This window comes from Microcoleus sp. Pol12B5, assembly GCF_036701335.1.
GTDB lineage: Bacteria > Cyanobacteriota > Cyanobacteriia > Cyanobacteriales > Microcoleaceae > Microcoleus.
The window spans coordinates 1-56,921 of the sequence record NZ_JAUBQQ010000032.1 but is presented as its reverse complement, the minus strand read 5'-3'; the positions used below and the strand labels follow the sequence as shown (position 1 = coordinate 56,921).

47 protein-coding genes and 1 pseudogene are annotated in these 56,921 nt (G+C 44.4%); 18 read left to right on the top strand and 30 right to left on the bottom strand.

Translation table 11 applies throughout. The features are described 5' to 3' along the window. From QUA24_RS15680 to QUA24_RS15670, 3 genes are all read left to right on the top strand, one after another. Nucleotides 1-3,473 (top strand): PAS domain S-box protein (locus QUA24_RS15680; RefSeq protein WP_333230670.1); only part of this gene is annotated, 3,473 nt, incomplete at its 5' end. Further along, complete coding sequence (locus QUA24_RS15675) at nt 3,470-4,846, top strand: response regulator (RefSeq protein WP_333230669.1); 1,377 nt, start codon at nt 3,470-3,472, stop codon at nt 4,844-4,846. The genes QUA24_RS15680 and QUA24_RS15675, both read left to right, overlap by 4 nt. A 221-nt stretch (nt 4,847-5,067) precedes the next feature. Further along, nucleotides 5,068-6,081 (top strand): poly(ethylene terephthalate) hydrolase family protein, encoded by a 1,014-nt coding sequence (locus QUA24_RS15670; RefSeq protein ID WP_333230668.1) that lies wholly within the window; start codon nt 5,068-5,070, stop codon nt 6,079-6,081. A gap of 69 nt (nt 6,082-6,150) precedes the next feature. Here QUA24_RS15670 and QUA24_RS15665 read toward each other — a convergent pair whose 3' ends face one another. From QUA24_RS15665 to QUA24_RS15630, 8 genes are all read right to left on the bottom strand, one after another. Then, entirely contained in the window at nt 6,151-6,285 is a 135-nt protein-coding gene (locus QUA24_RS15665) for a helix-turn-helix domain-containing protein (RefSeq protein WP_333230672.1), read from the bottom strand. Nucleotides 6,286-6,412: 127 nt separating this feature from the next. Further along, on the bottom strand, nt 6,413-8,503 hold the full coding sequence (locus QUA24_RS15660) for a SpoIIE family protein phosphatase (RefSeq protein WP_333230667.1): 2,091 nt from the start codon (nt 8,501-8,503) through the stop codon (nt 6,413-6,415). Nucleotides 8,504-8,512: 9 nt separating this feature from the next. Beyond that, on the bottom strand, nt 8,513-9,490 hold the full coding sequence (locus QUA24_RS15655) for an ABC transporter substrate-binding protein (RefSeq protein ID WP_333230666.1): 978 nt from the start codon (nt 9,488-9,490) through the stop codon (nt 8,513-8,515). Beyond that, entirely contained in the window at nt 9,487-10,476 is a 990-nt protein-coding gene (locus QUA24_RS15650; RefSeq protein WP_333230665.1) for an ABC transporter substrate-binding protein, read from the bottom strand. Before QUA24_RS15650 ends, QUA24_RS15655 begins: the two co-directional genes overlap by 4 nt. Continuing rightward, nucleotides 10,473-11,465: an ABC transporter substrate-binding protein gene (locus tag QUA24_RS15645; RefSeq protein WP_333230664.1), complete on the bottom strand. Its 993-nt coding sequence runs from the start codon at nt 11,463-11,465 to the stop codon at nt 10,473-10,475. The genes QUA24_RS15650 and QUA24_RS15645 overlap by 4 nt, the downstream gene beginning before the upstream one ends. 35 nt (nt 11,466-11,500) lie before the next feature. Then, nucleotides 11,501-11,716 (bottom strand): hypothetical protein, encoded by a 216-nt coding sequence (locus QUA24_RS15640; RefSeq protein ID WP_333230663.1) that lies wholly within the window; start codon nt 11,714-11,716, stop codon nt 11,501-11,503. Nucleotides 11,717-11,730: 14 nt separating this feature from the next. Then, nucleotides 11,731-11,955: a GrpB family protein gene (locus QUA24_RS15635; RefSeq protein ID WP_333230671.1), complete on the bottom strand. Its 225-nt coding sequence runs from the start codon at nt 11,953-11,955 to the stop codon at nt 11,731-11,733. Between the two features lie 194 nt (nt 11,956-12,149). After that, the gene (locus tag QUA24_RS15630; RefSeq protein WP_333230662.1) at nt 12,150-13,019 is read right to left on the bottom strand and encodes a phosphotransferase; all 870 of its coding nucleotides are present in this window, start codon (nt 13,017-13,019) and stop codon (nt 12,150-12,152) included. 223 nt (nt 13,020-13,242) lie between these two features. On the opposite strand from QUA24_RS15630, the gene QUA24_RS15625 reads away from it, so the two are divergent. The 3 genes from QUA24_RS15625 (at nt 13,243) to QUA24_RS15615 (ending at nt 16,079) form a co-directional block, all read left to right on the top strand. Then, nucleotides 13,243-14,814, top strand: coding sequence for an NAD(P)H-quinone oxidoreductase subunit N (locus QUA24_RS15625; RefSeq protein WP_333230661.1), 1,572 nt, complete (start codon nt 13,243-13,245; stop codon nt 14,812-14,814). A 143-nt stretch (nt 14,815-14,957) separates the two neighbouring features. Next, nucleotides 14,958-15,557 carry a Uma2 family endonuclease gene (locus QUA24_RS15620; protein ID WP_333230660.1) on the top strand — a complete coding sequence of 200 codons (600 nt, stop codon included), beginning with the start codon at nt 14,958-14,960 and terminating at the stop codon, nt 15,555-15,557. Between the two features lie 105 nt (nt 15,558-15,662). After that, entirely contained in the window at nt 15,663-16,079 is a 417-nt protein-coding gene (locus QUA24_RS15615; protein WP_333230659.1) for a GNAT family N-acetyltransferase, read from the top strand. 2 nt (nt 16,080-16,081) lie between these two features. On the opposite strand, the gene QUA24_RS15610 is transcribed toward QUA24_RS15615, so the two are convergent. Both QUA24_RS15610 and QUA24_RS15605 read right to left on the bottom strand, forming a co-directional pair. Then, nucleotides 16,082-16,441 carry a Spx/MgsR family RNA polymerase-binding regulatory protein gene (locus tag QUA24_RS15610; protein ID WP_333230658.1) on the bottom strand — a complete coding sequence of 120 codons (360 nt, stop codon included), beginning with the start codon at nt 16,439-16,441 and terminating at the stop codon, nt 16,082-16,084. Between the two features lie 89 nt (nt 16,442-16,530). Beyond that, complete coding sequence (locus QUA24_RS15605) at nt 16,531-16,974, bottom strand: DUF4332 domain-containing protein (protein ID WP_333230657.1); 444 nt, start codon at nt 16,972-16,974, stop codon at nt 16,531-16,533. A 396-nt stretch (nt 16,975-17,370) separates the two neighbouring features. Between QUA24_RS15605 and QUA24_RS15600 the strand changes: the two genes are divergently transcribed. The 5 genes from QUA24_RS15600 to QUA24_RS15580 all read left to right on the top strand — a co-directional run bounded on the left by QUA24_RS15600 (nt 17,371) and on the right by QUA24_RS15580 (nt 24,592). Continuing rightward, nucleotides 17,371-18,759 (top strand): aminopeptidase P family protein, encoded by a 1,389-nt coding sequence (locus QUA24_RS15600; protein WP_333230656.1) that lies wholly within the window; start codon nt 17,371-17,373, stop codon nt 18,757-18,759. A 184-nt stretch (nt 18,760-18,943) separates the two neighbouring features. Further along, entirely contained in the window at nt 18,944-20,506 is a 1,563-nt protein-coding gene (locus tag QUA24_RS15595; protein ID WP_333230655.1) for an adenylate/guanylate cyclase domain-containing protein, read from the top strand. A gap of 208 nt (nt 20,507-20,714) precedes the next feature. Next, nucleotides 20,715-21,698: a GntR family transcriptional regulator gene (locus tag QUA24_RS15590; protein WP_333084831.1), complete on the top strand. Its 984-nt coding sequence runs from the start codon at nt 20,715-20,717 to the stop codon at nt 21,696-21,698. Beyond that, nucleotides 21,695-22,549: a nitroreductase family protein gene (locus QUA24_RS15585; protein ID WP_333230654.1), complete on the top strand. Its 855-nt coding sequence runs from the start codon at nt 21,695-21,697 to the stop codon at nt 22,547-22,549. The genes QUA24_RS15590 and QUA24_RS15585 overlap by 4 nt, the downstream gene beginning before the upstream one ends. A 153-nt stretch (nt 22,550-22,702) precedes the next feature. Further along, nucleotides 22,703-24,592: a hypothetical protein gene (locus tag QUA24_RS15580; protein WP_333230653.1), complete on the top strand. Its 1,890-nt coding sequence runs from the start codon at nt 22,703-22,705 to the stop codon at nt 24,590-24,592. A gap of 59 nt (nt 24,593-24,651) precedes the next feature. Here QUA24_RS15580 and QUA24_RS15575 read toward each other — a convergent pair whose 3' ends face one another. Together QUA24_RS15575 and QUA24_RS15570 are read right to left on the bottom strand one after the other, a co-directional pair. Then, entirely contained in the window at nt 24,652-25,290 is a 639-nt protein-coding gene (locus tag QUA24_RS15575) for a Uma2 family endonuclease (RefSeq protein WP_333230652.1), read from the bottom strand. 187 nt (nt 25,291-25,477) lie between these two features. Then, entirely contained in the window at nt 25,478-26,257 is a 780-nt protein-coding gene (locus QUA24_RS15570) for an ABC transporter permease (RefSeq protein ID WP_333230651.1), read from the bottom strand. 127 nt (nt 26,258-26,384) lie between these two features. Between QUA24_RS15570 and QUA24_RS15565 the strand changes: the two genes are divergently transcribed. Together QUA24_RS15565 and QUA24_RS15560 are read left to right on the top strand one after the other, a co-directional pair. Beyond that, nucleotides 26,385-27,542, top strand: coding sequence for a DegT/DnrJ/EryC1/StrS family aminotransferase (locus tag QUA24_RS15565; RefSeq protein WP_333230650.1), 1,158 nt, complete (start codon nt 26,385-26,387; stop codon nt 27,540-27,542). Nucleotides 27,543-27,966: 424 nt separating this feature from the next. Next, on the top strand, nt 27,967-29,643 hold the full coding sequence (locus QUA24_RS15560) for an AarF/ABC1/UbiB kinase family protein (RefSeq protein ID WP_333230649.1): 1,677 nt from the start codon (nt 27,967-27,969) through the stop codon (nt 29,641-29,643). Here the strand turns inward: QUA24_RS15560 and QUA24_RS15555 are convergent, their stop codons facing one another. Continuing rightward, nucleotides 29,644-29,835, bottom strand: coding sequence for a hypothetical protein (locus QUA24_RS15555; RefSeq protein WP_333230648.1), 192 nt, complete (start codon nt 29,833-29,835; stop codon nt 29,644-29,646). Nucleotides 29,836-29,878: 43 nt separating this feature from the next. On the opposite strand from QUA24_RS15555, the gene QUA24_RS15550 reads away from it, so the two are divergent. Both QUA24_RS15550 and QUA24_RS15545 read left to right on the top strand, forming a co-directional pair. After that, nucleotides 29,879-30,253 (top strand): hypothetical protein, encoded by a 375-nt coding sequence (locus QUA24_RS15550; protein WP_333041041.1) that lies wholly within the window; start codon nt 29,879-29,881, stop codon nt 30,251-30,253. A 191-nt stretch (nt 30,254-30,444) separates the two neighbouring features. Next, complete coding sequence (locus tag QUA24_RS15545; RefSeq protein WP_333230647.1) at nt 30,445-31,395, top strand: NAD-dependent epimerase/dehydratase family protein; 951 nt, start codon at nt 30,445-30,447, stop codon at nt 31,393-31,395. Between the two features lie 124 nt (nt 31,396-31,519). Here the strand turns inward: QUA24_RS15545 and QUA24_RS15540 are convergent, their stop codons facing one another. The 16 genes and pseudogenes from QUA24_RS15540 to QUA24_RS15465 all read right to left on the bottom strand — a co-directional run bounded on the left by QUA24_RS15540 (nt 31,520) and on the right by QUA24_RS15465 (nt 48,008). After that, complete coding sequence (locus QUA24_RS15540; protein WP_333230646.1) at nt 31,520-33,418, bottom strand: Npun_R2821/Npun_R2822 family protein; 1,899 nt, start codon at nt 33,416-33,418, stop codon at nt 31,520-31,522. 147 nt (nt 33,419-33,565) lie between these two features. After that, nucleotides 33,566-34,447, bottom strand: coding sequence for an Npun_R2821/Npun_R2822 family protein (locus QUA24_RS15535; RefSeq protein WP_333230645.1), 882 nt, complete (start codon nt 34,445-34,447; stop codon nt 33,566-33,568). Further along, a complete protein-coding gene (locus QUA24_RS15530) occupies nt 34,444-35,418 on the bottom strand; it encodes an Npun_R2821/Npun_R2822 family protein (RefSeq protein WP_333230644.1) in 975 nt (324 codons plus the stop codon). The genes QUA24_RS15535 and QUA24_RS15530 overlap by 4 nt, the downstream gene beginning before the upstream one ends. A 23-nt stretch (nt 35,419-35,441) precedes the next feature. Beyond that, entirely contained in the window at nt 35,442-36,563 is a 1,122-nt protein-coding gene (locus QUA24_RS15525) for a formylglycine-generating enzyme family protein (protein ID WP_333230643.1), read from the bottom strand. Beyond that, nucleotides 36,560-37,525, bottom strand: coding sequence for a glycosyltransferase family 10 domain-containing protein (locus tag QUA24_RS15520; RefSeq protein WP_333230642.1), 966 nt, complete (start codon nt 37,523-37,525; stop codon nt 36,560-36,562). The genes QUA24_RS15525 and QUA24_RS15520 overlap by 4 nt, the downstream gene beginning before the upstream one ends. Nucleotides 37,526-37,624: 99 nt before the next feature. Next, on the bottom strand, nt 37,625-38,821 hold the full coding sequence (locus QUA24_RS15515) for a glycosyltransferase family 4 protein (protein WP_333230641.1): 1,197 nt from the start codon (nt 38,819-38,821) through the stop codon (nt 37,625-37,627). A 75-nt stretch (nt 38,822-38,896) separates the two neighbouring features. Then, on the bottom strand, nt 38,897-40,900 hold the full coding sequence (locus tag QUA24_RS15510; protein ID WP_333230640.1) for an ABC transporter ATP-binding protein: 2,004 nt from the start codon (nt 40,898-40,900) through the stop codon (nt 38,897-38,899). Between the two features lie 92 nt (nt 40,901-40,992). Further along, nucleotides 40,993-42,144: a glycosyltransferase family 4 protein gene (locus QUA24_RS15505; protein ID WP_333230639.1), complete on the bottom strand. Its 1,152-nt coding sequence runs from the start codon at nt 42,142-42,144 to the stop codon at nt 40,993-40,995. A 281-nt stretch (nt 42,145-42,425) separates the two neighbouring features. Then, on the bottom strand, nt 42,426-43,262 hold the full coding sequence (locus QUA24_RS15500) for a hypothetical protein (RefSeq protein WP_333230638.1): 837 nt from the start codon (nt 43,260-43,262) through the stop codon (nt 42,426-42,428). A gap of 24 nt (nt 43,263-43,286) precedes the next feature. Beyond that, a complete protein-coding gene (locus tag QUA24_RS15495) occupies nt 43,287-44,216 on the bottom strand; it encodes an alpha-1,2-fucosyltransferase (RefSeq protein WP_333230637.1) in 930 nt (309 codons plus the stop codon). Between the two features lie 170 nt (nt 44,217-44,386). Continuing rightward, nucleotides 44,387-44,953 (bottom strand): annotated as a pseudogene (locus tag QUA24_RS15490) (NAD-dependent epimerase/dehydratase family protein); the annotation flags it as partial. After that, the gene (locus QUA24_RS15485) at nt 44,860-45,204 is read right to left on the bottom strand and encodes a hypothetical protein (RefSeq protein ID WP_333230636.1); all 345 of its coding nucleotides are present in this window, start codon (nt 45,202-45,204) and stop codon (nt 44,860-44,862) included. The gene QUA24_RS15485 and the pseudogene QUA24_RS15490, both read right to left, overlap by 94 nt. Then, on the bottom strand, nt 45,192-45,755 hold the full coding sequence (locus QUA24_RS15480) for a hypothetical protein (RefSeq protein ID WP_333230635.1): 564 nt from the start codon (nt 45,753-45,755) through the stop codon (nt 45,192-45,194). The genes QUA24_RS15485 and QUA24_RS15480 overlap by 13 nt, the downstream gene beginning before the upstream one ends. 9 nt (nt 45,756-45,764) lie before the next feature. After that, nucleotides 45,765-46,562, bottom strand: a complete 798-nt coding sequence (locus tag QUA24_RS15475; RefSeq protein WP_333230634.1) for a hypothetical protein — start codon at nt 46,560-46,562, stop codon at nt 45,765-45,767. 43 nt (nt 46,563-46,605) lie between these two features. Then, nucleotides 46,606-47,604: a UDP-glucose 4-epimerase GalE gene (gene galE / locus QUA24_RS15470; protein WP_333208739.1), complete on the bottom strand. Its 999-nt coding sequence runs from the start codon at nt 47,602-47,604 to the stop codon at nt 46,606-46,608. A gap of 200 nt (nt 47,605-47,804) precedes the next feature. After that, a complete protein-coding gene (locus QUA24_RS15465) occupies nt 47,805-48,008 on the bottom strand; it encodes a hypothetical protein (RefSeq protein ID WP_006634790.1) in 204 nt (67 codons plus the stop codon). Nucleotides 48,009-48,243: 235 nt separating this feature from the next. Between QUA24_RS15465 and gloB the strand changes: the two genes are divergently transcribed. Further along, complete coding sequence (gloB, locus tag QUA24_RS15460) at nt 48,244-49,017, top strand: hydroxyacylglutathione hydrolase (RefSeq protein ID WP_333208741.1); 774 nt, start codon at nt 48,244-48,246, stop codon at nt 49,015-49,017. Nucleotides 49,018-49,111: 94 nt separating this feature from the next. On the opposite strand, the gene QUA24_RS15455 is transcribed toward gloB, so the two are convergent. Next, nucleotides 49,112-49,951, bottom strand: a complete 840-nt coding sequence (locus QUA24_RS15455; RefSeq protein WP_333230633.1) for a glycosyltransferase — start codon at nt 49,949-49,951, stop codon at nt 49,112-49,114. A gap of 624 nt (nt 49,952-50,575) precedes the next feature. Here QUA24_RS15455 and QUA24_RS15450 point away from each other — a divergent pair. Together QUA24_RS15450 and rplI are read left to right on the top strand one after the other, a co-directional pair. After that, nucleotides 50,576-55,672 (top strand): PAS domain-containing protein, encoded by a 5,097-nt coding sequence (locus QUA24_RS15450; protein WP_333230632.1) that lies wholly within the window; start codon nt 50,576-50,578, stop codon nt 55,670-55,672. Nucleotides 55,673-55,925: 253 nt separating this feature from the next. Then, nucleotides 55,926-56,384, top strand: a complete 459-nt coding sequence (gene rplI, locus QUA24_RS15445; protein WP_333108796.1) for a 50S ribosomal protein L9 — start codon at nt 55,926-55,928, stop codon at nt 56,382-56,384. The last annotated feature ends 537 nt before the right edge of the window (nt 56,385-56,921 follow it).

Here is a 56,921-nt window from a genome sequence, read left to right as displayed (position 1 = left end):
CGCTGTGCGAGTTTTATGTTTTAAAAGCGCAAACTTTCTATCTTTACGGACTGTATAGTGAGGCGCTAGAAGCCTCTCAACGCGCGGCAGAGCTGCTCGATTATTTGATGGGTCATATTTCTAGTGCTCACCATTATTTTTACCGTTGTCTGATTTTAACGGCTCTGTATTCAGAGGTTTCTGAGTCGGAGCGAAAAGATTACTGGGAGCAATTAGAAGCTAATCAGAAACAAATCAAAGTTTGGGCAGATAACTGTTCGGAAAGTTTTGCACATAAGTTCTGGCTGGTGGCGGCAGAAATGGCGAGGATTTCAGGTCGAGATTTGGAGGCGATGGATTTGTACGATCGCGCGATAGCTGAGGCTAGAGAGGGTGATTTTATTCAGAATGAAGCGCTGGCGGCGGAACTTGCTGCTAAGTTCTGGTTGGGGAAAGATAAAGAAGAATTTGCCCAAATCTATTTGACTAAGGCTCACTATGGCTACCAATACTGGGGTGCTAAACGTAAAGTTGAGAGTTTGGAGGAAAAATATCCTCAATTAATCGCGAGAACTTCAGGGAAGACAACTACTCAAACTAAAGTTAATCGCACTACGACGGCGACTACTAGCAACAATTTGGGTGAGACGCTAGATTTAGCTACGGTGATGAAAGCTTCTCAAGCGATTTCGGGTGAAATAGTTTTGAGTAGGTTGCTGGAAAGATTGATGAAAATTGCGATCGAGAATGCGGGGGCGCAAAAAGGTTTTTTGATTTTAGAAAAAGCGGGAAACTGGGCGCTAGAGGCGGAAGGTTCGGTGCAGGAGGATGAAGTTAGTGTGCTACAATCGCTTCCTCTCAATCCGATAGCAGCTTCTGGGGTCTCTCCTTTGCTTGCAAGTGCGATCGCCAATTATGTGATTCGCACTCAGGAAAATGTGGTGTTAAATAATGCGGCTCAAGAGGGACAATTTACCCGCGATCCTTATATTGCAGCTACTCAACCGAAGTCTATTCTTTGCACTCCTCTGCTGCACCAAGGTAAGCTGACTGGCCTTCTTTATTTGGAAAATAACTTGATTGAAGGGGCTTTTACTACCGATCGCCTTGAGTTGTTAAAACTTTTATCTGCCCAAATTGCTATTTCCATTGAGAATGCTCAACTCTATGACCAATTAGGAGAATACTCGCGAACGCTGGAACGTAAGGTTATAGAAAGAACGCAAGAATTGGAACAGGAAATGGCTGTCAGAATGCAGACAGAAATAGCCTTGGGCAAGTCTGAGGAAAAGTTTTCCAAAGCCTTTCGTTCCAGTCCTAACCCGATCGCGATCGCCCGATTCGCAGATCGACGCTACATCGAAGTAAACGACAGTTTCCTCAGCACTTTTAGTTACTCTCGCGAACAGGTAATTGGTTTTACAGCAATTGAGTTGAATTTTTGGGGTAATTTAGAAGAATGTGACAGATACAGACAGCTCTTGCAAGAATCAGGAGTGGTTCGCAATCAGGAATTCGATTGTCGTACTTCATCAGGCGAGGTGAGGAAGATGCTGGTATCAGCAGATATTATTGAGCTGGGTGGAGAAGCGTGTATTCTGTTAGTCACTAACGACATTACCGAGCGTCAAAGGGTAGAAGAAGCGCTCAAAGAAAGCGAGGCTAAATACCGTGACTTAGTTGAAACATCGCAGGATATGATTTGGTCACTTGATATCGAAGGGCGTTATACCTTCGTCAACGCTGCCGTCCAACAGATTTTTGGCTACTGCCCTGAAGAAATGATCGGGCGAAAATTCAGTGATTTTCAGCCACCTCAACAACTTCCTAAAGATAACGAGATATTCCAACGTATGCTGAATGGAGAGTCCGTATTTCAGAATGAAACTATACAATTAGCTAAAGATAGTAGACCTATCAATCTCCGGTTTAATTCACTTGTAGTGCGAGATTCCGAGGGAAATATTCTAGGAATAACTGGCACAGCAAGCGATATTACGGAAAGTAAAAAAGCAGAGGCAGCCTTACAAAAATCCAAAGAAGTTGCAGATGCGGCTAACAAGGCTAAAAGCGAATTTTTATCAAAAATGAGTCACGAATTACGAACTCCCCTCAATGCAATTCTCGGCTTTACCCAAGTGCTGGCGCGCGATTCATCCCTTTCTAACATACAGCAGGGACAGATAGGCATCATTAATCGTTCTGGCGAGCATTTGCTGACGCTGATTAATGACGTGCTGGAAATGTCTAAAATCGAGGCAGGTCGGATCACCTTAAATCCTACTAGCTTTGACCTGTATCATTTGCTCCATTCTCTCGAAGAAATGCTCAAAATCAAAGCTGATTCTAAAGGTTTACAGCTCAGGTGGCACATCAATTCTAACATTCCTCAGTATGTAAAAACTGACGAAAGTAAATTGCGTCAAGTCTTGATTAATCTGTTAGGAAATGCGATCAAGTTTACTACGAAGGGAAGTGTAACGCTTCGGGTTGGAGAAATTAGTGCGAAACAAAAGTCCCCAACAGACAACGAACCACGGACTATTACGTTTGAAGTGGAAGACACTGGTTACGGCATTGATCCTACTGAGGTAGGCTCTCTATTTAAGGCTTTTGTGCAAACTGACGCAGGTCGGAAATCTCAAGAAGGAACAGGCTTGGGTTTACCCATCAGCCGACAATTCGTACAACTGATGGGAGGAAACATTACCGTCAGCAGTACCTTGAATCGAGGAACAACTTTTAGTTTTGATATCCAAATTAGCGCCCCTGAGATGGCTGAAGTTCAACCTCGACAATTAAGAAGGCGGGTAATTGGTTTAGAACCCAACCAACCCTCATATCGCATCTTGGTGGTTGATGATAAATGGGAGAGCCGTTTGCTACTGGTTCATCTTCTCAAACCGCTTGGCTTGGAGGTGCGCGAAGCAGTAAATGGTCAAGAAGCTATTAGAACCTGGGAAACTTGGAAACCTCACCTAATTTGGATGGATATGCAAATGCCTGTGATAGACGGGTATGAGGCCACCAGACAAATTAAAGCCAATATTCAAGATGAGGCTACCTCTATTGTGGCGTTGACCGCTAGCGCTTTTGAGGAGGAGCGAGCCATTGTTTTATCATCAGGCTGTGACGATTTTGTGAGCAAGCCTTTCCAAGAAGAAGTTATTTTTGCCAAAATGGCTGAACATTTAGGGGTACAGTATATTTATGAAGATTTACCGAACTTTACATTATCTCAGCTTGAGCGTCAAGACTTGAGTGTAAAAGAAGGGGAAAAAACTGAAAATTTAAGGACAACTTTGGCGACAATGCCTACGGATTGGGTGAGACAGTTACATCATGGAGCTATCGATGCTGATGCCGGCCTAATTTTAAGTTTAGTCTCCACAATCCCTGAATCCGATACTTTTTCTGCGGAGATTCTCACCGATTGGATTCATAATTTTCGATTTGATAAAATTACTGACTTAACCGAACAACTTATCCCATGAACAGCCAGAAATTAGCATCTCATGTTGCCAATCTTTTAGTGGTTGACGATACTCCCGACAACCTGCGTCTTTTATCGACTATGTTGAGCGACAAAGGATATAAAGTTCGGGGCGTAATCAACGGGGAAATGGCATTAAAAGCAGCACGTTCCACCCCGCCAGATTTGATTTTACTGGACATCACGATGCCCCAGATGAACGGCTATGAAGTTTGCCAACATTTAAAAGCGGATGGCAGAACTTCGGGTATTCCAGTTATTTTCTTGAGCGCCCTAGATCGAGTCTTGGATAAAGTCAAAGCATTTGCTGTGGGAGGAGTAGACTACATCACCAAGCCATTTCATTTAGAAGAAGTTTTAGCTCGTGTCGAAAATCAACTAACTATTCAACGTTTGCAAAAAAAAATGCACGAGCAAAATGCGCGATTGCAGGAGTCTGAGGCTAAAGAGCGGAATAAATCCCAACAACTAGAGCTGGCTCTACAACAGTTACAAAATGCACAAGCTCAGCTCATCCAAAGCGAGAAAATGTCAAGTTTAGGGAATGTCGTAGCAGGGGTAGCTCACGAAATTAACAACCCGATTAGCTTCATTAAAGGGAACCTCTCGCCCGTAAGGGAGTACACTGAAGATTTGCTGAGGCTGGTGCAACTCTACACAGAAGATTTCCCCAATCCCACAGCAGCTATCCAGGAACAACTGGAGGCAATCGATTTCGCTTTTCTCAGGAATGACTTGCCGAAGTTAATTGCTTCTATGAGCATAGGAGCTGACCGAATCGGAGAAATAGTGCAATCGCTGCGGAATTTTTCCCGACTCGATGAAGCTGAGTTAAAAGTGGTGGATATTCATGAAGGAATTGAAAGTACGCTGATGATTTTGCAGCATCGGCTAAAAGATGAAGCAGATCAAACGATAATTAAAGTGGTAAAAGAGTATGATGATCTGCCAAAGATAGAATGCTACGCGGGGCAAATGAATCAGGTTTTTATGAATGTTCTGACGAATGCGATTGAAGCGTTGCAATCCCCAAAACGTTGGGCAAATGATGTAGATTATAGCAGATCCATCCCTACTATTACTATTTGCACGAAGTTACTCTCCGACTTTCAAGTGGGTATTTATATTTCTGATAATGGCCCCGGCATAACCCAAGATATTCAACAACGCATACTTGAGCCATTTTTTACAACGAAGACAGTTGGAACAGGAAAGGGTTTGGGGTTATCGATTAGCTATACTATTGTAGTGGACGACCACGGGGGGCAACTCCGTTGTTTTTCGATACCGGATCAAGGGGCGACATTCGCCATCGAAATTCCGATTTACCACTCTACAAAACGTTTTTTTGAAGAAAATTTAGGCGGGTTATAAGCCACACTAAAATAAAAGTAGTCAAACATGGTGTAAAATCAGGAATCTTGTTTATTTATGAGTCAGTGTATTTGTAATTTTGAGACAAATTTCTATTAATCACAAGTTGATACTCTTAGCCACAGAGTCCGAAATATTTTCCGGCAACGCTCCTTAAATTGCCAACGGTCACCGACTTGTTTTTTTGCGTAGCTTATGCACGCACTCTCAAACCCACAATAATGATGAATTTCCACCCTCATTTTTTTTCAGCAAAAACCCTAGCAATTGTTTTTGCAATTGCTGCGTTTGTTGTCCTTGCTAGCAAAGTATTTGCTACAACAATCGATTATGCACCGCCATTTAAAGAAACCAGCTTTTACAGTACGACAATATCTGCCAATAACGATTTAGCTGACATTTATTATCCTAAACCATCGGATCTTAATTTGGGTAATTACTCTTTCCCCATTGTACTTTTATTGCAAGGTGCGCTTGTAGATAAATCATTTTATTCAGATTACGCTAGCCACGTGGCGCGGTACGGCTTTGTGGTAGTCGTTCCGAACCATTTGCGCCCTTCGCCCTTCAATCCCAGTTCACCGCCTAATTTGGCCTCGGAAACTTCGCAAATTGCGGCGGTCTTGTCGCAAATGGCGATCGAAAACACAAACCCCACATCTCCGATTGCGTCTGTTATCGATACGCAGCGCCTTGGTTTATTGGGTCATTCTTTTGGTGGTGCAGTGGGGTTATCGGTGATTGCTAACAAATGTCTCCCAGAATTGTATTTGTGTCAAGAGCCCTTTACGCGCCCGAAAGAACTATTAGCGGCTGCATTTTTTGGAGCTAACTTGCGGAATCCCATGGCTAATGAATTTGTACCCATCGCTAATGATGGCATTGCAGTGGCGTTGATTCAAGGCGAGATCGATGGTGTCGCCCTGCCCGATCGATCTCAAAGCACCTTTGACCAAATTCAAACACCACCCAAAGCTTTGATTACTGTTATGGGTGCCAATCACTTCGGCATTACCGATGTTAATAACCCCGCTGGTGCGATGCCCGATCGCAATACTGCTACCTTAGAGCGAGCCGTAGGTATTGAAACGATCGCCCGTTGGAGCGGGCTGTTTCTGCGGGCACATATGCTTAAAGATCGATCGGCATTTGATTATATTTACTCTCAAGGTGACGCCCTCGATCCGAATGTCCGTGTTACCACCGTTGCAGTTCCCAAACCATCTTCTAAGTAGCTCAACTTAAAAAAACGTAAGATAGATTAAGGCTAATAAATAGTGTGCCTACATTTTTATTATTGGGCATTACTTATCTGACAGACCGCCGGCACTATATTGTTTTAACCATCTATGTACAGTAATTCTATGTACACCTAAAGGTTCAGCTACATCTGTAAGGCTTTGACTCGCTCCAGTTTTTAACCAATAAAGTGCCTGTATTTTTTGTTTATTAGGTAGAGTTCGCTACTCGGACAGAATTATTTTTAACTCGTCTGCTGTTAAATCAATTCTTTATTGGTAGTTTACTTTCATCAAGTCAAGTATTTCTCAAAGTCTAAGCTTCATGTTAGCATATTTCTTGGGAAATGATATTATTAACTAAATTTCCCTTTTCACTAACGTCATCCTGCCGCTTAAAGACTAGCAAGGTAATATCATCAAACACTTTCTGCTTACCGATATGTTGCCGTACATCTACAATCACCGCATCCTTAACTTCAGCAGCAGACTTGTGCCAATTTTGACTAATCACTTCACACAGTTGCTTAAGTCCATACTGCTTTTTGCGGATGTTATAGGCTTCTGGAATGCCATCAGTATATAGCACCACGCCATCTCCAGGTTCTAGCTCAATCAGGATGTGACTGATGAAGTCTGCGATATCATCATCTAATGCGATCGGGAAGCCTAACTCCATCGTGTCGATGCGCTCAACATCTCCATTTTTTCGCACCACTAGCGTTTCTTCATGCTGACCGCTGATGCTAATCCGTCCTTCGGAGTAGTTCAAAATCGCCAGCGTCAGACTTTTCTCAGAATTCATGCGCTGCACGTTTTTGTAGAGGGTACGGTTGAGTACATCCAGGAATCGAACTGGATCTAGTCCACTAATCTCTTGCAGGGTGCGAACTGAGGTTTGCGCCATCAGCATCAGAATGCCGCTTTCCAGGCCATGTCCGGTGACATCACCGATCGCCAGCGTGACCACACCATCGATCTGTAGCACGTCGTAGTAGTCGCCTCCTACTTCATCGGCGGGTTCCATGTATCCGGCGATATCTAGTCCGTCAATTTCCAGTTCATCAGGGTTCGGCAAAATCATTTGCTGGATCTGACGGGCCACATTCACTTCTGCACCTAAGCGGAGGTTGTCTACTTTGAGTTTTTCGTTGAGGCTAATGATTTCCTGATTAGCATTAGCGAGTTCTGCTGTTCGTTCTTTAACTTTGTCTTCGAGGGTTTCAAAGGATTCTTGGATTTGCCTCGCCATACTGTTGAAGGATCGTGCCAGCAGACCGATTTCGTCTCGCGATCGCATCTTCACACGCATATCTAAGTGACCCGCCGTAAACTGGGCAACCGCTTGGGTGAGGTAAATCAGAGGCTTGGTTAATAGTTGTGCGATCGCAAAAGCGATGATAGTTACAATTGTGGCGATGATTGCTAATAAAAGAAGTGCATCACGTATTTGTTTTTTTACAGGTGCTAGGGCAACGGCAATCGGCTGTGCGAAAAGGACTGACCAAGGTTGATATTTCAGGTGGGCGATCGCTAAGAGCCTCAACTCATTATTACCCGTAGCTGCCAATCGTGTGGTTAGATCAGGCTGTTTAGTGTCTAATGCTTGCTTGAGGTCGGGCAAATTGATTGCAAGTTCTTTCGTTAGAGTCTTAGACAAACGCCCTTCGCGTTGCAGTTTAGCTACAACATTGGGTGACAAAGGCACAATTGATGTGAAAAGGAGTTCAGGTTTAGTGCTATGTGCCAGATGAATATAGTGTTCATCTAAAAGAACTGCCAAGGATTTCGCACCTGCGCGTTCAGTTTCCCGAGTCACCAACTGCTGGACAGATGTGGCATTGTATGTCACCCGCAATACACCCAATATATTTCCCTTCGCATCGCGAACAGGACTGCTAAAAAAAAGCGTAGCGAGGTTGGAAGTTGTCGTCGATTGCCTAATACTAGAAACAAAAGGTAGTTGAGTTTTGAGCGGTTCTTGGAAGTAATCTTGACGGGATTCATCTCGTCCAACATCCGGTGTATTCGTATCGAGTACATTCCGTCCCTTTAAGTTGAGCAAGGCATAGGAGATAATATTAAGCATATCTTTGCGACTGAGGCGGCTTAAGGTTTCAGTCGCTAACATCTCTTGGGGACTACCATTTCGCCGTTCTGGAGGTAAGCCCAGATAGGCGGCCAAACCTGGTAAAATCGCTTCTACGCGCACGGCATTGAGATTCCCATCGATAAATCCATCTATTCTGTAAGCGGTTTCGTTAGCTGCCGCAGATAGGGCTTGTCGTGCGTTGTCGGTCAATGCCTTTTCAGTTGTCTGCTTGTTGATAAATGCTAACAGCAGCAACGGAATTAGAGCAACGACGAGAAACGAGAAAATTAACTTTGTACGAATGCTTTTGAAAAAGGAGCGCTTCATGGTTGCAGGCTAGGACGGGGAAGTTAAGAAAGAAGAATTGAACAAGGTTTCTAGATTGGGAAGGCGCGTCACATTGCCAGCGCGAATAAAAAAATCCGCATATTTCTTGGCGTTTTTGTAGATATAATTAGGACTGTCTGATTGAAAGAAGTTTTTATTTTCTGCAAAGTCAGTGAGGTCTATTCCCTCGAAAGAAATTTTCTTACTGGGAATATTCAACGCTTGGCTCGCGATCTCGTTTCCTTCCGGAATATTTGTTTCCCAATAAGACAAGGCTTGAAGCCAGCCTCGCACAAAGGCGCGAATATCTTCGGGGCGATCGCGTATCACCTCACCCCGAAACGCGACCAAATCCAAAATTAAGCCTGGGGTTTGTTTGCTTGTAAACAGGATATGTGCGCCTAATTTTAATGATTCAGAAAGATACGGTTCCCAAGTGTGCCCTGCTTGGATAGCATTGTTTTGTAAGCGATTGGAAACTTCGAAAGCCTCGACTTTAACCAGTCTAACATCATCACTTGTCAGCTTAGAGGTTTTCAACATCTCAGTAACGAAAAACTCGCTAAAGTCGCCTAGATTTGCACCAAGCTTTTTTCCTTTCAAGTTAGGGATTGTTTTAATCTCTGATTGCGCGACTACGACATCTGCCCCTGTCGATTCATCCACAACCATCACAGCTTGCATATCAGGATCTGTGGCACTCAAAATCACAAAATCGCCCAAGGTCAATGCGATCGCATCATACTTCCCTGCACTGAAATCCGCGAAAAGCAATTGTGAGTACTCTATATAGCTGAGTTCCACGTCTACCCCTTGCGCTTTGAAAAATCCTTTCTCTTGAGCAATGATGAGAGGTGTATAGCCAACAAAAGGAACACAAGATACTTTTAGGGGAGGACGTTTTACTTTTAAAGGTTGCGAAGACTGACAAGCAAACAGCAGGCAGCAAGTAATAATAAAGAGGCTGTTGAAAAAGGAGCGCTTCATGGTTTCAGGCTAGGAGGGGTGGTTAAAAAAGAAGAATTGAACAAGGTTTCTAGATTGGGAAGGCGCGTCACATTGCCAGCGCGAATAAAAAAGTCCGCATATTTCTTGGCGTTTTTGTAGATATAATTAGGACTGTCTGATTGAAAGAAGTTTTTATTTTCTGCAAAGTCAGTGAGGTCTATTCCCTCGAAAGAAATTTTCTTACTGGGAATATTCAACGCTTGGCTCGCGATCTCGTTTCCTTCCGGAATATTTGTTTCCCAATAAGACAAGGCTTGAAGCCAGCCTCGCACAAAGGCGCGAATATCTTCGGGGCGATCGCGTATCACCTCACCCCGAAACGCGACCAAATCCAAAATTAAGCCTGGGGTTTGTTTGCTTGTAAACAGGATATGTGCGCCTAATTTTAATGATTCAGAAAGATACGGTTCCCAAGTGTGCCCTGCTTGGATAGCCTTGTTTTGTAGGCGATCTGGAACTTCTAAAGCATCGACTTTAACCAGCCTAACATCATCGCTCGTCAGCTTAGAGGTTTTCAACATCTCAGTAACGAAGACTTCGCTAAAGCCCCCTAGATTTGCACCAAGCTTTTTTCCTTTCAAGTTAAGAATTGTTTTAATATGCGATTCAGCGACTACCACATCTGCACCTGTCGATTCATCCACAACCATCACAGCTTGTATATCAGGATTTGTGGCACTCAAGATAATCAAATTGCCCAAGGGCAACCCGATCCCATCATACTTCCCTGCACTGAAATCCGCTTGTTGCATTGAGTAGTCTACATTGCTCAGTTCCACGTCTATCCCTTGCGCTTTGAAGAATCCTTTCTTTTGAGCAATGACGACAGGTATATAGCCAATAAAAGGGACAAAACTTACTTTCAGGGGAGGACGTTTTACTTTTAGAGGTTGCGAAGAATGACAAGCAAACAGCAGGCAGCAGGTAATAATAAAGAGGCTGTTGAAAAATGATGAGCGCTTCATGGTTTCAGGCTAGGAGGGGGGGGTAAAAAAGAAGAATTGAACAAGGTTTCTAGATTGGGAAGGCGCGTCACATTGCCCGTGCGAATAAAAAAGTCTGCATATTTCTTGGCGGTTTTGGAGATATAATTAGGACTGTCTGATTGAAAGAAGTTTTGATTATTTGCAAAGTCAGTAAAGTCTATTCCCTCGAAAGAGAGTGTATTGCTGGGTATATTCAGCGCTTTGCTCACGATCTCCTTTCCTTCGGGAATATTTGCTTCCCAATATGACAAGCCTTGAAGCCAGCCTCGCACAAAGGCGCGAATATCTTCGGGGCGATCGCGTATCACCTCACCCCGAAATGCGACCAAATCTAAAATTAAGCCTGGGGTTTGTTTGCTTGTAAACAGGATATGCGCCCCTAATTTTAATGCTTCAGAAAGATACGGTTCCCAAGTGTGTCCTGCTTGGATAGCATTGTTTTGTAAGCGATCGGGAATTTCTAAATGCTCGACTTGAACCAGGCTAACATCATCGCTTGTCAGTTTAGAGGTTTTCAACATCTCAGTCACGAAAACCTCGCTAAAGCTGCCTAGATGTGTACCAAGCTTTTTCCCTTTCAAGTTAGGGATTGTTTTAATCCCCGATTGTGCGACTACCACATCTGCACCTGTCGATTCATCCAAAACCATCACAGCTTGCATATCAGGATTTGTGGCACTCAAAATCACCAAATCGCCCAAGGTCAGTCCGATCGCATCATACTTCCCTGCACTGAAATCCGCGTCTTGCAATTGTGAGTAGTCTACATAGCCCAGTTCCACGTCTATCCCTTGTGCTTTGAAGAATCCTTTCTCTTGAGCAATGATGAGAGGTGTATAGCTAACAAAAGGGACAAAAGATACTTTTAGGGGAGGACGTTTTACTTTTAGGGCTTCCGGGGAATCACAAGCAAACAGCAGCCAGCCGGTAATAATAAATATACAGATGTAAGAGAGTAGTTTAGACATACTATCTAGAAAATTCCTGGTGTAGAAAAGGCGACTCATATCTGCTTGCACCCGATCGACCTAAGTGCATCCTCCGCAATCGCCGCTAAACCTGTTCCGGTGGTTATATCTATAACAAGCTTGCCCGATCGCACTTTTGCCAATTCTACTAACCGACTTGCAGCCTGTTTGTGAAATTCATTCTCGTAGTCGGGGCGGTTGTTGAAGTCATTGAGAATCTGCCGTTTGTAGGCACTTAGCGAGTCAGTCATGGCGAATTATTGGTTTAACTTTCTACTTTAGCAAAGTCTTTGACCTCAATTAATAAATCAATAATCGGTTCTGCATAAATGCTCCGAATCGCTTTGCTACCGATATGGTGAACGGTGATAGCCTTTTCTCCGATTGCTAATGCAATCTTTTTTGACTCTTTAAGCAAGGTAATTCGCCCTGCTGGAGCGTGGTGAACTACTTGTACTTTTCGGAAGTTTTTAAAGTGAGGTAAAGACAGAATTTTTTCTGTTAGCTAAATATCATTTGGCACGACCGTTACTATTTTATCAGCTCCATCGGCGCACCCGAAAATATAAAATATAAAATATAAAAGCGAAATAGTTTTTACCAAAACTCAATTTAAATCGGGGTTTTTAAAGTGGCAGCATATTCAGGAACAGGCTTCCCTAGCCTGTTCCACAATAATGATGATTAGGACTTAAGTATGTGCAAGTTATCGAGCATGGTTTTAGCAGATTCGAGCCAGTCGGGGAACTCGGGTGACATCGCGTATACCCAAACGATCGCGTGTAGGTGTCGCATTTTACGGTACGGTTCCAGGGTGGCAAAGTCGAGCGCATTCGGATAAGCGGCTATCCCCTCATCGTCGAGGTTAATCAAGTCCCAGGCGATCGAATCGGTGCAAGTGTCCTCAAAATCGTTCCACAGCAATCCTTTCGCAGTTGGAATTAAATTTAAGGCATGGGCATCCCCGTGCAGCGGCTGCAACACGCTGACTGAATTGCTTAACTGCCTCAGCAGGCGATCGTAAGTTGTTTGCAGCAGCCTCAGGTCACTTTCCGGCAGAATATTGCCAAGCTGTTCGAGCCTTTCGAGCCCGCGCGGAATATCGTTGAGGGGCGGCAGCAGCGGCAAATCGCCCGGGTAATCGCGCAGAACCGCGTGCAGTTCAGCTTGCATTCGTCCGACTGTCGCCCCATCGGGCAAAGCATCAGAGATTGGTTCAAAGTAGCGCCAGAAGCTCATCGCCAAACCGTCGCAATGGTGGGGTACCGGGGGTAAAAAATCGCTGGGAGGGACTACAGGAGCGCCTTTGGCAGCCAGAAAGGCGGCGACAGAGAGTTCGCGGGCCAACCAAGACTCGACGGGCGATCGCACTACGGGGGTTATGGTAGCGATCCGAGCCACAATGGGTGCAGGTTTCAGGTGAACTCGCACGGAATAGTTGTCAGCAAGCACGTGGGGGTCGTTTACCCGAATGCCGGCTGCAGAGGCAACAGACACCGATGCTGCGACGGCGCGGGCTGTAAGTGCGGGGCGATCGAATTCTGTGGATGGCATAAGCGGCACATTAAAACTGGTTCGCAGTTGCCCGCAGCCGACGAGTCAACGCGCAACTGCGAACCTACTTCTTTGTATTATACCGTAATACAGAAGCTCACACTCGCAACGCAGAGAGCACGAGGGAGCTTCCGCGATACAATCTTTGTTTGGTAAAGAATTTTTACGAGTTCTGTGTCCATCACAGGCTTTTCGGTCTGTACTACCCAACCTGCCTGAAAATATGGATTTTGCTACTCTTGCTGCCCAGCTAAATGCTGGAACTATCTTGCCAGAGGGAATTGTCATCATCACCCTCTTGGTGGTTCTCGTCGGCGATTTAATCGTAGGCCGCAGTTCCTCGGGTTGGACTCCCTACGTTGCCGTTGCGGGTTTGTTGGCCGCCGTCGCTGCCTTGTGTTTGCAGTGGGATAACGTTGATACCATCTCGTTTCTAGGCGGTTTTAACAGCGATGCCTTGAGTTTAGTGTTTCGTGGCATTATCGCTTTGACTGCGGCTGTCACTATTTTGATATCCGTCCGCTATGTACTGCAAACTGGTACTGCTTTAGCGGAATTCATCGGCATTTTACTCGCCGCTACTTTGGGGGGAATGTTCCTCAGCGGCGCTGATGAATTGGTGATGATTTTTATTTCGTTGGAAACTCTGAGTATCTCGTCTTATTTGCTGACGGGTTACACAAAACGCGACCCGCGTTCCAATGAAGCTGCTTTGAAATATTTGTTAATTGGGGCTTCTTCTTCGGCAGTCTTTCTCTACGGGCTTTCGCTGCTGTACGGGTTGTCGGGTGGCGAAACTCAGTTAAGTGCGATCGCTGCTAACCTTTCTACTGTGAATGAAGGTCAATCTCTCGGTTTGGTGATTGCCTTAGTTTTTGCGATCGCCGGCATCGCCTTCAAAATCTCTGCGGTTCCTTTCCACCAGTGGACTCCTGACGTTTACGAAGGTTCTCCTACACCCGTTGTTGCCTTTCTTTCTGTCGGTTCCAAAGCAGCCGGTTTTGCCCTAGCAATCCGCTTGTTAACAACTGCTTTCCCCGCACTTATCGAACAGTGGCAGTTCGTGTTCACGGCCTTAGCCATTCTCAGCATGGTGTTGGGAAATGTGGTTGCCCTCGCCCAGACTAGCATGAAGCGGCTTTTGGCTTATTCGTCGATCGCCCAAGCCGGTTTTGTAATGCTGGGTTTGATTGCAGGAACAGAAGCCGGTTACTCCAGCATGATATTTTATATGTTGGTTTACCTGTTTATGAACTTGGGTGCTTTCGCCTGCATCATCCTGTTCTCGCTGCGGACTGGAACCGACCAAATTAGCGAATACTCAGGTTTGTACCAAAAAGACCCGCTGTTAACTTTAGCCTTAAGTATTTGCCTGCTTTCTCTCGGTGGAATTCCGCCCCTGGCTGGATTTTTCGGCAAAATCTATCTGTTCTGGGCCGGCTGGCAAGCAGGACTTTACGGCTTAGTTATTCTGGGATTAATTACCAGCGTAGTTTCGATTTACTACTACATCCGCGTTGTCAAGATGATGGTAGTAAAAGAACCTCAAGAAATGTCAGACGCGGTAAAAAATTATCCCGAAGTTCGCTGGAACCTTCAGGGAATGCGGCCTTTGCAAGTCAGCGTTGTACTCACCTTGGTGGCGACAACATTGGCGGGGATTTTGTCGAACCCTTTGTTTAATTTGGCTAATGATGCTGTTACCAAAACTCCCATGTTGCAGTCGGCTTTAAGTCAGGTGCGACCTGTTGTGGGTGCGAAAATTGAATCGAATTTGGTGTCTCGCCGGGATTAATTCTTCCTGTTTGTGAAATAGTGGAAAACGCCTGACTCTTTGCAGTTGGGCGTTTCTTTTTTGTTGTGATATACTGTTAATTATGATTTTTAACCGCAGATGTAGCCAGATTAACGCAGATAAAAGTTAGTACAGAGGCAACAATGTTAGTACAAAGTAAGGCAAAGTTTTATACTCCAGATGAGTACCGGGAGTTAGAGGAAAGTGCTGAGTTTAGAAATGAATACCGCGATGGAGAAATTGTAAAAATGACGGGTGGCTGGATTAATCACAGCCAGATCATCGGTAATATTTATGCGTTCTTAAAATCTGCTTTGCGGGGAAAGAATGCCAGATCATTTATGAGCGATTTGCGGTTGTGGATTCCTCGGTATCGACGCGGGGCTTATCCAGATGTGATGGTAGTTGAAGGAGAATTAGTTTACACAGAGGGACGGAAAGATGAAATACTCAATCCTGTGCTGATTGTGGAAGTGCTTTCTAAGTCTACCAAGGATTTCGATCGAGAGGATAAGTTTCGGTTTTATAGATCGATCCCTGAATTCCGTGAATATGTGTTAGTCAACCAATCTGAGTTTTTAGTCGCACAATATATTAAAACTGAATCTAATGAATGGTTGTTTCGGGAATATGAGGGAGAATCAGCAATACTTTCCTTCGCTTCAGTGGAAGTGCAAATGTCGATGCTCGATATTTATGAGCTGGTTGTATTTGAAAGCCAGGAAACAGAAGTGCAGCAGTAAAAATCATGCTATGGGGTGATGCAATGTCTAGCTTGGTAACAGTTAAATCACAATAATGTGGTTGGTGGTGAGGACTTTAGTCTTCTAATTTTTATGAGGGAAGATATGGATAAGTACCGAATTGTCGAAACTTTGACTGACAGCCAGGTTTCTGACTTGATGGATTTGTACAAAAACGAGTTTTGGAGCGACAAGCGGACGCGGGAGGATGTGGTGAAAATGCTGGCTTATACTGATGTTATCATTGGTTTTGTCGATGAGAGCGATCGACTAATTGCTTTTACTCGCGTTATCACCGATTTTGTCTACAGAGCGATGATTTTTGATGTCATTATCAAGCCGACACACAGAAAGATGGGACTGGGTGCGAAGTTGATGGATGCAGTTTTAAATCATCCAGAATTGCAAGCTGTCGAGAACTTAGCTCTTAACTGTTTGCCGAATATGATGCCGTTTTACGAGCGTTGGGGTTTCACAGATGATGTGGGCGAGATGAAGTTTATGCGGCGAACAACAGGCTGAACTCAGCCCTTTGAAAGCCCCAATTTTTCTCTAATTGCCTCTTCTTTGAAACCTACTAAAACAGCCGTTCCATCTTTAACGAAAATAGGGCGTTTCAGCAGCATCGCATCCTTAGCAAAAGCCTCTACCCAATCTTCGCTAGTCCAATTATTCTTGTCATCGCCCAAAGCGCGGTAAGATTGACCGGAAGTATTTCGCATGGGTTGAAAACCCAAGGCAGTTACCCAGATTTGGATTGTTTCGCGAGTCGGCGGCTGTTCTTTGGTGTTAATGAACTCGTAATTAACATCGCTATCTTTGAGCCACTGGAAAGCTTTTTTGCAGGTTCCGCAATTGGGGATTCCGTAAACTTGAATTGACATAATGACTGTTGACTGTTGACTGCTGACTGTTGACTGTTGACTGCTGACTGTTGGCTAATAACACCTAACCACTGACAACTGACTACTGACTAATGACTACTGACTAATCTAGCTTGTTGAACCCATTTTTGCACGCGATCGACTGAAGGAGTCAAGTCATTGCGCTGCATCGTCGCTACGTGCAGCCTTAAAACTTGTTGATGCAATCTTCCCACGGGCATTTGAGCCAATTGAGCCGGCGAAGCAACACCCGCGTGCAGTAACAGCCCGCAATACTGACAGCCTACACTCGGAATTCGAGCCAAATTTGCCATCGCTACCCATTTATTAACATATTGAATGTTAATCTGTAATTGATGGGCTAGCAACACTTTCGCCGCCTGCGTTTTCGTCATGCGAATTAGTTGTCCCGTTGTGGTGATGCTGCACTCTTCCAGTTGAGATTGGTTTTCCTTGCTCAATCCCGGTAAATGTGAGATCGGCCAGTCGCGTACTTGCACAGAAGTTTGAGGAGCTTTATGAGAAATTTTCATGTTTTTTCAGTTAATTTTACTTATACTTTAAAGTCTCATATATCAAACAGTCAATAGAGGATCTCGCTCACGTCACCCAATCAACAAAAACCAGACCAAGGAATTTGACTAATTGCGGGTGTTGTGACATTTCTGCTAATTGCTTGCAGAGGAGCACTTTTAGCCTTTTTTTACTGACAGGGGTTCAGGCTTACTGCTTAACCAAATCATCCCGGCGATGACGAGAAAGACTATAAAAAAGACAGCTTATAAATGCTAGCAAAAAAGAAGTGACCGATGAGGATTTTCTCAAAAATGCCTGCCAAGTTGGCAGTCCGAATTTTAGTTTTTTAATGCTGAGAATGCAAAAACTTGTGGCTGACTGCAAACCCAACTCAAAATTATAGGTTTTTACCCATGACAATTACACAAGGTGATGATTTGTTAACTCATACTTTACAGCAACGGCGGCAAAAACTGGCTAGTTTAATTAATTTTCCGGTAATTTTATGGTCGGGGCGCAGCATTCCTCGCAATTATCCGGCACTTACTTATCCATTTCGTGCCAGCAGTCACTTTTTATATTTTGCTGGTTTGCCCTTAGAAAATGCTGCCATTCGCTTAAAATCGGGCAAATTAGAATTGTTCTTAGATGACGCACCTGCTAGCAGCACTCTTTGGCACGGAGAAATGCCGAAAAGAGCAGAAATTGCCGAACTAATGGGGGCGGATGCTGCTTTCCCAATGGCCGCATTGAAATCGCGATCTACAAATGCAGCAACGATCGCCGTTCAGGATTCTTGGACTCAGTTGCAACAGTCTCAAATTCTAGATCGCCCTCTGGCACCGCCCAACTCGCCAACCGGAATCGACCTAGAATTAACTCAGGCGATCGTATCTCTGCGCCTGAGCCATGATGCAGGCAGTTTGGCCGAATTGCGTCAATCTGCGACTGTTACTGTAGAAGCTCACAAAGCGGGGATGGCGGCAACTCGAAATGCTAAAATTGAAGCAGGGGTGCGCGCTGCAATGGAAAGTGTCATCATATCCAAAAATATGACCTATGCCTATCCTAGTATCGTGACTGTGCATGGAGAAGTGCTGCACAGCGAACATTATCACAATTCCCTACAAACCGGAGATTTGCTGTTAGCAGATGTCGGTGCGGAAACATCAATGGGATGGGCGGCTGATGTCACTCGCACTTGGCCGGTTTCTGGCAAGTTTTCTCCGACTCAAAGAGCGATTTATGATGTAGTTTTGGCAGCACACGATGCTTGTATTGATAAAGTTAGTCCGGGGGTGGAATATCAAGACATTCATCTGTTAGCTGCTCGAATTATGGCGGAAGGATTAGTAGATTTGGGTATCTTGCAGGGCAATGTTGAAGATTTGGTAGAGATGGATGCTCACGCGCTATTTTTTGTCCACGGAATCGGACATTTAATCGGTTTGGATGTTCACGATATGGAAGATTTAGGCGATTTGGCTGGCTATGAAGAAGGAAGAACCAGAAGCAGTCGGTTTGGGTTGGGATTTTTGCGGTTGAATCGAGTTTTGCGTCCTGGAATGCTGGTATCGATCGAACCGGGATTTTATCAAGTTCCGGCAATTTTGAATAGTTCTGAAAATCGTGCCAAATATAAAAATTTTGTTAAGTGGGAGGAGTTGGAAAAATTTGCCGATGTGCGGGGGATACGCATAGAAGATGATATACTTGTCATCAATGACGGTAGAGAAGTATTGACAGGGAAATTGCCCACAAAAGCTCCGGAGATTGAGGAGTTAGTTGCGGTAAATACGTAAGTATAGCCTACTTCGATCACACATACGCAGTTCCATCAGGGGTGAAAAACAATAAATAAAGATGAATAAAGATTGGCCAACAAGTCTTTTGATATTAGTTAAAAAAGTGCTCTCGCAAGTCAGAAAATTCGCAGCAATAATACTTCCACGCAGTGTTCGTAAACCTATATCCTCGCCGCCTCCGATGCAAGCTGCACCTTTGCCTAGCAACGAAGAAGAGAGGCTAGATGCACTTCACCGCTACAACATTCTCGACACAGAAGCCGAAGCAGCTTTTGATGATCTAACAGCTTTAGCATCTTATATTTGTGGCACTCCGATTGCTTTAGTAAGCTTAATAGATTCTAACCGACAGTGGTTTAAATCCAAAGTCGGTCTGGAAGCGCCAGAAACTCCGAGAGAGTTAGCTTTTTGCGCCCACGCTATTTTAAATCCCAACGAATTATTAGTTGTACCCAATGCTCTAGATGACAATCGCTTTGTCGGCAATCCGCTAGTAACTTCTGATCCAAATATTCGGTTTTATGCTGGAGCCCCGCTAGTAACTCCTGACGGTTATCCGATTGGCACTTTGTGCGCGATAGATACAGTTCCTCGTAATCTCACCCCAGAACAGCTAGAAGCGCTGCGGACTTTAGGACGGCAAATTATCAACCACATGGAGTTGCGAATAAATCTAACTAAATTAAAGCGCGCACAGATTAAGAACAAAAAAGTAGAAGAAAAACTGCGTTCTACCGACGAGCAAATTGTCAATTTTTTAGAAGGAATGAGCGATGCTTTTTTTGCTTTCGACACCCAGTGGCGATTTACTTACATCAATTACAAAGCATCGCAATTTTTGAAGCGCTCGCAGGAAGAACTTTATGGTAAAAATTTTTGGGAAGAGTTTCCCGAATTCGTGAATTCTGATTTTTATAAAGAGTATCATGAAGCGGTAGCCAAACAAATTGGAGTGGCTTTTGAAAAATATTATCGCCCTTTAAAAGTGTGGTTGGAAGTGCGGGTTTTTCCTTCTCACGACGGCATTTCTGTGTTTTTTCATGATATAACTACGCGCAGGCAGATGGAATCTGCACTCAGAAAAGAACAGAAAAAAACTGAAAGTTTACTGCTAAATATTTTGCCCGAACCGATCGTCGATCGGTTGAAGCACGAACCGGGGGTAATTGCAGACAAGTTTGAAAAAGCAACAATTCTTTTTGCTGACTTGGTAAATTTTACCCAAATTTCTACCACCATGTCCGCCACTAAATTAGTGTACTTGCTGAATGAAATTTTCTCAGCTTTTGACCAACTGAGTGAGAAGCACGGCTTAGAAAAAATCAAGACGATCGGGGACGCTTACATGGTAGCAGCCGGTCTTCCCATTGAACGTCCAGACCACGCAGAGGCGATCGCCGAAATGGCGCTGGATATGGTAGCAGCAATTAAGGAATTAAATGTGAAGCTAGACGCGAATTTTGACCTCCGCATCGGGATTAATAGCGGCCCGGTGGTAGCGGGGGTAATCGGCACTAAAAAATTCATTTACGATTTGTGGGGAAATGCCGTGAATACAGCCAGCCGCATGGAATCTCACGGCATACCAGGTCGCATTCAAGTCAGCCACTATACTCATAAGTTGCTGCAGGATAAATATGAATTTGAAGATCGCGGCGAGATCGAGATTAAAGGTCAAGGGCAAATGCAAACTTATTTCCTGATGGGGAGAAACACAGTAAGCGATCTCAAAATTGCAGAGTAAATAAAACTAAGACTGGAAAGTACCTGATTGTTGAGGAAATGCCGGAGGCTGCGATCGATCGCTTCTTCGGCGCGATCGTCCTGTGGTAGAACGTCTGCTGCAGATCAACCAAATAAGATTATGCTATAGACAGAGATATCCGAGCAATTCTATGCGCGGTACTCGAGGTTATATAAATACTAAGTTGAATTCGTCGGAGCCTTTAATAATGGTTCAATTTCATATTCAAACAGATAGCGATATTCCAGCATCCACCCAACTATTCAATCAAATCAGGTTTGCGATCGCCTCGCGACAATTTCCGCCCGGACACCGCTTGCCCAGCACCAGACAGCTAGCCATGCAGACAGGTTTGCACCGCAACACCATCAGCAAAGTATACCGCCAGCTCGAAAATACTGGACTCGTAGAAGCGCAAGCAGGATCGGGCATTTACGTCCGCGCCCTAGGCAACGAACACGGCAACAAACTCAAATCTCCGATCCTCGAAGAATATCCCCTTGCCAACAAAATAGTGCAAGGAAGTATCGATCAACTGCTGGGACAGGGCTGTACGCTCAACCAAGCGAGGGAATTATTTTTGGCAGAAATTGACTGGCGGCTCAGGTGCAGCGCCCGCGTCGTCGTCACAGCCCCCACAGAAGACATCGGCGTGGGTGAACTGATGGCGAAAGAACTCGAACAAGCCCTTCGCATTCCCATACAGTTAGTGCCGATGGAACAGCTAGGTACTTTTTTGGATCAAATCTCTTCGGGAACTGTGATCACGAGTCGATATTTTATCGGAGAAGCAGAATCGATTTCGGCACCGCGTTCTGTGCGAGTTATTCCTGTAGACATCTACGACTACAGCCAGGAAATCCAGCTAGTGGGGAGTTTGCCCAAAGACAGTTATTTGGGTCTCGTTAGCCTGAGTCCGGGAATGCTACGATCGACCGAAGTCATCATCCACAGCATCCGGGGAGAGGATTTGCTGGTGATGACGGCCTTGGTGTCAGACGAGTACAAGATTAACTCGATCGTGCGATCGGCTAGAACAATTTTTTGCGACCAACCGAGTTTTGCTACAGTAAAAGCTGCCATCAATGCGGCTAGAGAAGATATTATTCGTCCCCCGCAACTGATATGCTCCGAAAATTACATCGGATCTAAGTCGATTAATTTGCTCAAGCGCGAGTTGGGCTTGGGATGACGAAGGAAGAAGGAAGAAGGAAGAAGGAAGAGGGAAGAAGGAAGAAGGAAGAAAAACAATTCAACTTTTTTAAGTTACCAATCCCAATCCCAATGCCAAAGGCCTTAATCCCAATGCCCAATGCCCAATGCCCAATACCCAATGCCCAATGCCCAATTACCAATTACCAATTATCCATGACCATTGAAATCCAACCTTCAATTAATGTTAAAACGGCGATCGAAAGCCGCCGCGCCGCCCGCAGCTTCAAACCCGATCCGATTCCCCCAGCCATATTGGCAGAGATTTTGCGGTTGGGAGTGCGATCGCCCTCTGGTTACAACTTGCAGCCTTGGCGGTTTATCGTACTTCAAGACCCCGCCAGCAAACAAAAATTAAAAGCTTGCGCCTTCGATCAGCGCCAAGTGGTAGAAGCCCCAACAGTATTAATTTGCTGTGGCGATCGACGCGCCGCCGGCCCCGAAAATACCGAAGCCGTCATCGAATTGGGCAAAGCAGCAGGCGCAATGAATGACAATTTAGCCAATTATATGCGACAAGCAATCCCGCAATTGTTCGAGAACCGTCCCTGCTTCGATTCCCTAGAAACTTGGACAAACAGACATACAATGCTCGCAGTAGCTCACTTAATGATTGCAGCTAAAAGTTTTGGGCTAGATAGTTGTCCGATGGAAGGTTTTGTCAGCGCTAAGGTGAAAGAAGCCTTTCAAATTCCAGAAGAAGTAGATGTTTGCTGTTTGCTGCCGCTTGGTTATGCAGCAGAACCTTTCAAACAATATGGCGGACGTTTTGACGTGACTCAAGTTTATTACAGCGAAAGTTATGGGCAGGCATTGCAAATTGAGATTTGAGAGTTAAGATTTTGAGAGTTAAGATTTGAGAGCTGAGAGCTGAAGGAGTCGGTACAAGTTCAAACCAATCGGAAATAACGACGATTTCGCAATCCGAAATCTAAAATCTAAAATCTAAAATTTCAAGTGGTGAGATCAGACAGAGGAGAAAATATGACAGTAGCAACGCGACAAAGCAACGCACAAATTCTAGAAGTAAAATTGCAGCAACACTTGCAAGCAGCCGGATTTAAAAACTTACCGCTTTATATTAGTTGCGATTTTCGAGATGAATCTTTAACGGTTGTGGGAGAACACCCGCGCAGTTTAGTTCTCAAAGCCAAACCGACTTTTGCGGTGCTAGAAGCAGCAATTCTTGAAATAGAACCAGAATCTATTCAACAGATTGGACTTTGCCTAAAAATTACCGGGCAAAAACAGCCTTACGCTTTCCATTCTTTTACCATGCACAACCCTGTTTTGTCAAGACCAAAAACAGTGCAGTTGTTCAAAAAAACCGAGAATATCCCTGCAGAAGAAACCGGGATAGTCTTAACAGAAAATGTTGCCGAGACGGCGGATCTAGAGGAAGAGATACCGTTAGAAACGGATGGGAAAGATGCGTGGGATGAAGAATATTTCCCCAATTTGTCTGAGAGTTCCAGCAATTCCGATCCGATCGCCTTTAGGGTAGCTGCAATCCCGGCAGATATTGGAGACAATCCCTTCAATCCGCTGGATATGGAAGCGGTAACAGTTGCCCAAAAACCCAAGCATTCACCGTTTGCGATGCTGGCTGCTGCAGGAATCATCAGTGTCGCCGCGCTAGTTTTGGCAGGCGGTTATTATATGCTGAGCCGGCCCTGCGTCATCGGAGGATGTAGTGCTTTAGCTAATGCCAAACAGTTGAGCGAGAATTCGACGAAGACGCTGAAAACGTCAAAAGTTGCCAACAGTCCCCAAGAAGCGCAGCGACAGTTAAAACAGGCGATCGCCCTTTTGGAACCGATTCCCTCATGGTCAATTCATCGCGGTGAAGCTCAAAGCTCCCTGGAAAGCTACCGTTCGCAAAATCAGAATTTAAACTCTGCGATCGATGCAGCGCGCCTCGCACAGTCAGCAGCCCAAAAAACCCAAAATCCGCCTTATTCGGCTGAGGACGGGCAGGAAGCGCAAGCTCTGTGGCAAAGTGCGATCGCCGAACTCGGAGAAATCCCCACAGACAGTCCAGTTTATGCTTTTGCTCAGAAAAAAAAGCAGGAATATCAGAAGAATGTAGCAACTGGAAATCGGCAGTTAAGCACAGAGAAAAAAGCGGAAAAAACGCTGCTCGCCGCCAAAAGTAGAGCCCAAATAGCAGAAGCTCGCGAAGCCGTAGCTCAGACAGCCGAGACTTGGGATCAAGTGCAATCAGGTTGGGAAGAATCCCTCGACATCCTATCAGAAATTCCCACGAACACGACATCTTACCAACAAGCTAAACTGCTAGTTCCCAAATACGAAACCAAACTTTCAGAAGCTCGCGAGCGCAAAAATGTCGAAGGAATTTCGGAAAATGCGTATACTCAAGCTGTAACTTTAGCAGCGGAAGCTCAAATTTTTGAGGGCAAAAACGCCTGGTTTAAAGCATCAGAATCCTGGCGAAGAGCTTTGAGTTACGCGGAGCAAGTGCCGGCAGCAACTGCATATTCCCAGAAAGTCCAACCGCTGATCGCTTCCTACAAAACTTCATTGCAGCAAGCAGAAGTAAAGTTGCAGGAAGAAAGGAACCTGCAAAAAGCCCGCACCGATTTAGATAGAACTTGCAAAGGCAACCCCAAGATTTGCGACTATACTGTTAGCAAAGATTTGATTGCTGTGCAGATGACTCCAGGTTACGTGCAGAAACTGCAACAAACCTTCATCCAAGCAAACAATAACAATGCTGTGAAGACTCGCCAAGGTGTAGAAAAGCACGTTCAAACATTGCAAAAAGCTTTGGAGGCGATCGCCGAAAATGCTAAAATTCCGATGCAGGTGTACGATGGCGAAGGCAAGCGGATTGGGAGTCACGAACCGAAATAGCTGTAGTTGTAGGGTGCGTGAGGGCAAAAAATCTGTCAGGGCGATCGCAATATTTACACTCACGCATCGCCAGCAATTTCATTCGCAGTCAATCCAGCTTGAAAAACTTGTTGCGCCGTCAAATTCAACTCTGGAAAAGCTGGCGACTCAATCCTATCATTTCCCCGAAACAAACTCACCTCATACTCGCCCTCAACCAACTGATAAACCGATATCGTTGATTGCTTGGGATTCCCGATAAACCTGCGGCCGCCCAAACCAAGATAATCCACAATCCAGTATTCAGGAATCCCGATTATTTCGTATTCCCCTACTTTTTTGATGTAGTCATCTTGCCAGTTGGTACTAACGACTTCAACAACGAGGGGAATTGATGCGCCTTGAGTCGCCGTGGAGAACTTTTCCCAAAGAGGTTCTGATGCTAAATTTGAGCGATTTAAGATTAGAATATCGGGGGAATAAGCTGATTCGTTTTCTGATGGCTTAACTAATGCTTGTTTGGGGATTAGGTACAGAAGGTTTAGCCTGACAAATTCAAGAGTTAATTCCGAGGCTAAGAAACCGATAACTTCTTCATGTTTTCCCGGTGGCTGGGCTATTTCAATAATTCCTCCGTTGTGCAGTTCGTAACGTCGGTTTTCTGGTTTCCATTCGACAAATTGTTCAAAAGTTACTGGTTGAGTTGGACTTTGAATCATGGCTATTTCTTCTTAGTTATGACCGGGGCGGGCGAGACGCTCAACCCTACTCCCCACAATAAAACTCAGTCTTTGTGAAACAGGCATCTTGCCTGTTCATAAAAATAGTACCCAACGTAAGTTCCTACCTACATTATATTACCAATTATCAATGCCCAATGCCTAATGCCCAATGCCCAATTCCCAATTACCATTTGATCAATTGTGCATCTTGATTAAAAAACTTCCGAGACAATCCCTCAGTCAACAGCAGAGTTGCGATTACAGTTGCCAGCGCTAACACAAACATAATCAAAATCTGGTAAGATGCTGCATCGAGAGGACTGACACCGCTCAGCATTTGACCTGTCATCATCCCGGGTAAAGTTACGATTCCTACCACTGTCATTGTATTTAAGAGCGGGATTAATCCAGCTTTGATGGCATCTTTGCGGTACTGCTTTACTGCTTGCTGCGGCGTCGAACCTAAACTTAAATGGGTTTCTATTTCTAACTGGCTGCTATTAACTGTACTGACAAGTCTTTCGCCCGCGATCGCCCCAGCATTCATGGCATTGCCCAAAATCATACCCGCTAAAGGAATCAGGTATTGCGGTTCGTACCAAGGGTCAGGTTGTAAAATTAGCAAGTTTGTATAGGCGAGAGTCAAGGCCGTACTGATAAAAATTGAACCCCAAACTAAGGGCAGTAAGTTCTTGATTTTTTTGCTGATGCGGTTGCTGGCCACCATGCTAGCTGTTGTCAGCATGATTGCTAAAACTGCTAAAACCAGCCAAGGATTTTTCCCCTCCGGGTCAAAGATGACTGCGAGCACGTACCCGACTAAGATTAGCTGGATCAGGGTGCGCCCCGCCGCGATCGCGATCGCCCCCTCCAATCCCAATCCCTGCCACGCCGAAAGCCCGATCGCGATCGCCACCATCCCCAAAGCCCAACCCAAATCTGTAAAATCTAGCAGAATTAACACCGGCCCACCCTTTCGATAATGTGATTGTTTGCCTGTCCAAATATAAGATATTGCAATAAAGGTTTCTGGAAAACAGTTTTGCTGCAAGAATTTGCTTTGATAATGGTTGAAATTTATGGTGTGAAGAGTGAATAATGTTCCCCCCCTCGACTTAACCCGCCAATACGCCCAGATTGGCGACGAGATAACCGCTGCGGTGCAAAAAGTGCTAGCCTCTGGCGGCTACGTAGGTGGCCCGGCCGTGAAGAGTTTTGAACGAGAGTTCGCCGACTACATCGGCGTTTCCGAGTGCGTTGGCTGCAACTCCGGCACCGATGCCCTGATTTTGGCGTTGCGAGCTCTCAAAATTGGCCCCGGCGATGAAGTGATTACCACTCCTTTTACCTTTTTTGCTTCGGCTGAGACAATTAGCGCCGTCGGTGCGACTCCAGTATTTGTCGATATTGACAGCGAGACTTTTAATCTGGATGTCGAACTCCTCGAAGCGGCAATTACCGACAAAACCAAGGCAATTATGCCCGTCCACATCTTCGGCCAACCGATAGACATGACTCGGTTGATGGAAATTGCGACTCGGCACAATTTAGCCGTAATTGAAGATTGCGCCCAATCTGTCGGGGCCCAGTGGCAGTCTCGAAAAGTCGGCAGCATTGGTCATATTGGCTGCTTCAGTTTTTATCCGACCAAAAACTTAGGCGCTTGCGGTGACGGTGGGGCGGTGACGACAAATGATCCAGCCCTCGCAGCTTCGATGCGAGTGCTCAAAGAACACGGACAGTCTTCTAGATATTTCTACGAAGAAATCGGGTACAACAGCCGTTTAGATGCCCTGCAAGCGGTGATTCTCAGCATTAAATTGCGGTATCTCGACAGTTGGAACGCCCAGCGGCAGGAGAAAGCGGCACTTTACAGCGAATTTCTCTCCCGCGTGCCCGGAGTTGCCGTCCCCAAAGAATTGCCGGAAGCAAAAGGAGTTTGGAATCAATACACGATCCGGCTGACAAGTCCAGAAGACGCGCAAAATCCCTCTGGCAATTTCCGGGACTTGGTGCGGGCTCAGTTGCAGGAAGCTGGCATCGGTTCGATGGTTTACTATCCGTTACCTTTGCACCTGCAACCTGTTTACAAATCTTTGGGCTATGTTGTCGGTCAATTGCCACAGGCTGAGCAAGTTTGTCGCGAAGTCTTGTCTTTGCCGATGTTCCCGGAACTGTCGAGGGATCAACAAGAGCGGACGATTTATGGGCTGAAAGATTGCTTGGCAAAGGCCGATCGCATCCGGTAGCTTTGGTGCGATGGCATCAGCGAGGGAAATGCAGGAGGAGAAAAGAATTGCAGGGTTGCATTGCTGTGAGAATGTGCAGGGTTCAGGGAGAGCTGTTAAGTATTTTGACCGATCACTTGTACTTTTATGTACTATATTTAATGAAAAGAAACAAATTTAGGCTAGCAATCCGCCTCGAACGGGTGCATTTTCCGCTCGCCTAAACCTTGCAGTGCGATCGGTCAATGATGAAGAAGGAAGAAGGAAGAGGGAAGAGGGAAGAACGAAGAACGAAGAACGAAGAATAAATAATAAATAATATTTGAACTTTCGACTTCCAATCCCCGATGCCCGATGCCTGATGCCTAATGCCCGATGCCCGATGGCCGATGCCCAATTCTCAATTTAACCTGTAATTTTCAGAAGATAAGAGGAAAATAAACGAGTGCCTCAGTATCAATTCACTCAGGCTAGACGCTACGATCCACAAGCGATCGCTCAGTATTATCGCAAACGTCCTTGGAAAGCAATTTGGCGCGCAATTACCGTTATTTGGTCTTTTGCGGGCTTTGTGCTGGGGATGCTGTGGGACAGTTGGCAGCACGAAGTCGCAGCACACCAGCCGGAACGAGCCACCCACCTGCGACAAATACTCACTCGCTTGGGCCCCACTTTCATTAAAGTCGGCCAAGCCCTTTCTACCAGACCGGATTTGATCCGCAAAGACTTTCTCGAAGAATTGATCAAACTTCAGGATCAATTGCCGCCGTTTGACTCGGTGCGCGCTTTCGAGATTATTGAAGCGGAACTCGATCGCAAAATTAGCGAAACCTATAGCGAAATCTCTCCCGAACCTGTCGCTGCGGCAAGTCTCGGTCAAGTCTACCGAGCTCGCCTCCTCACCGGGGAAGCAGTAGCAGTCAAGGTTCAGCGACCGAATTTGCTGCCCGTATTGAGCCTGGATCTTTATTTAATGCGCTGGGCCGCTGGATGGTTGGGCCCCTTGTTGCCGCTGAATCTCGGTCACGACCTCTGTTTGATCGTTGATGAATTCGGTATCAAATTGTTCGAGGAAATTGACTATATCAATGAAGGACGGAACGCGGAGAAATTTGCTACAAATTTTGCCGACGACCCGACAGTAAAAGTTCCGAGCATTTACTGGCGCTATACTTCAAATTGCGTTCTGACTCTCGAATGGATTGACGGCATCAAGCTGACAGATATGGCAAGTGTTAAAGCCGCAGGTTTGGATACCGATAGTTTAATTGAAGTCGGAGTCCGCAGCGGTTTGCGGCAGTTGCTGGAACACGGATTTTTTCATGCTGACCCCCATCCGGGAAATCTGTTTGCCTTAGCGGACGGCCGCATGGCTTACATTGATTTTGGGATGATGGATCAGATGGAAGAAACAACTAAAGAAACTTTGGTTGATTCTGTCGTTCATTTGATCAACAAAGATTACTTACAATTAGCTAAGGATTTTGTCAAACTGGGCTTTTTGACACCAGATACAGATATTATGCCGATCGTCCCGGCGTTGGAATCTGTACTGGGTGATATCGTCGGCGAAAAGGTGTCAGATTTTAACTTCAAGACGATTACAGACCAGTTTTCGGAGTTGATGTACGATTATCCTTTCCGGGTGCCGGCGAAATTTGCCTTAATTATTCGCTCTCTGGTGACAGAAGAAGGCTTAGCCCTGACGCTGAATCCCGATTTCAAGATAGTCGAGGTGGCGTATCCTTATGTAGCGCGGCGTTTGTTGAACGGAGAATCTCCGGCACTGCGGCGGCGTCTGATTGAGGTATTATTCAAAGATGGCAAATTCCAGTGGAACAGGTTAGAGGACATGATCGCGATCGCCCGATCGGATCGCAGTTTCGACTTGCTCCCCACAGCACAACTAGGCTTGCAATTTTTGCTGTCAGAGGAAGGGTCGTTTTTGAGACGCCAGCTAATGTTAGCTTTGATTGAGGACGATCGAATCCACACCGAAGAAGTTCGCAGCCTGTGGAACTTAGTCAAAGAAGATTTGCAGCCCGGTCGCCTGTTCAACGTTGCTCTAGGCGCTTTGACGGAGTTTTCCACAGCAGGAGCAGCCGCGCTAACTCGATTTTAATTAGAAGGAAGAAGGAAGTTCGGCAACGGATTCTGTAACGGATGTAACGGATGTAACGGATGTCAGGAAGAAGGAAGAGGGAAGAAGGAAGAAGGCAGAAGGAAGAAAAATAATTCTACTCTTGCCCATTCCCAATTCCCAATTCCCAATTCCCAATTCCCAATTCCCAATTCCCAATTCCCAATTCCCCATTCCCCATTCCCAAATTCCAATTACCAAAATTAAGGAATTATTCGTGTATTATTTTCCAGAACCTCCCTATTTTTTAATGTCGGCTGGATTACTAGCAGGTATGGCCTCCGGCGTAGCATTTGAAGCAACTCTCAAACAATCCGTACAACAGTGGTCTAAAAATCGTTCTACTCGCACTTTGGCTAACCTGCCAAGGCTGCAATTGGTCATACCTTTTCTGGGAATGGCGGGCGGTATTTGCGTATTTTTAGCTTCTGGGATGGAGATTTTTGGCTTCCCAAAACTACTTTCTTATGCCCTAGCTTTGCCGCTGACGGTACTCACGGGCTGGCTAGTTTGGACTCAGCTAGGTAAGCTTTTGATCGAGTTAGAACGCGGAGGTTCCCAAGCGCTGGATCTGGATTCTTTTGAACAATGAAAGTTAACTATCAACCTCTTTTGTTGTGAAAAGCGAAGGGGTTGATAGTTCTCTAAGATCATCCTATTTGATACTTTTTGAACCGCAGAGAACGCAGAGAACGCAGAGGAAGAGAAAAAAGATGATGATGACAACTTAGGAAATAACTTGTGTAAAAAGTTTTAAATCTAAAATCTAAAATCTAAAATCGAATGAGTATTTTAATTGTTACGGGTGCGGCGGGATTTATTGGTTCTAACTTAGTAGAAACTCTTTTAAATCGAGGGGAGACGGTGATCGGTGTTGATGAGTTCAACGATTATTACGATCCGGGTCTCAAGCGCAAGAATATTGCACGATTTGAAAAGTATCCGGGTTTTGAATTGGTGGAAGGCGATATTTTGTCTCTAAATTGGCGAGGTCTTTTATCCGATGCTAAGGTAATATTTCATCAGGCGGCGCAAGCAGGAGTTCGTGCTAGCTGGGGCGACGGTTTTCGCAGCTATACCGAACGCAATATTAACAGCACTCAAGTATTGTTAGAAGCGGCAAAAGATGCGCCCAGATTGCAAAAGTTTGTCTATGCTTCTTCTTCTTCAATTTACGGAAATGCTGAAGCTTTCCCGACGAGTGAAAATGCTTGTCCGCAGCCGGTTTCTCCCTACGGGATTACGAAATTAGCCGGTGAACGTTTGTGCGGGCTTTATTACAAAAATTTTGGCCTTCCGACTACTTCGCTGCGCTATTTTACTGTTTACGGGCCGAGACAGCGCCCCGATATGGCTTTTCACAAGTTTTTTAAGTCGATTTTGTTTGACGAGGCGATTTCTATTTTCGGAGACGGATTGCAAACGCGGGATTTTACGTTTATCAGCGATTGCGTGGCGGCGAATTTAGCGGCGGCTGAGGTTGCGGAAGCTGCGGGGGAAGTTTTTAATATTGGTGGGGGAAGTCGGGTAGTTTTGAAGGAAGTTATTGATACAATAGAGAGAATTGTCGATCGACCTATTCGGATAGATTTTACCGAAGCTGCGAGGGGAGACGCGCGGCACACTAGCGCGGATGTGTCTAAAGCCCAGAAAATCTTAGGTTATCAGCCACAGGTTGCTTTAGAAGAAGGATTAAGGCGCGAATGGGAGTGGATTCAGTCTGTGTACAGTTAGAGTACAGTTAGATGCTATCTATCCCAGAAATTCCGCAACTTAAATTTAACATTGTTAATTTTTTGAATTACCCAACTTTTGAGGTTTTTCTGCAATCGAAATGCTGCGATTAGACCATTAATTTTTATAAAAAATCGCAGTTTTTGTGATTAGTAATGGCTTCGATAATTTTATTCAAAACTTTTTTAGAATCAGTCATTGTACTGAGCCAATAACTGCCGGAATGTAGCCGATGATAATAACTTAAATTACTCACCGCATACAAGCTGCCGCCACTTTTCAACCACAAATAATTAAAAGCGGCGACATCGGAAGCTTGCACGCAAATATCTTGATTATCCTCGGCACAATCCAGGTATTTCTGTACATTGACGAAGTAGTTGCCATCATTAATAAAATTGCGAAATAATTTAGGATTGGGATTATTTAGAATTAATTCTCGTGCTTTTTCAATATTAATTTCTGTCTCAGAATATAATTTAAAATTAAAGTAGGGATTGGCGGATGTCGGACAGTAAATTAGCTTAGGATTCCATGCAGTTATGTGGTAGAGTCTATCGACATAAGTGTCGCTCAAGGCATTGTCAGAGTCAAGAATAATTGCCCACTCATTTTTGCAGTGGGAAATAGCCATAATTTTGCTTTTATATGCACCAAAATTTTGCTCACCTCTGCGGATAGAAATCTTAGGTGACAAGTTTGCTATATTTGCTTGCATCCTAGAAAACTCTTCGGGAGAGGAAGCATCATCGTAAATAATAATATCATCAATACGATCGTCATACAAAGCATTGCACAATGCACCTACAACCAAACTAGAACGGTTAAAATGGGTAATAGCTAGAGATATTTTACTTCTGTTAGCCACAGACTGACGCCGAATTGAAATTAAGTGAACGCCTAGAAGGCTTGTCCGCAAGTCCATCATAATTTTGTAATACTGTTGGTAAACTTTATTTTTGAGTTGTAAACTGCGAATTTTTCGGCCAGCTTTTCGCAAAATATTCATTTCTGTATTTGCCAATCTATACCTAAAGTTGATATTTTTTTGCCTGACAAAGGTTTTGGCATTTCTGTATCCGCGCACTAGCCAACTTGGGGATTTGAGTTTGGGGCCTTTTTCCGGCGACTTCAAATAACGGTAATGTAGAAATACATCGCGGTAGGGAATCTCCACATCTTCGCCAGCACACAATAGATTAATTTTGGTAGCCGAAATACTCATGTAATGCAAATAAGTAAGCCGCCGCCCTTTATCATATAGAACATAATCGAGCGCCTCAAATTCAGAAGACCAATGATTCCCCGTCACCTGTTCGGGTTGAGCATATGCAAAGTTGTAAAAAGAGATTTTGCTGCGGGCGACTAAATAGTTAAGTAAAGATTGGTCAGCCCCCCGTAAAGACATAATTTCCGCTTCTCCTGATGTTAATTGTTCTAAAAATTTAGAAGCATTATTTCGATTAAAAACCCCTACTTTTGACGCAAACCAACCCGCACAAAAAGTATGAGATTGCAGTTCGTCACTATTTAAAATTTGGGGCAATTTGGGCGACGATAAATCAAATATATAATTGAGATCGGATTTGTATTGAAAATCGTTTGCTACCCAATCAAAATCATCAAGCTTTTGATAAATATAATCTAGAGAACCCATTAACAGAGTGTCTGCGTCAAAATATATAAATTTATCAAAAGGGCCGTCGAAACAACATAATTTTCGGTGCATTTCCAAACATTGAACAGGTTTCAAACCTTTAGATTGCCAAACTTTTTGAGCTTTTGCATGAGTTTTCCAAACTTGAGTCGCAAAGTCTTCCCAGAAAATGATTGAATCACTATTTTCAAACAGGGTGACATGAGGACGAGTTGCAATTTCTACTTGCACTTTTTTCATTCGATTATCATAGGGAATAATGCAAACAGGAATATCTTTGGCACCGTTGACTTCTAGACTGTTCAATAAAGCAACTAAATGATCAAAAACAACATCGTTTGCCAGAATATAAATGCCATCAGCCATCGGATTTTAGATTTGAGATTTTAGATAGAATAATTCTACTCGTTACTAGGTGCGGTCTGGAAACCAGTTAATTTGTTAGTCCGCGTGGACTTCGTTTGTGTGATCGGGTTGCTAGCGATTTCACTCGCCTTGTGACTACAAAGAATATTATTTACCATGCCAGTAGCAAAATATTTTTTGCACTAAATTTTGTTTTTTTTCTGCCTCATTGAGATAACGATAATGTTTCCAAACTTTCCAATAAGGACTACCCGATTTAATCGGTATTCCAGCCCAGTGAAGATATTTTAACCTTTTGCCTTTGTCATAAAGAACATAATCTATTTCCTGAAAATGCTTGGAACCCGCCCAGCTTCCCGGTTCGGTTGCTGAATCTTTAACAAGATTGCAGCGTTGGGAAATCAATTTAAGAATGATATAATTTAGTATAGGTTGGTCGGTGACATTTTGAGTAAAGTCAAAATATTCTCGATGCTGCGAACATTCTCGCAAAATTTCATACATTTGCGATTCTGTAATAGTTCCTTTTCTGGATGCCCAAAAACCGCTGTTGAATACATCTTGAAGCTGGGAGTCGGTAAAGATATTCCGTTGTTGTACAGCAGGTGAAAATACATTTCGCAGTTTTTCGCTGAGGTGGTGGTAGTCGCAGCAAAAAAAGTCTACTTCTGATAGTTTGTTTAAGTTGGCTGCGATGTCTTCAAAGACAATGATATCGGTATCGATGTACAGAAATTCGTCAAGGGGGCCAAACCAGGTGGCGAGTTTTCGCATTTTGTTAGGAAGGGCTAAAAAGTTGCGATCGAACATTTGGCCAATTTCTCTGGTAAACTGTTCCACAAACTCCAGATTTGGGAACAATTGCACCCCGTGGAGACTGCTGAGTGCGGCTGCGACTTGCTGATAATTGTCGTCGAAGGGAATCAAAAAAACAGGTACTTGACAATTGTACAGACGTATGCTGTTTACAAGGGCGATCGCACTTTCGATCACTTTATCATTCGCAACAATATAAATACCGCGATTCATACATTTATCCTCAACCTTCTCAATACCCTTTTTAACAAATTCGGCGCAGAAACCTCAGTATAAGACTTTGGCGCTTGGGCAAAAATCGGACGCTTGGACGGTTCGCGGAGATAGCGGTAATGCAGGAACAAATCGCGATAGGGAAACTCAATATTTTCGCCCGCACAAACTCTCCGAATTAAATCCGGCGGCACACCAATATAATGAATATAAGTAAGTCGGTTTCCCTTGTCGTACAAAATGTTATCTTGCTCTTCAAAATGTTGGGAAGTGACGCTGCATCCAGTTTTTTCGCCATCCGGGAGGCTATAAGCAAAATTATAGCTATTCATCCCAGTTTTCATCACCATATAATTGAGCAACGGCTGTTCTCCCGCACCTTCATAGAGAATTTCCGCATCGCCAGATTGCAGTTGAGTTAATAGCCATTCCCTAGTATCTTGCTCAAACAACCCTTGCTTGCTGGCGTAAAATCCCGAACAAAATATTTCCGAGTCTATCCGATTTTGCTCAAAAAGTTCTAGCAGTTTTGGTGACTGAATATTGTATACTTTAGTTAGGTCGCGAAATTGAAAATCATAAACCACAAAATCAGATTCCTCTAACTTCTGAAAAATAGCATCAAGGGAATTCATCACCAAAGTATCGGCATCCATATAGATAAACTTTTCAAACGGGCCCTCGAAAGCGCAAAAGCGCCGGTGTGCGCCGTAAAGCCGGAATTTTTTGCGGTTCAAACGCTCTGGTGCGGCTGCTTGCATGAATTTATCCCATCGCTGAATTGATGCGCTATCTTCATAAATAAAGACGTTGGGACGGTTAACAATTTCAGCTTTGATTTGCTCTATTTTGTCGTCGAAAGGATAAATGCAGACAGGAGTATTTGAGCCTAAGATAACTTCAATACTGTTGAGTAAGGCAATTAGTTGATCGTAAACTGTATCATTGGCTAGCGTGCAAATTCCATTCATATCTATTAGTCCTCGCGGGAAAACTAGGACGAGGGAGAAACCGACGATATCGCTACGCGAAAACCGATGAGCGTGTGGCGCTCGTCTGCCAAGCACCTGTAGCGAAAGGCACAGCGGCAAAAGACCGCATTGTGGTAGTAGGAACCGCCACGCAGCATTCGGCGATCATCTGTGCCAGTTTCCCATGAACTTCCGTCAGTTGGTGCGCCGTTATAGTTTTCGTGCCACCTATCGCTGCATAACTCCGAAACATTGCCGTGCATATCGTACAGTCCAAAGGCATTGGGGGGAAAAATCCCTGCATCGGTTGTTTCTTCGCGGTAAAGTCCTTCGGGGGCGTTTGCATAGGGACGGTTTCCGTAATAGTTGACTAAATCCGGGGTAATGGTTTCCCCAAAATGAAATGGGGTTGTTGTTCCCGCACGACAGGCGTATTCCCATTCTGCTTCACTCAGGAGGCGATACTTTTTCCCGGTTTTGTGCGAGAGTGTGGCACAAAATTCGACAGCATTTTGCCACGATACAAATTCAACAGGACGTTTTTCACCTTTAAAGTACGATGGGTTATTTCCTATCACTGCTTGCCACTGTGCTTGGGTGATGGGATATTTGCCTGCATAAAAAGCGGGTACTTTTACTTGATGCTGCGGACTATTCGGCTCATATCTATCTCGCTCTGTTGCTGGCGAACTCATCATAAATGTGCCGCCGGAAATGTAAACCATTTCCAGCACAACTCCGTTCCCTAAGTCTTCGGGGAAGAAGCAAGCAAAGGACGTGCGGCGACTGTTTTCTTTTCCTTCAGCATCAACTGTGATAACGTCAAACTCAAAGGTAGGAAAAGATTTCTTTAACTTTTGTAACTGCTGTTTTATATTGGGTTCATCTCTATGCTTCACTAGCGAATAGGCTGCAAACTTCACCGACATCAATTCATCTTGCAGTGCCGCAATTATTAAATCTAAGCCAGCTTCTCCATATTTCAGTGCTTCAGACAGTGCAGCAATTTTCACCTCGACAATCGCTGAAGCCAAACGACTCTTAACACCGGGAAGGCCACCTAAGACAGCAGCACCTATGGGGGGAGGATTTTGACCGCCGAGTACGGCATCATATTCTCTGGGTTGATTTGGGTTTTCTGTCATTGGGCTATTTCCTGAACTCCAAACTTAGACAGCCAATTAAGCAAGTTCAATTCGTGGAGAATGATTTGTCTAGCTTCGGCAATTTTCTCCCTCGCTTCATGCCAATAATCCGCATTAGCCACAACCTCTTTAATAAATTCTACTCCTTTCTCATCCAAACTCGGCAGCCGCAGAAAACTCCCTGCAGGCAACAATTTATCCGCCGCCGAACCGCCGTAATAAATTGGCAAACACCAAGCTAACAAAGCATCCCAAAGCTTCTCGCTGACATACCAATCGTTTTCGGCATAATTTTCTATAGCTAAGTTGTAATAGTATGGTGCCACGGCGTGCCATTTATTGTTCATAGTGCCGTTCCCGTGCGCCCAAGTTGGCAAGTTTCGCCCGTAAAGGTCAAAATCCAATTCTTGCGATCGCAGCAATTTGATAAAATCTAATCTGTGGCGGTGATTGGCGCTGCGGCTAACACCTGAAGTAATCCAAGAACAGGATTTAGTTTTCGGCGGCGCAGGCATTTCATCTAGTTCTCGAAAGGAGTTAGAGTGATACCAAATCGCGGGCATATAATCCGGTTTTGGTGCGAAATCGTCGGGCCCGGAAACGTAACCGCAATAAAGTTTGGCTTGTTCGTAGTTGGCTTTGGTAATTTCAATAACTTCTGGTAATGGCGGTTCACGGATTAGGTAAATTATACGTTCATTGGGGACACCGCGCAATTTTTCTCGAATGTCCTTTTCTGGATTTTGGGGGCTTGGACGGCGGATTTTGTAGATCCAGGATTGCTTTTTGGAAGGTTGGGGAAAGTCGAATTGATACATGAGTAAAAAGTCTGGTTCTGGGTGGTTGGCGAGCATTTGAATGTTGCCCCATTTGCCGAAGTTTTGGGGAGTTTGTTGCCACAGCCAGTCGCTTTGGTTCATACCTGGGTATGTGGTAATTGTGCCGATGATTTTTGGGTTCATATATAATAATAAATCGGGTTTTTGCGTGTGGGCGGGGCGGGTTTATGAGATTATTAATTTTAGGCGATGATTGTTGGTACAACCCACTCCTACGGATTTTTACATTATCGGATATCGCACTTTGTCATCCACATAACTCAAAATTTTCTCTATCCTATTTTCCCACGAAAACTGCTTGACAAAATCCATCGTTTCTGCATAGCCTTCGCTTTTCCTCGGATATTTGGTTAAACAATCTCGAATGCTTTGCGCGAACTGGTGCGGGTTATCCGGTTTGCACCAAGTTGCTGCTATATTTCCCGATTTAAATTCCATTAAAGATGCAATCTCCGTCGCTACAATCGGAGTTCCCGATGCCATGTAATCAAAGAATTTTAAAGGAGATGTGAACGTCGCGGCCTCTGTCAAACAGTGCGGGTGAGTCAAAACATCGGCTGCTTGCAGCAAGCTAGCTAGTTGATTTTGAGGCAGGTAGCCGAGAAATTTAATGTTGTTAACTTGCTTGGATTTGGCTAACTGCTGGTAGGCTGTTACTTGGGATGAATCACCGCCCGCGATCGCAAATTGAACCAGCGGCAATTCCTGAGCCACATCCACCAACATATCAACGCCTTTAAACGGGTAAAGTCCCCCTGCATAAACAGCTAAATGCTGTTTGTCATCTGTTAATAATTGCTGTCGCCAATTCTGAGCAGCTTCTGTTTGTCTCGCGAGAAAAAAATGGTTAAAACCGTTGTGCAGCGTAATTACTTTTTCGGGTGGCATCCCATTCAAAATCATGCTGTCTCGGACTGTATCAGCAACAGTTACTGAAATCTGAAACAGAGGATTGCGGACAATTTCTGGTTCAAATTGCTTGTTTTCATGGTGGTGCTGTTCGTAGATAGCGGGAATTCCATTTTTAACTGCTGCTTTGACAAAGTTCCAGTCGCGGGTATGGACAATTTTAGTGGATTTAAGCAGGTGAATTGGTAAGTAGTATTTTGATATTATTGTACTAGAACTCGTCCACTTGCTGTCCCAAAGATCGATCGGCCAAGGCATGGGCAAATCTGCTACTTTTAATTTTTCCTGAAGATTGTAAATTTGGGCAAGTTTGTCATCTGGTTTCCTCGGTTGAAAAGGAAAAAGCAAATCAACCGGATTCAAAGCACTCCAGCCTTTACGGAGGTATACCAAAACTGCTGGATAACCGAGATTTGCTGCAGCATTGGCAGAGTGTGCAACTTGAACTAAGCTCGCTACATTGGGTTGCGGCAAGATATTTCTGGTAAAAAATACATAATATTTGGACATGGTAAGTGGTAGTTAGTAATTAGTAATTGTTGACTGTTGACTAATGACTAATGACTACTGCCAACTGCCAACTGCCTACTTTTTAACAGCCTGACGCTTAATAGTCTTTTCTATAAATTCTAAAGTAGTGAAAATATTAGCAGCAGAGTGAAATGATTCTCTGATTAACTCGTCTCTTTCTTCGGGAGAGTCTACCATTTCATCTACTAGCATTTTGAGATAAGCTATCATGGGAGTCAGGCGAGTGCGAATTTCGTAAGAACCTCTAATTAGAGCTTCATCGCGAGCGGTTTCTTCGGCAAATTGCACTGAATACAAGCGAGTGTAGTAACCTCCTTTTGCTAGCAATTCTTCGTGGGAACCCATTTCTACTACTTGCCCGCGATCGATCACGGCGATTTTGTTGGCTTTTTGGACTGTGGAGAGGCGGTGGGCGATTACCAACGTTGTGCGATCGCAACTCAATTTCTCGATCGCCGCTTGCACGTACCTTTCCGAAACCGTATCCAGCGAACTCGTTGCCTCATCTAAAATTAAGATTTCCGGGTTTTGCAGCAGGGCTCTAGCAATTGAAATTCTCTGACGCTGCCCTCCCGATAAAATCACGCCCCGATCGCCAATTTGAGTATCCAACCCCTCCGGCAACAGTTGGATAAACTCATAAGCATTCGCCCCCTTCGCCGCTTCCACAATTTCTTTCTCAGTCGCTTGGGGTCTAGCATAAGCAATATTTTCGCGCACTGAAGCATTAAACAAAAACGTATCTTGGCTAACAATACCCATCGCTTGTCTCAGACTTTTCAAGTCAAATTCGCGCAAATCCCTGCCATCGATCGAGATATTACCTTCAGTAGGATCGTAAAATCTCGGCAGTAAGTCTGCCAAAGTTGACTTACCAGAACCCGAAGTTCCTACCAAAGCCAAAGTAGTGCCATGAGGTAGAAATAAATCAATTCCTTGCAAAACTAAATTTTTGTGGTTAGGATAACTAAAAGATATTTTATTAAAATGAATTCCCGATCGCAAATGAGTGTAAGGCACAGAACCGTTGAGCATAAATGGCTTGTCCTCGCAGCTCAAAAAATCATTAACCACCTCTACACTAGCCGACGTATTAGCAAATTGACTGCGGCCGCTATTCAACTGTGAAATCAAAGGGATTAATCGAAACAGAACCAATAAATAGGTTAATAAAATTGTAGCAATAGACTCTATCTCATTCGCAAATATTGTGCGACCTATAAATACAATCAAAATTATAACTATCAAATTAACAACTTCGTTAATTGGGGCGATCGCGGCATAATTTACCTGAGCCTGAAAATCCGCTTGTTCTCGCCTTTGAATTAAATGCTTGATCCGCTGATACTCTCTTTCCTCGTTCCCCGTTGACTTGACCAGCCGAATCCCACTAATCGTTTCCAGTACCCTAACCGAATAATCTTTCGACATTTCAGAAAGCAGGTGGCCAAAATGCTTGGAACGGTTAATAATATATTGATTTGTCCAAGCAACTAACGACAGCAAAACTGTAGCTGTCACCGTCAGTTTCCACGAGATAGAAAGTAGCAGACCCACAAACACCAAAACAGTGATTGAGGTAGTAAACATTCCGATGGCCGTACCAACTGCACTAGCAGTCCGACCAATCTCTCCGCCCAATCTATTAATTAAATCCCCGACTTTAGTTTTAGAGTAAAAATCTAAATCTACTTCTAACAACAACCGCAAACCTGCTTCTCGCAAATCAAAAGTCAGAGATCGCGTCAGAGAAGTAGCTACTAAAGTATTGATATAACTCGCAACATTTTTAAAAAAAATTGCCAGCACAATCGCCCCGGTCATCAACATTAAACGCTGATTTCCGGGCATTCCCTCAAAGGGATACATCAAAGTTTTAATGAGAGGTGGAGCACCACGCAGCTCGATAGTTTCCTCTAAAAAACTTAAAAGCACTGGTACAATCAGAGTAGTGCTGATACCGTTGAATAAAGCGCCAGAAAAGCCCAGCATCACAGTTAAGAAAATCCTGCCGGGATATCGTCTGGCAAATTTTAGGAGTAGCTTATTGGCAGACATGAAGCATTCCCAGCTAAACAGTACGGCATCTCAAAATATTCTTTAATAACAGCCAGCTTTTCTTCCTCCATTGAGTAGTTTTAAAATAACATTTACATACCTGCGATTATCTCTGAAAGTATCGGTTTCATTGCTTGAATACTATATTTTTCCACACATCTTTCCCGAGCTTTCATTCCTTGTAAATTAGCCGCTGTCAAATTTTGAAATATCCATTGAATTTTTTGTGAAATTTGAGCGGGAGAACTCGGATCGACTAAATAACCCGTTCCCCCTAAAATTGCTGGAATATCCCCCACTCGCGTAGACAAAACAGGCTTAGCCATGGCCATACCATCTGTCAGCTTGAGCGGAAACTGAGCCACGGCTGCGAGAGTTTCTCGCTGAGGAACAACGACAACATGAGCCGCCGCTACAACGGACGGCATCGTCTCCACTGGAAACCTTGGCAGTTTAATAATCCAACGCCCCCATTGTTTCACAAGTTTATCATCATAATCATCATAAGGACTGCCGCCGACGATCGCTAATTTTAAATCCGGCTCATTTAACAGTTCGAGGGCCATCAAAACATCCTCCACGCCTTTATGAGGTCGCGGTGCCCCCGGAAACATCAGAACTCTATACCCGGACAAGCCGTAACGCTGTCTGCTCAATTCAGGATTGTATTTAGCAGGGTCGAACATTGCAGTATCCTTACCATTAGGCAAATATACACCACCAAAACGCTGTTTTAAAAACTCAGTATCAATGGTAACTGCATTAGCACGGTGAATTAGACTTTCCATCCACTTGAGATAGAGCGGATTATCTGGTTCTCTCAATTGACCGTTGTGTTTAAAAATATCTCGATAAAGTTGTTTAAAAGAGGGACGGTATTTCCATTCATCTCCGCCGTACCAGCTCAGTTCCCAGTCGTCTATATCTAAAATTATAAAGTGGCGAGTCGCCAGTTTTTTTAGCAGTGATAATCCAAAGCTTGTAGGTTTAGGTTTGACTGCATAAATAATATCCCCATCTATTTTTTTCCAAAGTTTTTGAGCATCCATCAAAAACCCCGGATAATTTTTACCCGGTATCGCACATACCGGGATGTCTCTGGGAGGAGTAGCGTACAATTCCTTGCCAAACTGAAATCCAACAACTTCTACATCACATTTAAGCTCTATCAAGACTTGAGCTAATAAAAAAGCACGAATTGCACCTCCTCCTGACAAATCGCTCACTACTAATGAAACTTTCACTGAGTATTTTGTTTAAAACATTTTTTTAATTTTCCTGCTTAACCGAGCTTTTGTCAAGGCGATTCTGACTCACGTACTCCCGACCACAGCAACCAGGTTTTTAACCAGGGCAAAGGGCAGCAACGAAGTATTTTAGTAAAAAAACAGAATAATGAACCCAAGACTGTTATTCCAGCCAGCAATAATTCTTCTAGGTGAATTTTCGGATATGTTGAGGCTAATTTTTTAAAATCGTGGGCTGAATTTTGTTGTTTTTGATGCAGTTTGCCAACACACTTTAATTATTTTAAACGCCAGGGATTGTTAAGTTGATTTGGTAAAAACATTGTAGCCGTGCGATCAACTATTCTAGTAAAGAGCGATCGTGTCACGTTCTTCGCGTACTGAGGGCGGTAAGGATAAGTGCAGTGCATTACTTTAATCGGTTTGTCGATCGTATAAACATCTTTCCACTTATCCAAGTAGTTGTAAACGGGGGACAAAATTGTCATTTTCGGTTTCACCGATTCAACAGCAGCCGCAAAAGCGCCCTGGTCTTTCAAGAGTAGCACATTTTGATGCGCCACTACCATATCGAAATATTTCTTAAAATGTATAAACAATTCCTGAGTTTTACGGCTTTTTGTAAAAGCGATAAATCCGCCATTGTATTGAATGCTATTTTCATTTAGCGGCAACCCGACAGACTGCAAAGTTGACAGAATATCCTGCTTAACTCTTAATAAATTTGCCGCTTTAGCAATCGCAGGCTGCACATCTTCCGTCACCAACAAATCTACCCCATCAAGAAAATCAAAAACCTCATCTATTGGCGACAGCAAACAAATATCGCAGTCCATATAAATAGTTTTATCAAACAAAGATTCCCCGTACAAAGCCAGCTTAGCTTGTCGCGATGCTAAAACAGGATTTTCATTAGAAGGTGCAGGTTTCAATATGACATTTCCGAACACCTGAAGTAAAGGATATAAAATTAGAGGGACTCTATCTATTAAAATAATAACTGGTTCCCGGTGAAACTTCCTAACAGACGCCAGAAAATGAACGCAATCCTGGAAAGAGTAAAGACCGGTTAAAATAGTGATAAATCCCTTGACTGCTAATTTATTTGAATTCATTAATTTACTTATTGATTTACTTATTTACCGAGCGTGTGTCCACTCCCAAAAGCTCTCACTCCAGTCATCTCGTTGGTGAAAAATTCCTTGCCACTCATAAAAATGTACAAAATCTTTCAGGTTAATTGTTTTATTGACATCACGGATCATGTAAAGAGGTTGATCTCCATAAAAAGAAGCCCACATAGTATAACTGCTAGGCGGCCCGACAACATAGTCGCACTCAGCCAAAGCATACATATCTTCAATTAAATGACCGCTGCCAAATCCACAGTTAAAATTATCAAATAAACTCGGATTTTGTGGAATATTAGAACAAATCAAAAACTTGATTTTTTTGCCTTCACATAGCCTTACCACAGAATTCATGACTTCTAAATATTGCTGAGTAGTGTAAAAGTATCTCCCCTTTTGATGCTGAGCATAATCCCCTTGACGGATGTGAATTCCGACTAGCATATCAGAGTTATCTTTTAAATTCAATATCAAACGATCTACATTGATTCTATATCGCTCTAATGGTGCAAAGTAGGCTCTAATCTGGTCGGCGTACTTGTGTAAATAGGGGAGATCTTCTACAAACCAGCCATCTCGAAATAGCCAGCCTTGAAAACAAACAATTGAACCCTGCTTGATTTGTGCGATATCCTGATATGCAAGCCAACTAAAAGGTTTTTTTCGGGTTATTTCTTGCGTTTTTAATATTTTTTTGCTGCTTAAATGCTTGATAAAATTATAATATTTGCTTCTGACAAACTTGTTACCTCCTGCGGTAAAATATGGAGGAGGATAACAACACAAAAAATCCCCTGCGGTTCCCACAAAGAATTCTGCATATTCCTCAAAAGCCGGATTGAGAACCGTCAAATTATGCTCGATCGCCCAAGCAATGAAATTAGCAAAAAGCAGCAGTCGGTTGCCGAGTTGTCCCGATTTAGCCGATATTATTAGCATATTGTATTTTTGGGGCGGGCGGGACGCCCAACCCCTACTCCCCACAAGAATTCAATCAAATTTTGCTGTCATGGTAAGGTGCGCTATAAGCACGCTACATACTAAGAGTGGTGACACTTTTGATGCCACTGCCAAGCATAGGAGATAATATCCTTGATGTCGGGATATTATGGAGACCAACCCAAGGTTTCGATCGCCTTTTTGCTGCTGCCAACCAAAGCAGGCGGGTCTCCCGGACGCCGATCACACTCAACAGCCTTAATCTCTTTTCCCGTCACTTGACGAGCCGTTTCTATCACCTCTTTCACCGAAAACCCGTCGCCATTGGCCAAATTAAAGAAATCAGATTTGCCACCATTTAACAAATATTCTAATCCCAAAATGTGAGCAGATGCCAAATCGTTAACGTGAATGTAATCCCGAATGCAAGTACCGTCAGGAGTCTCGTAATCCGTGCCAAAAATCGCGATCGAATCTCGTTTACCCAAAGCTGCGAACAACACCAGTGGGATCAGGTGAGTTTCTGGATTGCGATCCTCTCCTAACAACCCGTTAGGGTCAGCCCCAGCCGCGTTAAAATAGCGAAAACAAACAGACTTGAAATCATACGCAGCGTCAAAATCCGACAAAATCCGTTCTACCATTAACTTAGTAGCACCGTAGGGATTGATCGGATTTTGTGGGTAGTCTTCTGTGAGCGGAATTTTCTCAGGTACACCGTAAGTCGCGCAAAGGGATTGTTAAGTTGATTTGGTAAAAATATTGTAGCCGTGCGATCGACTATTCTAGTAAAGAGCGAGCGCGTCACGTTCTTCGCGTACTGAGGGCGGTAAGGATAAGTGCAGTGCATTACTTTGATCGGTTTGTCGATCGTATAAACATCTTTCCACTTATCCAAGTAGTTGTAAACGGGGGACAAAATTGTCATTTTCGGTTTCACCGATTCAACAGCAGCCGCAAAAGCGCCCTGTTTTTTTAACAGTAGCACATTTTGATCGCCACTACCATATCGAAATATTTCTTAAAGTTTATAAACAATTCCTGAGTTTTACTGCTTTTCGTAAAAGCGATAAATCCGCCATTGTATTGAATGCTATTTGCATTTAGCGGCAACCCGATAGACTCCAAAGTTGACAGAATATCCTGCTTGACTCTTAATAAATTTGCCGCTTTAGCAATCGCAGGCTGCCCGTCTTCTGTTATTATCAGCAAATCTACTTCATCAAGATAGTCAAAAACTTCATATATTGGCGATAGCAAACAAATATCCCACTCCAGATAAATAGTTTTCTCAAAAGGAGATTGTTTATACAAAGCCAGCTTAGCTTGTCGCGATGCTAAAACAGGATTTTCGGGTTTCGGTGCGGCCTGCAATCTCACATTTCCGAACACCAAAAGTAAGGGATATAAAAATCGCGGGACTCTATCTATTAAAATAATAATTGGTTCGCGGTGAACCTTCCTGACTGAAGCTAGAAAATGAACGCAATCCTGGAAAGAGTACAATCCAATTAAAATAATGATAAATCCTCTATCCATATCTTTTCTCTAACGATAGTAAAAATCGAAATTTAATAAGGCAATTAACTGTGTTTTTAATAACCGATAGAGATATTGCCAATGGTCAAACTGCAATTTATCCCAAACTTTATCCCGAAAGGTTCTTACTTGATTTTTTTGCCAGTCCCAATGAGCAAAAGAGTGTTCCATAATTTGAGCGAGTTCCTGCCACCCGTCATTACGAATATTCCACCCAACTTTAGCAGTTGCTAACCCAATGGGATTACCGTCTTTTGTTTTTACTTTTTGCACTTCAAAAAATCTTCCAATCTTTCCCCATTCTTGAATAAACTGAATTTCTTTACCATTGTCTCTCGCAATTACGAACAAGTTTTCTGGAACAAAACTTACATTTTTCAATGGAATTTCTAGCTTTTTTGCTAATTTGTGAATTGCCTCTTTTCTCCCCGGCAATGATTGATTTGGTGGATGTTCTAGAATGGGAATAAACCCTTTAGAAGTAATGCCGGACATCCATTCTCTCTCCGGCACTTTTCCTCTGATTCTTGTATCTGCATCCACAAAGATTGTAACTCGGCATAATTCTAAGGCTTTTTTTAGTGCAAATCGTTTATCATTATAACAATAATCTACACCTTCGCGACTTTTTTTAAAGGCGAAAACATTCGTTAAATTTTGAAAGTCATGTGGCTTGTCAGTACAAACAACTAGCATCGTCCCTAGAGAATGAGTTTCTAAATCTGCTGCTAGTTGTTTGGCTAATTCGCGATACTTTTTCCCAAAAGCTAAGGTGCAAAAACAAAAATCTTTGTGACTGTTTAACATTATTTAAGACTCTATTTTTGCACTTATTTTATTTGAGTTTATGCTAACTGTGACGCTTTTGATGCCACTGCCAAGCATGGGAGATAATGTTCTTAATGTCTGGATATTCTGGAGACCAGCCCAAGGTTTCGATCGCCTTTTTGCTGCTGCCAACCAAAGCAGGTGGGTCTCCCGGACGCCGATCGCACTCAACAGCCTTAATCTCTTTTCCCGTCACTTGACGAGCCGTTTCTATCACCTCTTTCACCGAAAACCCGCCGCCATTGCCCAAATTAAAGAAATCAGATTTGCCACCATTGAGCAAATATTCTAATCCCAAAATGTGAGCAGATGCCAAATCGTTAACGTGAATGTAATCCCGAATGCAAGTACCGTCAGGAGTCTCGTAATCCGTGCCAAAAATCGCGATCGAATCTCGTTTACCCAAAGCCGCGAACAACACCAGCGGGATCAGGTGAGTTTCTGGATTGTGATCCTCTCCTAACAATCCGTTCGGATCGGCCCCAGCCGCGTTAAAATAGCGGAAACAAACAGACTTGAAATCATACGCAGCGTCAAAATCCGACAAAATCCGTTCTACCATTAACTTAGTAGCACCGTAGGGATTGATCGGGTTTTGTGGGTGGTCTTCTGTGAGCGGAATTTTCTCCGGTACACCGTAAGTCGCGCAAGTAGAAGAAAACACAAATTTCTTCACGTCAGCAGCGATCATTGCTTCCAAAAGGGTAATAGTGCCGATGACATTGTTACGATAATATTTAGCGGGATCGGTAACAGATTCACCCACGTAAGCGTATGCAGAAAAGTGCATTACCGCATCAATCTTGTGCGTAGCAAACAAGTTGTCTAGAAGAGTGCGATCGTTCGTGTCGCCAACTACTAACTCCACCTGCAAAGCCCGATCTACTATATCTCTGTGACCGTAAACTAAATTATCCAAAATCACCACACCGTAACCAGCATTTTTCAGCGCTAATACCGCGTGAGAGCCAATATATCCCGCTCCGCCCGTCACCAAAATAGTTGGTTTGTCTGCACTCATTTTATTCTGCCTGTTTTTGTAGCTGGGATTGCCAAGAGCCTTGTTAATTTGAGACTTCCACATCTGAGGCTTTCACACTCGGCGTCAGCGGGAGAATCCAAGCTAAATATCTAGGCTTTGCTGTGCCCGACGGGACGATCGCACTCCTAAAAAACGCTTTTTAAACTCCAGACCGATGCTGAGCGAGCAAGTCTTTCTGTTCAATCGATAAACTTGAGGCGACCAATTTGGATATAATCAAATATCCGATTAATCTGATGTCGATCCTCTTCTGAAATTTTATCATCTGAGAGGATAGCCGAAGTCAAAACTAAGTGTTCCCTGCGACTGATCTTGCCAGAGGCTACAATTCGATCGACTTTTTGAGAAATTGTTAAGTTCGATTTGTTGTGAGATGTTCGCATTTATTCGATCGCTTTTATGCCAAAATAGTTAAAGCCGATTCCAGTTCTTGACTCAAAAATGATGCGTACCCGACCGCACATCAATTTGCTCAACAGCAGAAATAACGCATCAGAGTTTTATCAGATTTTTACTTCCCAAGATAGATATGCGGACTTAATAAATCTGCAATCAGCCTTCGGATAGCGTTCAGACTAACTTTATTATATAATATTTTTCCTAGAGAGGCACTTTTCTATGCAGGTTTATCGGCTTCCGGTACTGTCCGACAATTACATTTTCTTGCTGCACGACCCCGATCGCCACACAGCAGCCGTCGTCGATCCAGCACGATCGCAGCCAGTATTAGAGCAACTGCAAGCACTCGGAGCCGAATTAACCGCAATTTTCAATACCCACCACCACAACGACCACATAGGCGGCAATCAGGAACTGATCGATCGCTTTCCCCATATCAAAGTTTACGGTGGCGCAGAAGACCGAGGCAGAATACCCGGACAGCAAGTGTTTTTACAAGCGGGCGATCGAGTTTCTTTCGCCAACAGAACCGCCGAAGTCTTCTTCCTACCCGGCCACACAAAAGCTCACATCGCCTACTATTTCCCCCCCAGCAATCCCAGCGAAACCGGCGAGTTGTTTTGCGGCGACACCTTATTTGCTGGAGGCTGCGGCAGGCTCAAAGAAGGCACTCCCGCCCAAATGTTAGCCTCTCTGGGGCAACTGCGAAATTTGCCCGATAGTACGAGAGTCTGGTGCGCCCACGAATACACGCTGAACAACCTGCAATTTGCCTTGAGTGTAGATGGCGACAATCCCCACTTACAGCAGCGCTTCGCCGAAGTCAAGGAAGCGCGCAGTCGATCGCAACCTACAATACCATCATCGATCGGCCTCGAAAAAAGGACAAACCCATTTTTGCGCTGGGACTTTCCCACGATCCAATCAGCCACCAACACCCGCGATCCAGTGCCAACTTTCGCTCGATTGCGCGGCATGAAAGACCAATTTTGACCGAAAGCATCCAGGATACAAGCCCCCGGAGTCATCCGTGGGGTCAATGCTTCAATTCTTTAATCTAAAATCTAAAATCTAAAATCGATTGACCTTAACGTTTTGGTTGTTTCAGGTAACTCTTAAACTTGAGTATCGGTTCGCTCAACCACCTGTCAAGTCTTTGGTATTTTACGTGAAAGCTCGACAGCCCCTTAAACTTATTTGGAATTTTTTCTAGTTCCTCCTTAAACGGTGTCTGAGACAACATATCAAGCCATAATTGATTGGGGGCGGAGCTTTCCCACGGTTTCGGTCTTGACATAAAGTGCATCACTTTACTTGACATATCATCAGTTTTGTGGTTGTTCCATATTTGGTCTAATTGCTTCCACCTTCCCACTAAAACTGAATTTAATGCACCTTGATCGCGATCGCCCCAAACGTGGGTTCTAGCATTTTGGAGCAACTTTTCCGACAGTTGCTCTTCCTCCCAAAGCTTCATGTTGTAAACTAAAACACCACTATTGAAATAAGGGTTTCGATCTTGATAATTGTTGAGATTTCCCCAGAAGTTGGCTGCGGCTGCTATCGGCAGAGTTTGAAAATCTAGGTTCCACAGCGGCTCTAAGCTGCCCAGAACGATCGTATCGCTGTCGAGCCAAATCAGCCTTTCTGTTTCTTTGGTATATTTTTGCGGCTCCAATTTAACGTAAGGAAGTTTAGAACCTGATATCGAAAGAAGTTGGTCGTAATTAGATTGCAATTCTTGCCATTCAATCTGGTATTTGCAGCAATTCTGTAACTGTTCCTTTTGGTGTGGCTCTATCCTAGTAGATACAATGCTAATTTTTACAGGCTGCTCTCCAGATTGGCTAACATTGAGATCTACAGACTTGAGAAGTGCTGCTAACCCCAGAATATAGGTGCGATCGGCGGCTGTGAATATGTGCATAGGATTAAGTTTGTGAGATGAACGGCAAACGTGACACAAACGTTGGGACTGGAGGAAGCAGGCGACCCTGTATTGAGGTAAATGCGATCGCCCATTTACCGTTGAGACGAACAAAATATTGCCTAAATTTCCGGTTACATTTACACAAACAAACGGGGTTCCTAAGTAGGTAGGCGCAAATAAAGTTTACAATGTAACAGAATGTAAGGCGGGCGTAACAAGAGCGATTGCTTCGTTTCACTTGCTGCGAGAGAGGGGTTATGTATTTTCAAGCTTCATCTACTTATTTATCTGTGTGCAAGTACCATCTGTTCGCACCCGAAAACGAGCAACAGCCATTGGTAATATACAGCAACGCGAAAAATAATGAGACGGACTAACCTGGCATTTGAAACAGCCAGAAAATTCCCCGTCGCCTGTGCTGAATCCCGCAACTGGTTCAGACGTAGTACTCTACGATAAAATAAATTGTCTAGATATCGATATTACCGCATAACGATCGACATCCATCTTAGGTTGGAAGTATCACCCTGCTCAAATCAAAAGTTCCTCTGGTTATTTCCCTATTATTGTATTGATCGCGATTTGCTTTGCCCGAAGTAAAATGAGCGTTGTTAGAAACCGATGCAAAACCCACGCAATACTGAACCCCAAGCAAAAATCGACCCCTCTATTTCAACGGATTCTAACAAAGCGTTCTACCCAGCCCCGCCTTTGCCAACTGATGTAGGGATGGTTCTGCAATTGGCAGATGGTAGCATTCAGGGGTGCAATTCTCACGCCCAGGATCTGTTGGGGATGACAGCACAACAGATGCTCTTATGCACTTCAATCAACAGTCGGTGGGAGACTCTGCGTGAAGATGGCTCGGATTTTCCCGGCGAGACACATCCGGCGATGGTGGCGTTGCAAACCGGGCAACCATGCTCAAATGTCATCATGGGCTTTGAGCGGCCACAGGGAGAATTGATTTGGTTGACGCTCAATTCTCAACCTTTATTTCAGGGAGATCGATCAACTCCCTATGCAGTAGTAACAACCTTCACTTCTATCGCTCAACCTCAGCCCGAACCAGTCTGTAACGCGCCCGCGCCACAACTGTCAGACACCCTCGAAAGTATTTCGGACGGGTTCTTTGCTTTGGATCGAGACTGGCGATTTACCTACCTCAATTCGCAAGCAGCCCGGTGGCTGAATCGACCCTCGAAAGATTTGATTGGCAACAGCATTTGGGAAGAGTTTCCCGAATCAGTGGGCAGTTTGTTTGAGCAGGAATATCGCCACGCCACCACCTTCCAAGTTACAGTTAGTTTTGAATCTTTTTATCCGCCACTCAATGCTTGGTATGCGGTACGAGCTTATCCGATCCCATCGGGGCTGGCCGTTTATTTTCAAGATGTGACCGAGGAGAAAGCGGCTCAGGCTATTTTTATTCAACAAGCGCAAACGGCACACCAGCAACTAGCAGAAATCGAGGCAATTTATGCTAGTGCACCGATCGGACTTTGCTTCTTCGATACCGAGTTGCGGTTTGTCCGCATCAACGATTGGCTAGCAGAAATTAACGGAGTTCCAGCCGCAGCCCACATCGGCAAAACATTGCGCGAAATTTTGCCAGAAATGGCAGATGATTTAGAGCCGCTTTACCGACAAGTTATTGAAACTAAAGTTCCACTTCAACAGCTCGAACTTCGCAGGACGAACTCAGCACAGCCGGGAGTCGAACAGGATTGGCTGTTGAGTCTCTATCCACTCAGGGCCGAGGACGATCGCGTCCTGGGAGTGAATGTGACGGTGCATGAAATTACCGATCGTAAAGCTACCAAAAAAGAAATTGAACGGCTCAACCAAGAATTAGAGCGACGAGTCAATGAACTCGAATCGATACTTGATGCTGTACCCGTCGGTATTACGATCGCCGACGACCCCCAGTGTAAAGTAATTCGGGCTAACCGATTTGCCCAGTCGATGTTGATAGTGCCACCGGATACCAATGTTTCTGGAACCGGAGAGCAAGCCGCAGCCCTTCCGTTTAGACGATTCCGCAACGGAGAAGAAATTCCGGGAGAACAACTGCCTATGCAACTGGCAGTGGCTTCCGGCGTCGAAGTGCGAGATATGGAAATTCAAATGGTGCGATCGGACGGGGTGGCCTTTGATTGGTTGGTGAATGCGGTACCGTTATTTGACGAACATGGCGCCGTTCGTGGCTGTGTGGCCGCCTTTATGGATATTAGCGATCGCAAACAAGCTCTTGCTGCTTTGCGCTACTCTGAGGAACGCTATCGCACTTTGTTTGAGTCCCTAGACGAAGGCTTTTGCATCATCGAAATGCTGTTTGACGCCAACGAAAAGCCGATCGATTACCGCTTTTTGGAAGTCAATCCGGCCTTCGAGAAACAAACCGGACTCGTACAAGCTGTGGGTAAAACGGCGCGACAGATGCTTCCTGAACTCGAAGATTATTGGTTTGAGATGTACGGCAAAGTCGCGCTGACGGGGGAGTCCTTGCGCTTTGAGCATGGCTCGGAAGCCATGAACCGCTGGTTTGAGGTTTCGGCGTTCCGCACTCCTGAGCCGCAAAGCCGAAAAGTCGCCTTACTTTTTCAAGAAATCACCCATCGCAAACAATCCGAAAATCTCCTGCGGCAACAGGAAGAGCAACTGCGGCTGTTCGTCAAACATTCGCCTGCGGGGGTGGCGATGTTTGACCGCCAGATGCGGTATATGCTGGTGAGCGACCGCTGGCTGGCAAGTTACGGGCTCGGCACTCAAAACATTGTGGGTCGATCGCACTACGACATCTTTCCCAATTTGCCTGATCGTTTGAAACAAATCCACCAGCGCTGTCTGGCGGGATCAGTCGAAATCTGCCAAGAAGATCAGTTTCCCCGCCCGGATGGCTTAATCGACTGGGTGCGCTGGGAAATTCATCCTTGGCGAACCAACACCAATGAGATTGGCGGCATCATGATTTTTTGCGAAATCATCACCGAGCGCAAAAACGCTGAACTCGCGGTGCAAGCGGCCTCCCAGCAAGTCAGCAATATTATAGAAAGTATTACCGATGCCTTTATGGCGATCGATTCACAATGGCGCTATACCTACGTTAATGCCACAGCAGAAAAACTGCTTTCTCGATCGAGAAAAGACTTACTAGGTCGATCAATCTGGGAGGTATTCCCCGCCGAGAAAGAATCCAATTCAAGGGCATATCAAGAATTTCATCGAGTTGTTTCCGAACAAGTTTCTGTCAAGTTTGAAGAGTTCTCGCCTTCGCTCCAGATGTATATAGAAGTGAGCGCCTATCCTGCGGCCGAAGGACTTACCGTTTATTGGAGCGATATTAGCGATCGCAAACGCACTGAAGAAGAACTGCGCCAAAAGAATGCGATTTTGAACGTAATTAACGAGTCAGCGCCGACGCCAATTTTTGTCAAAAATCGAGAAGGACAGATTATTTATGCCAATCCAGCCACGCTGGAAATAATGGGCAAATCTGCTTCTGAAGTAATTGGTGGTCGCGATATCGATTTATACCCAGTAACAGAACTTGCAGTCACAGTCACGGAAAACGATCGGCGCATTATGGAGTCTGGACAAACAGAAGTCCTCGAAGAATCTCACGATGGCATTCGGACATTTCTGGTAATGAAAGCTCCATACCGCAATCAAGCGGGAGAAGTCATCGGCCTGATTGGCATCTCCAGCGAAATCACAAATCGCAAACGAGCAGAAGTCGCCATGCAAGAACAAACTAAGTTACTGCAAGTCATCATTGACAGCATTGGCGATGGTTTAATTTTGGCAAACCAACAAGGGGAGTTTGTGTTGTTTAACCAAGCCGCCGTAGGAATATTCGGTCAGCTATCGAATGAAAAATGTTGTGATGAATGGTCGAGCACTTACGGACTATTTTTGGCAGATAAAAAAACCCTCTTCCCCGCCGCTGAACTACCTCTAGTCCGAGCAATCAAAGGTGAATATGTCAATGATGTAGAGGTATTTGTCCGCCGCGAATATTCCGAAGATCGCTGGATCAGTATCAGCGGTTATCCAGTAGTTGATACTAGCAGCGAAATCAAAGGCGGAGTGATTGTCTGTCGGGATATCACAGAACGCAAACAAGCTTTATCAGCGCTGCAAGAAAGCGAAGAACGATTCCGCAATATGGCTAACAATGCTCCTTTTATGGTATGGGTAACAGACTCCACAGGCTATTGCACTTTCTTGAGCGAAACCTGGTATGAATTCACAGGTCAAACTGAGGAAACAGGTTTGGGATTGGGTTGGATAAACGCGCTGCATCCAGAAGACCGAGAACAGGTAAAGAAGGCATTTTTGACCGCCAAGGAACGCCAGGAACGGTACAGCGTGGAATATCGCGTCGGGCGCAAGGATGGCGGATATTCTTGGGCGATAGATGCAGCAGCTCCCAGATTTTCCGAAACCGGACAATTTGAGGGTTATATCGGCTCTGTAATCGACATTACAGAACGCAAACAAGTGGAAACCGAGCGTGATATAGTTCTCCAATTAGAACAAACTGCCCGCACGGAAGCCGAGCGAGCTAACCGCATTAAAGACGAGTTTCTGGCTGTGCTTTCTCACGAGTTGCGATCGCCCCTGAATCCGATTTTAGGCTGGTCGCAACTGCTCGTCGGTGGCAAGCTGAACGCGAGTCAAAGTGCCAAGGCTTTTGAGACGATCGAGCGCAACGCCAGACTGCAATCTCAATTAATCGAAGACTTGCTTGACGTGTCTCGGATTCTGCAAGGAAAACTCAGATTGAATGTTGCTCCGATGAATCTGGCAACCATTATTCCATCTGCTGTGGAAACCGTGCAATTAGCAGCCGAAGCTAAAAAAATTCAAATTCAAACAATTTTAAATCCTGAGGTCGGGCAAGTTCTGGGCGATACAAGTCGCTTGCAACAAATTGTGTGGAATTTGTTATCAAATGCTGTGAAATTTACGCCCGAAGGCGGTCGAGTAGAAGTTCGATTAGTGCAAATCGCACGCCAAGCTCAAATTCAAGTCATAGACACTGGTAAAGGCATTCTTCCTGATTTCTTGCCTTATGTTTTTGACCATTTCCGACAAGAAGACGGCGCAACAACTCGCAAATTTGGCGGCTTGGGATTGGGATTGGCGATCGTCCGCCAACTGATCGAACTTCACGGCGGAACGGTGTTCGCAGAAAGCGCCGGAGAAGGTCAAGGAGCGACGTTTACGGTGAGATTACCGCTATTAAATGATGATTCTAGAAGGCAGGAGGAGGAAGAACGTCATGGGGCTGCTTGTCCAGATCTCTCATCCTTTCCGCTAGCTGGATTGAGAATTTTGGTGGTAGATGATGAACTCGACTCGCGAGATTTTGTCGCTTTCGTGCTTGAGGAAGTGGGTGCAGAGGTGATTTCCGTGTCATCTGCTGCTGAGGCGCTAGAGTTGATCGAACAAACTGCACCGGATTTGCTCGTCAGCGACATTGGAATGCCCCAGATGGACGGGTATATGTTGATAAATCGCATCCGCACTCAGCTTGCGCCTGAGTATCGGCAGTTGTTGGCGATCGCCTTAACCGCCTATGCTGGAGAAGGGAACGAGCGTCAAGTTTTACAAGCCGGATTTGATCAACACTTAGCCAAGCCGATCAATTCGACCCAGTTAGTTACTACTGTAGCGCGATCGATCGCCCAGCGCCTTGAAAATAAAGCCTGAGTGCTCTGTAAGACATTGCACTGTAGTTGATTTGGCTCATTACAGCACCCCCGTTTTGCGTAATTTCAAACTGAATTTGCCCGTTAAAAATATTATCCCTGTTTCTTCCCTCGAACCTCGAATCTCAACATCTATCCGTTAAATCCGTTACATCCGCTACATAATCCGTTGCCGAACTTCCTTCTCCCTTGCGATCGCCCCTCAAACTTCGCTATTATAAAAAGTTGCAGTTAAAACCCCACAACCCACGATCATGGCCAAGCGCGTCCAATTAGTTTTAAATAAAGATGTCAGCAAACTCGGTAAAGCTGGCGACGTAGTAGAAGTAGCCCCGGGCTACGCCCGCAACTACCTAGTACCCCAAGGAATGGGATTTAAAGCCACTCCTGGCATTCTCAAGCAAGCAGAACGCCGCCGTGAAGAAGAAAGACTGCGCCAGCTAGAGCTCAAGCAGCAAGCTGAAGTCCGCAAAACCGCCCTCCAATCGGCTGGGCCTTTCATCATCTCCAAGCAAGTTGGCGAAGCTGACGCGATTTTTGGTACTGTCACCAACCAAGAAGTAGCAGAACTGATTTTCAACTCTACCAGTCAAGAAGTCGATCGGCGCGGCATCACTCTGCCCGAAATTCGCCAAACTGGTACATACAAAGCTGAAATCAAACTACACGCAGAAGTTACCGCCGAAGTTGATATTCAAGTTGTTCCGATGTAATTAAGAGTTATCAGTCATCAGTCATTAGTTGTTAGTCATTAGTCATTAGCTAACAACTAAGCACTGCTAAGCAAGGACTCAGTAACGCTAACTTGCAGATTGAGAACGGGAGCATCTCTGCAGAGAGTAAGAAGCATTTTTTCAGGAGTGCGAAATCGAGAGAGCGTGAGTCTGGTATAAACGCAAGATCGCGACAGATCGCACTCCTACAAAATCTTACACTGATAATAACTAATGACCCCGCCGGAAAAACGGACACAAGCCCCGACGATCCTGATGGTCGAACCTAAAATTTTAGGAGATTGTTCAAGCTCCCAGATTCATCTGTAGAGTAAATCTAAAATCTAAAATCTAAAACCGAAAATCTAAAACCGAAAATCTAAAATCTAAAATCTAAAATCTAAAATCTAAAATCTAAAATCTAAAATCTAAAATCTAAAATCTAAAATCTAAAATCTAAAATCTAAAATCTAAAATCTAAAATCTAAAATCTAAAATCTAAAATCTAAAATCTAAAATCTAAAATCTAAAATCTAA

Coding starts and splice junctions, on each gene's coding strand:
- QUA24_RS15675 (WP_333230669.1), top strand. CDS start 3,470: ATGAACAGCCAGAAATTAGCATCTCATGTTGCCAATCTTTTAGTGGTT.
- QUA24_RS15670 (WP_333230668.1), top strand. CDS start 5,068: ATGATGAATTTCCACCCTCATTTTTTTTCAGCAAAAACCCTAGCAATT.
- QUA24_RS15660 (WP_333230667.1), bottom strand. CDS start 8,503: ATGAAGCGCTCCTTTTTCAAAAGCATTCGTACAAAGTTAATTTTCTCG.
- QUA24_RS15655 (WP_333230666.1), bottom strand. CDS start 9,490: ATGAAGCGCTCCTTTTTCAACAGCCTCTTTATTATTACTTGCTGCCTG.
- QUA24_RS15650 (WP_333230665.1), bottom strand. CDS start 10,476: ATGAAGCGCTCATCATTTTTCAACAGCCTCTTTATTATTACCTGCTGC.
- QUA24_RS15645 (WP_333230664.1), bottom strand. CDS start 11,465: ATGTCTAAACTACTCTCTTACATCTGTATATTTATTATTACCGGCTGG.
- QUA24_RS15640 (WP_333230663.1), bottom strand. CDS start 11,716: ATGACTGACTCGCTAAGTGCCTACAAACGGCAGATTCTCAATGACTTC.
- QUA24_RS15630 (WP_333230662.1), bottom strand. CDS start 13,019: ATGCCATCCACAGAATTCGATCGCCCCGCACTTACAGCCCGCGCCGTC.
- QUA24_RS15625 (WP_333230661.1), top strand. CDS start 13,243: ATGGATTTTGCTACTCTTGCTGCCCAGCTAAATGCTGGAACTATCTTG.
- QUA24_RS15620 (WP_333230660.1), top strand. CDS start 14,958: ATGTTAGTACAAAGTAAGGCAAAGTTTTATACTCCAGATGAGTACCGG.
- QUA24_RS15615 (WP_333230659.1), top strand. CDS start 15,663: ATGGATAAGTACCGAATTGTCGAAACTTTGACTGACAGCCAGGTTTCT.
- QUA24_RS15610 (WP_333230658.1), bottom strand. CDS start 16,441: ATGTCAATTCAAGTTTACGGAATCCCCAATTGCGGAACCTGCAAAAAA.
- QUA24_RS15605 (WP_333230657.1), bottom strand. CDS start 16,974: ATGAAAATTTCTCATAAAGCTCCTCAAACTTCTGTGCAAGTACGCGAC.
- QUA24_RS15600 (WP_333230656.1), top strand. CDS start 17,371: ATGACAATTACACAAGGTGATGATTTGTTAACTCATACTTTACAGCAA.
- QUA24_RS15595 (WP_333230655.1), top strand. CDS start 18,944: ATGCAAGCTGCACCTTTGCCTAGCAACGAAGAAGAGAGGCTAGATGCA.
- QUA24_RS15590 (WP_333084831.1), top strand. CDS start 20,715: ATGGTTCAATTTCATATTCAAACAGATAGCGATATTCCAGCATCCACC.
- QUA24_RS15585 (WP_333230654.1), top strand. CDS start 21,695: ATGACGAAGGAAGAAGGAAGAAGGAAGAAGGAAGAGGGAAGAAGGAAG.
- QUA24_RS15580 (WP_333230653.1), top strand. CDS start 22,703: ATGACAGTAGCAACGCGACAAAGCAACGCACAAATTCTAGAAGTAAAA.
- QUA24_RS15575 (WP_333230652.1), bottom strand. CDS start 25,290: ATGATTCAAAGTCCAACTCAACCAGTAACTTTTGAACAATTTGTCGAA.
- QUA24_RS15555 (WP_333230648.1), bottom strand. CDS start 29,835: ATGGGGAATTGGGAATTGGGAATTGGGAATTGGGAATTGGGAATTGGG.
- QUA24_RS15545 (WP_333230647.1), top strand. CDS start 30,445: ATGAGTATTTTAATTGTTACGGGTGCGGCGGGATTTATTGGTTCTAAC.
- QUA24_RS15540 (WP_333230646.1), bottom strand. CDS start 33,418: ATGGCTGATGGCATTTATATTCTGGCAAACGATGTTGTTTTTGATCAT.
- QUA24_RS15535 (WP_333230645.1), bottom strand. CDS start 34,447: ATGAATCGCGGTATTTATATTGTTGCGAATGATAAAGTGATCGAAAGT.
- QUA24_RS15530 (WP_333230644.1), bottom strand. CDS start 35,418: ATGAATGGAATTTGCACGCTAGCCAATGATACAGTTTACGATCAACTA.
- QUA24_RS15525 (WP_333230643.1), bottom strand. CDS start 36,563: ATGACAGAAAACCCAAATCAACCCAGAGAATATGATGCCGTACTCGGC.
- QUA24_RS15520 (WP_333230642.1), bottom strand. CDS start 37,525: ATGAACCCAAAAATCATCGGCACAATTACCACATACCCAGGTATGAAC.
- QUA24_RS15515 (WP_333230641.1), bottom strand. CDS start 38,821: ATGTCCAAATATTATGTATTTTTTACCAGAAATATCTTGCCGCAACCC.
- QUA24_RS15510 (WP_333230640.1), bottom strand. CDS start 40,900: ATGTCTGCCAATAAGCTACTCCTAAAATTTGCCAGACGATATCCCGGC.
- QUA24_RS15500 (WP_333230638.1), bottom strand. CDS start 43,262: ATGAATTCAAATAAATTAGCAGTCAAGGGATTTATCACTATTTTAACC.
- QUA24_RS15495 (WP_333230637.1), bottom strand. CDS start 44,216: ATGCTAATAATATCGGCTAAATCGGGACAACTCGGCAACCGACTGCTG.
- QUA24_RS15480 (WP_333230635.1), bottom strand. CDS start 45,755: ATGGATAGAGGATTTATCATTATTTTAATTGGATTGTACTCTTTCCAG.
- QUA24_RS15475 (WP_333230634.1), bottom strand. CDS start 46,562: ATGTTAAACAGTCACAAAGATTTTTGTTTTTGCACCTTAGCTTTTGGG.
- galE (WP_333208739.1), bottom strand. CDS start 47,604: ATGAGTGCAGACAAACCAACTATTTTGGTGACGGGCGGAGCGGGATAT.
- QUA24_RS15465 (WP_006634790.1), bottom strand. CDS start 48,008: ATGCGAACATCTCACAACAAATCGAACTTAACAATTTCTCAAAAAGTC.
- gloB (WP_333208741.1), top strand. CDS start 48,244: ATGCAGGTTTATCGGCTTCCGGTACTGTCCGACAATTACATTTTCTTG.
- QUA24_RS15455 (WP_333230633.1), bottom strand. CDS start 49,951: ATGCACATATTCACAGCCGCCGATCGCACCTATATTCTGGGGTTAGCA.
- QUA24_RS15450 (WP_333230632.1), top strand. CDS start 50,576: ATGCAAAACCCACGCAATACTGAACCCCAAGCAAAAATCGACCCCTCT.
- rplI (WP_333108796.1), top strand. CDS start 55,926: ATGGCCAAGCGCGTCCAATTAGTTTTAAATAAAGATGTCAGCAAACTC.